We start from the raw sequence: 57,671 nt of genomic DNA, 5'->3' as shown, positions 1-57,671 counted from the left end.
TGAGGTATTGAACAAATATAGCAGGCACAAAAAACGCTACCCTTAGGTAGCGTTTTAATTAAAGCAGATAAGTAATCGGGATTACTTAGTTACTTTAAGAACTGGAGTTTCGCCAACAGTTACAGAACCAGAAAGCTTGTTCAGCTCCTTGATTTCGTCCATGTTAGAGATAACAACTGGAGTAAGCGTAGATTTTGCTTTCTCTTCTAGAAGCGCAAGGTCGAAAGTGATGATTGTGTCACCAGCTTTAACAGATTGACCTTCTTCAGCTACACGAGTGAAGCCTTCGCCTTTAAGTTCAACAGTATCGATACCGAAGTGAACGAAAAGCTCAATACCGTCGTCAGACTCGATAGAGAATGCGTGGTTTGTTTCGAAGATTTTACCGATAGTACCGTTAACTGGAGCTACCATTTTATCGCCAGCTGGTTTGATAGCAATGCCATCACCAACGATTTTTTCAGCGAAAACTACATCTGGCACGTCTTCGATGTTTACGATTTCACCAGAAAGAGGTGCGATGATTTCGATTGCACCAGCATCAGCGCTGTCATCAGATACAAGCTTTTTCAGTTTGTCAAACAGACCCATTGTGTCATGCTCCTAACGTTTAGTTTTATTCTGTAGAATATACTATACCAATCTAACAAATTAGACGACTATTTTTAGCCGTCTAACTTCATTAAGCTCTTGGTGATTACTGAGTTTTCTCAGCGATGAACTTTTCTACACAAGCTTCAATTTCTGCAGCTGTAGGTAGAGATAGTGCTTCGTCAGCCATAGCTTTAACTTCAGCGAAGTTAGAGTTACGGATTACTTTCTTAACTTTAGGGATAGAGATACCGCTCATAGAGAACTCATCTAGACCCATACCAAGAAGAAGTAGAGTTGCACGCTCATCACCTGCTAGTTCGCCACACATACCTGTCCATTTACCTTCTTTGTGAGAAGCATCGATTACTTGCTTGATAACAAGAAGAACCGCTGGAGATAGTGGGTTGTATAGGTGAGAAATCATTTCGTTACCACGGTCTACCGCAAGAGTATATTGCGTTAGGTCGTTAGTACCGATAGAGAAGAAAGATACTTCTTTCGCTAGGTGGTGTGCGATTGCAGCTGCTGCTGGAGTCTCAACCATTACGCCGATTTCGATTTCTTCATCGAAAGCTAGGCCTTCAGCGCGAAGTTCAACTTTGTACTCTTCGATTGCTTTTTTCAGTTCACGGATCTCTTCAACAGAAATGATCATTGGGAACATGATGCGTAGTTTACCGTGTGCAGATGCACGTAGGATACCACGTAGTTGGTCACGTAGAATTTCACGACGATCCAAGCTGATACGTACTGCACGCCAGCCTAGGAAAGGGTTCATTTCTTGTGGAAGGTCCATGTATGGTAGGTCTTTATCGCCACCGATATCCATAGTACGGATAATCACTGACTCGCCTTCCATTGCTTCCGCTACTTCTTTGTAAGCAACGTATTGCTCTTCTTCAGTAGGAAGTGCAGTACGGTCCATGAATAGGAATTCAGTACGGTACAGACCAACGCCTTCACCGCCGTTACGCAGAATACCGTCACAGTCTTTTACTGTACCGATGTTGCCACAAACTTCTACACGGTGACCGTCTAGAGTTTCAGCATGTAAGTCTTTTAGTTTTGCTAGTTCAACTGCTTCTGCTTCGAAATCAGATTTGATTTTCTTAGCTTCTGCTAATTCAGCGTCAGAAGGGTTGATGATGATCTTGTTGTTCATCGCGTCTAGCACAAGCATGTCGCCGTTTTTAACTTGCTTAGTGATATCGTTAGTACCAACGATAGCTGGAAGCTCAAGTGAACGTGCCATGATTGAAGTATGAGATGTACGACCGCCGATGTCACAAGCAAAACCAAGAACGTAGTCTAGGTTGATTTGTGCCGTTTCAGATGGCGTTAAATCGTAAGCAACTAGGATAACTTCTTCATTGATATCTGCTAGAGATACAATGTTGATGCCTAGTGCATTTTTAACGAAGCGAGTACCGATATCACGGATATCAGTCGCACGTTCTTTTAGGTACTCATCATCAAGCGACTCAAGTGCAACAGCTTGCTCTTCGATCACTGTGTAGATCGCGTTGTCTGCGTGCATTTTGTCTTTCTTGATGAGTGCTAAAATCTCTTCTTCTAGCTCTTCATCTTCAAGCAGCATGATGTGGCCTTCAAAGATTGCTTCTTTTTCTTCGCCAAAAGTTTCAAGTGCTTTTTGCTTTACAACTTCAAGTTGTTGAGAAGATTTGTTACGAGCGTCAAAAAAACGCTGAACTTCTGCTTCAACTTGATCGTCTGAGATAGATTGAGTGTTTAGGACAATTTCATCTTCTTGAAGTAGTAGTGCTTTACCGAAAGCAATACCAGGAGATGCTAGGATGCCTGAAATCATAGCCTTACCTTAGTTGTTCAACTGTAAACGGGAGAATGTGTGACTTTAAGTCGTCGACTAATGTCGCGCTTATTGCTATCTATTTCGAATTGCTATCTATTTCGAACAAAGCCACTTTGCTGTGCAAAATGGCTTTGAAAGAAGGAGACCGTATTAGTGTAGTTGATCCATAAGAGCAACTAGGTGGTCTACAGCTTGCTGAGCTTGAGGGCCTTCAGCTGAAATAGTAACGTTAGTACCTTTTACTAGGCCTAAAGTTTGTAGTTTGAACAGGCTTTTCGCGCTAGCGCTTTTGCCGTTAGAAGTCACTGTGATGTCAGCGTCGAAAGATTTTGCTTCTTTAACAAACTGTGCAGCTGGACGAGTGTGAAGACCGTTTTCTGCTGTGATTTCTACTTGCTTCTCGTACATTTTATATACCCCAATTAATTTATTTTTTGTAAGTTTGTAACCAGATTTAGCTTAACTGCTTTAGCTCAAATGCGCTAGAGGCTAGTACGCCATGTTCGTGTTAGAACTTAGACTGGTTATAAATTTTTATCCAGCCATGGTCGTCTTTTGTTGAGTACTCATGACTTTCAGAATTTGTTTATTGCTTCTTTTATTTTGAAGCGAAAAATAAAACAGACCCGATATTACCAAAGGTGAGGCAGGGATCAACAAAAAAGCCCCTAAATGGGGCTTTTTTGGACGAAAAATTGATTTGACCACATATTATTGTTGGTTCTCTTTTTCCGTAAAGATACCAGCAAATAGGGCCGTACTAAGGTAACGCTCGCCCGAGCTTGGTAGTACAGTAACGATAGTTTTCCCTGCAAATTCAGGTAGTTCCGAAATTCTGTTTGCTGCTACTACTGCTGCACCAGATGAGATGCCCGCTAGGATACCTTCTTCTTTCATTAGGCGTTGAGCCATCTCAATTGCTTCTTCAGAAGTTACTGACTCTACACGGTCAATAATGTCTAAATCTAGGTTGCCAGGAATGAAACCTGCGCCAATACCTTGGATTTTGTGTGGTGCTGGTTTGATTTCTTCACCTGCAAGTGCCTGCGCAATCACTGGAGATTCTGCTGGTTCAACGGCTACAGAAGTGATGGCTTTGCCTTTTTCACCTTTAATGTAACGACTTGTTCCAGTGATAGTGCCACCTGTACCTACACCGGCTACAAACACATCGATCTCACCATCTGTTGCTTCCCAAATTTCAGGGCCAGTTGTCTGCTCGTGAATTTGTGGGTTCGCTGGGTTGTTGAATTGTTGCAGTAGTAGGTATTTGTCTGGGTCTGAAGCAACAATCTCTTCAGCTTTAGCAATCGCGCCGTTCATACCTTTTGGTGCTTCAGTTAGCACTAGGTTTGCGCCAAGAGCTTTAAGCAGCTTACGACGTTCTAGGCTCATTGATTCAGGCATTGTTAGTGTTAGCTTGTAACCGCGCGCTGCAGCTACGAATGCAAGAGCAACACCTGTATTACCACTGGTAGGCTCAACAAGCTCGATACCTGGCTTAAGCGTACCTGCTTTTTCTGCTTCCCAGATCATGTTTGAACCGATACGACACTTAACGCTGAAGCTTGGGTTACGAGCTTCGATCTTAGCTAGGACGTTACCTTTGCTTACCTTGTTTAGGCGGACTAAAGGTGTGTTACCAATCGTTAGGGTGTTGTCTTCGTAGATCTTGCTCATGCGATATTCCTTCATTTAATGACAGAACTAAACGTAGTATATCTACCAATTTACCGTCTAGTGTCTTTCGATGTTTGTTTAGCTTGAATTTAGATTAAACAAGTTGAAAAAAAGGTAAAAGGATTAAAAAGTTATATCATATAGAGATGTCGCAGGATTCACGCCTATCTTTATTGAAATCAGAACTTCAAAAAGATAGGCGTTGTTAGAGCAGGCTGTAGAACTATAGGCGATAGCTATAGACGAGAGCGTAGGGCTTGGTCTTTAAACTCTGCAACCCACATTGCAGTAGCGCCGCAGACGGCAACTGGCATCACAATCAGGTTTAAAACTGGAATGGTAGTAAACACGGAAACAAGTGCGCCGAAGCTGTAGCTCTTACCTTGCTTTTGTTTCAAATTATTTCTCATGTCATCGAACTTGATTTTATGGTTGTCGAACGGGTAGTCAGCGTACTGAATAGCTAACATCCATGCAGTGAAAATGAACCATAAAAACGGTGCAACAGTTTGTCCTAGCGCTGGAATTAACAAAAGTAGGAACAAACCGATCGCTTTTGGCAGGATATAGACAAGCTTGCGCCATTCTCTTGCTAAAATACGAGGGGTGTCTTTAAGTACATCCAGTAAACCATCATCATTGACTTTTTTACCACTCAGCAGTTCTTCGACTTTTTCCGCGAGTAATCCGTTGAAAGGTGCGGCAATAAAGTTAGCGAGTGTACTGAAGAAATACGAAAACGTGGCCAAAACGGTTAACACAAGTAGTGGCCATAGGATATATGACAACCACGACAAGAAACTTGGCAATGCACCAATCCAGCCTTCAATCCAAGTGTTTAAGTTGGAGAAAATATAAAATAAAGCACCGCCCACAAGTAACACGTTAGCGATAAGAGGAAGCAGTACAAACTTACGGATACTCGGCGATAAGGCAATTTTTATTCCGAAAATAAAATAGCCAAAGCCAGAGCGAGGAACAGATTCAATAGTCATATTTAAATTGGGTCACATGTGAATTTGGTTAAATAGCAAACATCTCTAGTGTACTCGACCGAAATTAAGAAAAAAAGCGTGGTGAAAATCACACCAAGTAATGAACTAATTGTATTAAGTGGTTCTAAAACAGTGGCTACTTTTGATAGAGTAGTGAGATTAGCCAAATTAACCTAACTTAGTGACAGCGTTTTTATAGCTAGTTGACTAAGAAAGCTGAGAGCGAAAAATGCAGGAATTGCGATTTGTACTCATTATTGTTGGCGCATTAGCTATCGCCGCATTATTGTTCCATGGTCTATGGACGAGTAAGAAAGAAGGGAAAGCAAAGTTTGGAGATAAGCCGCTTGGTAAGCTTGATAATGACAGCTTAGATGAAGCTGAAACGATCCCAAACCGTTCATTCGCTCCTGAGGATGATTTTGAGATAATCCGAAAAGAGCGTAAAGAACCGGATTTTGCTGTCTCACCGTCTGCAACTGATCCGCTGATTGACTCAGATCCATTGTCAGCGCCACAGCAAAAAGAAGCTCACGAAGACGAAATAGAATTGAATGATCTTCCTTCTTTCAGTGTTGAAGACCCGATCGAAGTTAAAGGTGAGCTTGAACAGGTTGAGGAAGAGAAGGTTGTTGAACCTGAAGTTCCGAACTTTGAATTGACTGACGAGCAAAAACAAAATCACGCAGGCTTTAAAGAGCAGTACGGTTCGTTTGAAGAAGCCTCTGATGCGGTCGCTGATCCACTACTTTCTAGCGAAGGCTTAACGCCAAGCGAACCATTTATTGGGAAAGAAGTGGTTGCTGCACAAAGTGTTACTTCGGTTGAAGAAACTAAGTTAGATAAAGATGCTAACTTAGCTGGGGAAGCTCAGTTGGGTAACGAAGTTAATTTAGCTGACGAAAGTAAGTTAGATGAAAAAGCTCATTCAGATGAAGATCTTGGCCTTGAAGTCATTGTTCTTAATGTTCACTGTGCTGGGGAGATCCCATTTGTGGGTACTGAACTTTTCCGTAGCATGGAGAACAACGGCCTAGCTTATGGTGAAATGTCGATTTATCACTGCTTTGCACAAGCGAGCGATGAGCCAAAAGTTATTTTCAGCGTAGCAAATATGATGCAGCCAGGAACACTAGAACATGACGATCCTGCTGACTTTACCACAAAAGGTATTTCGTTCTTTATGACGCTGCCTTGTTATGGTCAAGCTGATCAAAACTTCAATGTGATGCTGAGTGCTGCACAGAAAATTGCCGACGATATGGGCGGAAACGTATTGGATGAGTCACGTAACTTAATGACGCCAAACCGTTTGTCTGATTACCGTAAGCAAATCCGAGACTTTATGACGGCAGCTAACGCCTAGCCGTATTGTTTAGCCTTGTAAATAATCTATATTTATAGAAAAGGGCTCCTAAGGGAGCCCTTTTTGATATTTCAATCACGACAGAGAATGATATGAAAGAATCGATTCAAGTTACCTTAGAGCAGTTAAGAGAAACTCTGCACTATCATGCCGTTCGTTATTACGTAGAAGATAGCCCTGAGATCCCTGATGTCGAGTACGATCGATTGATGCAACAACTGCTAAAGCTCGAAGAAGAGAACCCAGAACTTGTGACGGTAGATTCGCCGAGTCAGCGTGTCGGCGGTCAGCCTCTAGACGGCTTCACTCAAGTGACCCATGAGATCCCGATGCTTTCTTTAGATAATGCTTTCTCTGATGACGATTTAGATGCGTTCAATAAGCGCATGTCTGATCGAGCGCCAACTGCGAACCTAAAGACCTTCTGTTGTGAACCTAAGCTTGATGGTTTAGCGGTGAGCCTACTCTATGTAAAAGGCACCTTAGTACAGGCAGCGACGCGTGGTGATGGTGCGACTGGCGAAAATATTACCGAAAACGTGCGTACGATCAGCTCGATTCCGCTTAAGTTACAAGGTGAAGGTTGGCCGGAACGTATTGAAGTACGTGGCGAAGTGTTTATGCCAAAAGCGGGCTTCGACAAATTGAATGAGATGGCATTGAAGAAGGGCGAGAAGGTCTTTGTGAATCCACGTAATGCCGCCGCAGGTAGCTTACGTCAGCTTGATTCTCGTATTACAGCAAAACGCCCCTTGGCTTTCTACGCATACAGTGTCGGTGTTGTACAAGGCGCTGAGCTTTCAAATAGCCACTATCAACGATTCCTGCAGCTGAAAGCTTGGGGCTTGCCTATGTGCCCAGAGACAAAGCAGCTAAGTTCTCTTGAAGATGTAAAAGCCTATTACCAAGATATCATGACTCGTCGTGACACCTTGGCTTATGAAATTGATGGGGTGGTGATTAAGGTTGATGACATTGCCGCACAAGAAACTCTAGGTTTTGTTGCACGCGCACCTCGCTGGGCTATTGCTTATAAGTTCCCAGCTCAAGAAGAAATTACTCTGCTCAATGATGTTGAGTTTCAGGTCGGTCGTACAGGCGCTATTACGCCGGTTGCTAAGCTTGAACCTATTTTTGTTGGCGGCGTGACGGTGAGTAATGCAACGCTGCACAATGCTGATGAGATCGCTCGTTTAGGTGTGAAGGTCGGAGATAGCGTGATTATCCGCCGTGCTGGTGACGTCATTCCACAAATTGTAGCTGTTGTACAAGATCGTCGTCCTGAGACGGCTAAAGACATTGTGTTCCCGGACGCCTGCCCTGTATGTAATTCTGCAGTGGAGCGCGTAGAGGGCGAAGCTGTAGCGCGTTGTACTGGCGGTTTAGTGTGTCAGGCGCAGCGTAAAGAGGCACTTAAGCACTTTGTGTCTAGAAAGGCGCTGGATGTCGATGGCCTTGGCGTAAAGGTGATAGAACAGCTTGTGGATCGCGAAATGGTCGAAACGCCAGCGGACCTGTTTAAGTTGAGCGCGGGCGTGATTACGGTTCTTGATCGTATGGGACCTAAATCGGCACAGAATGTAGTGAGTGCGCTTAACAAAGCGAAAGACACGACATTGGCACGCTTCCTTTATTCTTTAGGAATTCGAGAAGTCGGTGAAGCGACGGCTATGAACTTAGCTCAGCACTTTAAAACGCTAGAGTTGGTTCAAGCTGCAACTCATGAGCAGTTGGTTGAAGTGTCAGATATTGGTGACATCGTAGCAAGTCACCTCACGAGCTTCTTCTCACAAGAGAAAAACAGAGCAGTAGTCGACCAACTTATCGAGCTTGGAGTTAACTGGCCTGCAATTGAAGCTGTTGCGGATGATCAAGAGCTACCGTTAGAAGGCAAAGTAGTTGTGTTGACTGGCTCACTTTCTAAATTAGGTCGCAGCGAAGCGAAAGCTGCTTTGCAAGCTTTAGGTGCAAAAGTAACCGGTAGCGTGTCTAAGAAAACGGATATCTTATTTGCTGGTGAAGCCGCTGGTTCTAAACTGACTAAAGCACAAGATTTAGGTATCGAAATAAGAACAGAAGAAGATCTAATAGCCCTTATTTCGTAAGTAAATACAGATAAAAAAAGCTCAAAGGCACTCCTTTCAAGGGAGTGCCTTTTTCGTTTCTGATATAAAAGTAATCACTTTTTAATTGTTGAGAAATTTGTTCCTATACGAACTATGAAATCAGGACAGTGATGACGCTCAACATTAATGAAATGTTGTTATAGTTGTTTGCTAAATGCGAGTGATATCAATTTTTAAGAGGCTGCTGTGTTAGTAAGTTTTTGTTTTTTAATGTTTTTACTCTTTTGCCCCTCGGTTTTTTCAATTAGTAGATCTGGATCACTAAGTACATGATAAATTTGCACCAACTCATATTTTTTTAGATGAAAATTAAGTTCTCATTGATCTTTTTTGGGGTGAAGTTAGTCTTATTGGCATGGATGCACATTGTGTATAACCAGAAAGGAAATCGAGAATTCGGTGTTTCAGGGTTCTCAAACAAGAAAAGGTATTTCTCTCTACGGCGGCCAACTTTAGGCGGGAAATATTCAAACAGCTATATCCATTTTTAGGAGTTTTATTCCATGGAAAACAAAATTTTCAAACGTACTTTACTTGGTGCTGCAGTTGCGATGATTTCAAGTGGTGCATTCGCATCTGAATCTTCTCAAGTTGGTGTTATCTCAGATTTTAACGTTCAGGCTTACGGTGTAGCAGCAATCTCTGTTGTTAACTACGATTCAGAAAAAACTAAAAACGGCGTAAAAACTGATACAGGTACGGGATACGATTACGAGAATGAATCTCGAATTGGTTTCCGTGCAAGTAAAGACATGTTCGAGAACGTGAACGTATTCATGCAAATTGAATCTGGTTACGTTGGTGAAAACGGTGACGGTGCGACACTAGGTAATCGTGATACGTTCTTAGGCCTGCAAGGTGACTGGGGTAAAGTACGTTTTGGTCGTATGCTGACGCCAATGTATGAAGTAATTGACTGGCCTTATGCTAACCCAGGTTTGGGCGCAGTATGGGACTGGGGCGGCGATGTTAAATACAACCGTGACCGTCATGGTGATATGGCTCGATACGATTCTGCTGACTTGAATGGTTTTACATTCAACCTAGCAACAGGTCGTGGTGACTCAAGTGTTAAAGATAACTACTTCTACGGCGCGGCTGCTCACTACCGTTTAGCTGATACGGTTACTTTCCACGCTGCTGTTGAATCAGAATCAGATCGTCAACTAACAGCTGCAACAGCTGGAACTGCTGCTGGTACATGTTTAGTTGCTACGGGTTGTGATGGCGTAAACTTTGGCGGTGCAACTCCTGCAGTTGCTGCAACTTCTGCTGAAATGGCTGATACATTTGGTTATCTAATCGGTTTTGAAGCGTCACTTCCAGCAGGTTTCGGTATTTCTGCAGCCTACAAAGCGGGTGAGTCAGATGTTCAAGGCGGCGCTAAGTCTGAACAGGCTTCATACTCTGTAATCGGTCAGTACTGGAACGGCCCTTGGGGCTTCAAACTAGGTTACGCAGCTAACCTAGAGTCTGAAACTGATGGTGTTAAAAACGCTGATGAAGATAGCGTAATCTCAGGTCAGCTAATGTACGTTCATAACGGCTTTGTTCCTTACATCCGTATTGCACAGCGTGATATCAAAGCTGACGATAAAGGTTCTATTGCTAACACAGATACGTTCGTTACACGTATTGGTTTAGAGTACGGCTTCTAATTGAAACCATGCTTTAAGTAAAGAGATGCGCTGACTAATTAGTCGGCGCATATTCATTTCTGGTCCAGCCTAAGAAAGAAAAGGCATCGAATAATATTATGGGGAAACCCTCGAGGTAGTTAATATGAAAAAAATAGTTTTAGCATCGATTCCTTTATTCTTAATTGGATGTACAACATTAGATTCTAATAGTGATTTTACAGATTCTGTTAAAAGAATAGAGAGTAAGCAAAATTACCAAATTGTCGTTGGTGAGTCGCTGTCTCCTGATGTGCTTGAAGTTAGACAAGGTCAGCTAGTTAACTCGTCTTTAGAGCTAAATTACGTTACCCCAAACAGTACTGTAACGGTACCTGATTCATACATAACGATGGAGCTTCAGTACTTTAAAAATTACAACGAGTATCGCTCTGTCTTAGTTCAAGGTTCTGAAGGTAAAGTGCCATTAAAACCTTATGCGGCTTCAGCTGAAACATGCAGCGATATATGTACTCAAACACAGTATGTGAAATTTCCTGTATCTAATGAAATCTTCAACGAAGCACCTTTTAAAGATCTAATTTTTGATGTCCAGGTTTCAAATGCGAACAGCATTTCGTTTTCTATTCCTGCTGGCTACATCGAAGCAATCGTAAATACGGGTGATAAAAACGCAACAGCTAAATCTGTTATGGCAGCACCTGTAGCCGCAGCCGCACCTGTAGTTGCAGTTCCCGCGCTTCAGCAAGAGCCGGTAAGCCAAGCTCAAGAGATGTCAAAATATTGGTTTGAACAAATTCCAACAGAACAAAGAGACTCCGTTATTAACTGGTCTGTAGCAAATCGAAATGGTGTTGTTGATTCTTTAGGTGATAATGTCAAAGAGATTGAAATGTTCGAATATTGGTTTAACAAAGCTTCCAAAGAAGAACGTAAAACGATAATCAAACAATTAATCGAGTTTTAAAGGAAAGGAGCCTAGGCTCCTTTTTTGTTAGTGTAGAACCTTACCATTACTATGCTTGCATATAACGATAGGCATATATTCTACAACACTACTTCCTAAGTCACATTTTATGATCGGTCCAGATGCAGTGCTTCCTACATTTTGGGCGGATACAGAGAAGCTTAAAACTAAGCTAAAAATTAACGCTAGATAACATTTCATAATGACACCTCACTAAAAATCTCTTCAAACAAGAGATATTCATTAGTATGTGAGGTATTTCTCAAAAATCAAAAAAATCAAAAAATTTCCTATGAAAAATAATGAATGCCTATTTTGCTATTTCAAACAGTAACTTGTTGATAGTTGGTGTTTGGGTTTGTTGGAAAATCTAAGCTACTCTCATCATTTGATGTAAAATAGCCATAAACAGCAGACTTTATTTTCGAACATTATATTGCTTCAATGTTTTTGTTTCGGTAGTTAGCATTCCTAGATGTTTGAATAATAGTCTTAGGTTTCTAAATAGTTTTTATGCGATATTTACTTGAGTAATATTATGAACATAAGCGAAGTTGCAAGCCTCACGCAGTTATCACCTAAGTCTATTCGTTTGTATGAAGACAAAGGGGTGATATCTGCACCGTTGCGTTCTGAAAATGGTTATCGGTCTTATGGTGAGAAGCAGATTAAAGAGCTCGGAATCGTAGCGAAAGCGAGAAGCGCTGGTTTTTCGCTTGATGAGTGTCGTGCGCTTGTTGAATTAGCCGACAACCCATGTCGCGAAAGTGCCGATGTTAAAGCAAAAGCGTTAAGTAAATTGGAAGAAGTGAATAAAAAAATTGAAGACTTACTGATCATTCAGAAGACATTGAAAGAGTGGGTTGAACAATGCCCTGGTGACTCAAATAGCCATTGCCCAATTATTGATTCACTTGTAGAGAAAAAGCCATAAGTTGGTTACTTATGGCTTTGACGGAGGGTTTTCTTGATTATTGTTTAGTAGGGCTTATAGTGAGAACAATGCCATCGACAGCAGTAATCACGACTTCCTCTCCCGCATCAATATCATGTGTACTCATCGCAGACCATGAGCTATCCCCTAGCTTTATCCTGCAGTTACCTTTTTGTACCGGCTCTAAGAGGCGAGTCTTTCTTCCAATCAGTTGCTTCTCTCGCTGATTAAGGTCTCGAGTAGAGTCAGATTGCTTGTCACTAGACAGCTGTCTTCTCCACCACAGCCAAGTGGTGATAAGCGAGAAGCTCGCAAAGGATAGCCATTGCATCTGCCAACCGATTGGTAGTGCGCCTAATAGGGCCCCGACTAGCATGGCAGATATGCCTATCCATAAAAAGTAACCAGCGGTTCCAATTAGCTCAAGCGCTAACAATGCTAGGCCAAACGCTAACCAATGCCAGTAGTTTACTTGTTCGAGCAATTCGACCATAAGTTAGTCCTTACTACCCTTGTCATTCTTATGTGCAAACATCTCTGCAATACCCGCAACAGAACCCATTAGTCCAGTCGCTTCGAGCGGTAGCATGATGATCTTACCGTTTTCTGCTTGGCCAATAGACTTCAGTGCGTCGGTGTAACCTTGTGCAATAAAGTAATTGACTGCTTGCATGTCACCTTGAGCAATCGCTGTTGATACCATTTCTGTCGCTTTAGCCTCAGCTTCGGCAGCCCGTTCACGAGCTTCAGCTTGAAGTATCGCGGCTTGCTTTTGGCCTTCTGCTTTTAAGATTTCTGATTGCTTGTGACCTTCTGCTTTCAATATCTCAGCTTGTCGTACACCCTCTGCCTCTAGGATATCTGCACGTTTGTTACGCTCGGCTTTCATCTGAGCATTCATCGCAGCGGTAAGGTCTGCTGGTGGCTGTACGTCTTTGATTTCGATACGTGTAACTTTGACACCCCAAGGGTTTGTCGCTTCATCAACGATATTCAATAATTTGGTGTTAATCATGTCTCGCTGGCTGAGCATTTCATCCAGTTCCATCGAGCCCAGTACAGTACGGATATTGGTGAGAGTTAAATTACGAATCGCGTGCTCAAGATCATTCACCTCATAAGCCGCTTTAGGCGCGTCGATCACTTGAACGAAACACACCGCATCAATAACCACATTTGCATTATCTTTGGAGATGACTTCTTGTGCCGGGATGTCGAGAACACGTTCCATCATACTGATGCGTTGTCCGATTTTATCGATAAATGGAATGATCAGGTTCAGACCTGGTTGGAGGGTTTGTGTATAACGGCCGAAGCGTTCTACGGTCCAGTTATTGCCTTGCGGAACCGTTTTTACTCCGGCGAAAATAAACAATATTGCGACGGCAGTAAAGACGCCGATAGTAATCAATGTATCAATAGCCATACAAAATCCTTTGCAAGTTTAAGTTTTTGATAGTTCAGTATTGATACTGGCTCATATTTAAATTCTGAGCAAATTTATAAATGAGAAATGGGCCATAAAATATTGATTTTATGGCCCATTTTACATTCTATTATTCGATAAACTAATTGATTGAATTGTCAATTTTCGATGAGATATACGATGCTTATCTTTAGTACTTTTAGGGTTTAGTTAGTAGAGCAGAGAGTACAGCTGTCGGCGGTACTTACTGGCAACTGGGTTACCTTGTCCAAGCGCACTTAAGATATCCATGAACTCTTTTTTCATATCGCCATTGCAAACATTTAGATCTTTTGCAAGGAAAGACCACAACAGTTCCATCGCTTCTTCGTTGCGATTCACTTGGTGATATTGCAATGCTAATTCAGATGCTGTCTTAGCGTCATATGGGTCTTGCTGAAGAGCGGTTTCTAATGCTTGTATTTCAGGGCTGTCTGCTGCTTGCTTGTGAAGCTCAAGCTTTGCGACTAAGCCTTTATAGTAATTATCTTGGTACTCTAGAGGAATGGTGGCTAGCTGAGTTTCAGCTAGATCAAACTGTTGCGTTTCTAGTAAACATTCTGCGATTGCCAGTTTTACCTCGCCTTTGCTCGTCAGCTCTATTGGCAATTGTTGCATTGCTGCGAGCGCTTGTGCGTGCTCGCCTGCTTGCATTTGCTCGAGAGCCTGACGCAGTGCGAGCTCGTCTTGGCTAGGAAGGTGTTTTCCTAACATTTCAACAATCGCTTGTATGCTTTGTGGGCCACCCAAACCATCAACAGGCTGACCGTTAACAAACAGTGCAATAGTAGGGAGTGCTTGTACGCCAAATTGGCTAGCAATTGCCTGCTCTTGTTCACAATTCAACAGAGCTAAAGTAAAAGCGCCGTTGTATTGCTGAGTTAATGTTTGCAGTTCAGGGATCACCTGAGCACTTTCTTGGCTCATTGGTGCCCAAAAGTGGATGAGTACAGGCGTCTGCATTGAGGTTTCTAATACTTGACGAAAGTTCTGCTCATTAAGTTCAACAATATGCGGAGATTGCATTTACGTTCCTTGAGGTGTGTTTTGTGGGTACGTTGCAAATATGGGGGGAGATGCTGGTAACTTCAAGATCTAACTTGGTTATCTCAAATAAAAAGAGCCAAAATAGAAAAACGCTATGCTTCTATGTTGATAGAGTGGTTATCTCAACAGGGAAGGCATAGCGTTATCATTGAGGTGGTCAGTGAGGCATAGCGTAAGATACTCAAAACAGAATAAACAACGTAATCGCCAGAGTCACACCGACCCAATTAAGGCGGTTTAAAGTCATGAAATATCCAGATTAGGTTCATCAATTGGGAATAATTGATGAGATAGGACAATCATGACATCTTATTGTTACGGAAAAATTACATCGTTACATTAAAGTTTGCGACTGTTGATGCAAAGTTAGTAATTTATGCAGCTTTTCTCAAAATAGGGTCTAGCAAGCGACTTGGTAGCATTCTTTTCAATACCGCGAAGACTTTAGTTGGGGTCGTCACTCGGTATCTGAGTTTGGGTTTATCGGCGGTGAGTGCGTGATAAACCGGTTCAATACAACTTTCAGGCGGAAGAACAAAAGCGTTGTTCGATGATTCTTTTTCGAGTCGGTCTTTTTGTTGTTGATAAGCTTCTTGATGAGCGCTGCCAGCAATGGTGATCCATTTATTGAAAGCTTTCAGGGCATTATTTCTAAATTGGGTTTCTATTGGACCTGGCTGCAATAACGAGATATGAATACCACTACCATGCAGTTCTAAACGTAACGTATCTGTCCAGCCTTCTAGAGCGAACTTTGAAGCGTTGTAAGCGCCACGATATTTCATGGCCGCAAAGCCTAATACGGAACTGTTTTGTACGATTCGACCTTCGCCGCGTTCGCGCATGTGCGGAAGTATCTGACAAACAAGATGATGCCAGCCAAAGAAGTTGGTTTCGAATTGCTCTTTGAGACCTTGGGTTGGTAAGTCTTCTAGCGCGCCAGCTTGACCATAAGCGCCGTTATTGAATAAACCATATAATCCGTTAGGCGCTAGCTCAATAGCAAGTTGTGCAGCTTGTTCAATGCTTTCTTGGTTAGAAAGGTCGAGCTGTATGCAGGTCAGTCCCTCATCTTGCAGACGCTGTACATCTTGCGGATGACGACACGATGCAATGACGTGGAAACCACGCTTTTGTAGTGCATGCGCACATGTATAGCCAATACCCGTTGAGCAACCGGTGATCAGAATCGACTTGTTCACGCTTAATCCTTCATTAGAGTCTTTATCGCTCTAGGGTAAAGAATTAATCTTGATGTTGTAACAAGTTTTTTAAGGCTGGTTCTATTCTTGAGTAACTAAAGATAAATCCCATTTCAGTGAGTTTCTTTGGTTTGGAACGAATGCTGTCAAAGAGCAGACAAGAAGATTCACCCATCAGAAGCGACATTGCCCATTTCGGAGTGAATAAGAAATGAGGTCGGCGTAGTTGCTTGGCGAGTGTACTGCTGAACAGTTTGTTGGTGACAGGGTGCGGGGCACACATATTAAATTCCCCTTGAGCGTGAGGAGTTGACAATAAGTGGTTGATGGCTCTCACCATATCAAGCATGTGAATCCAAGGCATGTACTGTTCGCCTGAACCAAGTGGTCCGCCTACTCCGAGTTTGTAGGGCATTAGCATCTTCTTTAGAGCACCACCATTTTCACCTAACACAATCCCCGTTCTTAGTAGTATCACACGCGTCTCATCGGACTGGGCTCTCTTGGCGATCTCTTCCCAGTGCGCGCAGACTTTGTGAGGAAAACTTTCGTCTTCTACTCGTAGTGATTCATCAAATGGGTGTTGCTGTTGATCGCCATAGTAACCCACGGCTGAGCCGCTAATGAAAGCCTGCGGTGGGTTGCTACTGGCATGAATTAACTCGACCAGTTTTTCAGTAATGTGCCAACGACTGTTACAGATCCTCTCTTTTTGCTCCGTACTCCAACGCTTGTCAGCGATCGGTTCGCCAGCAAGATTGACCACGACATCGAAGTCATTGAGATCGCTGAGTTCATCAAGAGATTGAATGTAATGAAGGTTATTCTGGTTCAGGTGATTTAGGTTTTGCTTCGCTTTTTCGGGGCTCCGTGTCAACAATGTCACATCGTCAGTATTCCAACTTTTGACCAATTCAGAACCAATAAATCCCGTACCACCAGTTAACAATATCTTCATACCAATCTCCCTATTAAACATAATTATAGACATGGCTTGTTTTTGAACGCCAATCAATACGAAAAAATCACTATAACGATCAGTTGGTTTCAATTGTGTGATACCCAAATTACGCCGTATCAATTTACGAAAGAATGAAATTAAATTAATCAGGTTAGGATGTATACCGCTATCACACTTATGCATTTTACTCCGATATGTTACCAACTGCGTAATATTTGTCACATAAGGAATGATAAGGATTTGCCATGATTATTAGTAATTAATAACCAGACACAATTTCAATGACTAGGAGTTGCGATGACGGCAGTGCTTGCTTTGTTTCGAGCCATGTTAGGTAGCCTAAGGGATCTCTTGCCGATCGTGGCGGTGATTGCTTTCTTCCAGCTTGCTGTTTTGCAAGAACCACTCCCTCATCTGTTGTCTATTCTAACTGGCTTAGTGCTGGTGGTTTTTGGACTGACTTTTTTTATCTTTGGCCTTGAGATGGGTCTGTTCCCAATCGGCGAGTCGATGGCTCAAGCTTTTGCTCGTAAGGGGAGCGTGTTTTGGTTATTGACCTTCGCTTTCTGTTTAGGGTTTGGTACCACCATTGCGGAACCCGCATTAACCGCAGTGGCCGCCGAAGCAGCAGAAGTGGCCGCTGAAGGTGGTGTTATTCCCAACTCTCTAGACGAAATGGAACAGTACGCCGATGGCTTGCGTTTCACCGTAGCATTGTCGGTGGGGATCGCCATCTTACTTGGGGTGCTGCGAATCTTAAAAGGTTGGCCAATTCAGTACATGATCATCGGAGGTTATATTGGAGTTGTGGTGCTCACTGCATTTGCCCCTGAAAACATCATTGGGATTGCGTACGACTCTGGCGGAGTGACTACATCGACCATTACCGTTCCGTTAGTGACCGCATTGGGCGTGGGTTTAGCCTCTGCGATTAAAGGGAGAAATCCGATGATTGATGGCTTTGGATTGATCGCCTTTGCTTCACTGCTGCCGATGATGTTTGTCATGGTCTACGGGATGGTGGTGACATGATCAGTGCTCAGCAATTTATCGACACCTTTCTTGGTACTGTCATGGATGTGATTCCGATTGCGGTGATCATCTTCGGTTTCCAATTAGCGGTGCTGCGCAAGCCAGTTAATAACTTAGGCAAAGTGCTGATAGGTTTCTTTTACGTCATTCTTGGGTTGTCGCTCTTTTTGATGGGGTTAGAGCTCGCGCTGTTTCCTTTAGGGGAGACTATGGCAATGCAACTCACCGAACCAAGTTTTTTGACTGAGTTCAAGGTCAGTTCAGGCCTTGCCTTAGTTTGGTTTGACTATTACTGGGTTTACCTTTTCGCGTTTTGTATTGGTTTCAGTACCACGATAGCCGAGCCCTCTTTGATCGCCGTTGCTATTAAGGCAAACCAAGTTTCCGGTGGCAGTATCAGTGTTAACGGGCTGAGGATCTCCGTGGCGTTAGGTGTAGCGATTGGCATATCGCTAGGTAGTTATCGCATCGTGGCTGGCGACCCTATTCATTACTACATCATTGCTGGCTATGTCATTGTGGTTATTCAGACCTTTTATGCGCCCAAATTGATTATTCCGTTAGCTTACGATTCTGGTGGGGTTACGACATCAACGGTGACGGTACCTTTAGTGACGGCACTTGGGTTGGGACTCGCGTCAACGGTGCCAGGAAGAAATCCGGTAATTGATGGCTTTGGGTTGATTGCTTTCGCGAGCTTATTTCCAATTATATCCGTGATGGGGTATGCCCAAATAACGCAATGGCTAAACCGATCACAATCCTCTAAGGAGAGCAAAGATGCGCTTTAAACTTATCTTAGCGTTTGTAGAAGAAAGCAAGACCGATATCGTGCTCGACGCCGCGCGTGATGCGGGTGCAACAGGGGCAACCGTGATTAACAATGCCAGAGGGCAGGGGCTAAACCAAAAGCGCACCTTCTTTGGGTTAACGTTAGAGGTGCAAAAAGATGTGCTGCTGTTTGTCGTCGAGGAGCACCTAGCTAGGCATATTCTAGAAACTATCGGTGAAGTCGGGGAGTTTGACCAAGAGTCAGGGCAAGGGATAGCAGTGCAGATCGATGTCGAAGATGCAGTCGGGGTCGCGCACCAAGTTGAAACATTAACTAAGGTTGTGGAGGACGAGTTATGAGTGGCAGTGAAAAAATCCGAGTAAGCGATGTAATGGCTAATACGTATGTGATTATCGATGGGCTAACCACTGTGTTGGAAGCGATAGAGATGGCTAAGAAGCATAAAGTGAAAGCCATCATTGTCGATAAGCGCCACGAAGATGACGAATACGGCATCGTATTGATGAATGATATTGCTAAGAAAGTACTGGCTAAGAACCGTTCTCCGAAGCGAACCAATGTTTATGAGATCATGACCAAGCCAGCGCTAAGCGTGTCTGCCGATATGAATGTGAAGTACTGTGCACGCTTGTTTGAGCGTTTTGGTATCAGTCGTGCCCCTGTGGTCAGTGACCATAAAATAGTCGGTATGGTTAGTTACAATAATATCGTGATCAACGGTATGGCGAGAGATGACGTGTAGCTGTTAGATACGTACAATAGGCTCATAAATTTTATGGAGAAGTACGTGTGAAATTATTTTTTGCTTCAGACCTACACGGTTCGCTGCCAGCAACAGAAAGGGTATTAGAACTCTACCAAGCGTCTGGTGCGCAATATTTAGTGCTATTGGGTGACATTCTGAATCATGGTCCAAGAAACCCGATCCCTGAAGGATACAATCCGCCGGCGGTTGCAGAGAAGTTGAATGCGTTTTCTCAAGAGATCATTGCTGTTCGTGGTAACTGCGATAGCGAAGTGGATCAGATGTTGTTGTCTTTTCCAATGATGATGGATTACTCGTGGGTACTATTAGAATCAGGCCAACGTATTTTTCTAACTCATGGTCATTTGTACAACACCAATAAACGCCCCGAGCTAAAGGCGGGTGATATTATTGCCCATGGTCATACCCATATTCCTGTTGCTGAATACCAAGATGACATCTTTATCTTTAATCCTAGCTCGGTGACATTCCCACGAGATGGCCACGCAGCGAGCTATGGCATCTATGAAAATAATATCTTTAAAGTCATTAGCCTTGAAGGTGATGTTCTCGTGAGTGGCGAGCTTTAAATAAACTCAATCGGCGGCGTTAGAAAAGGCTCACTTTGAGTCTACGTGGCCGAGGTCTCTGTCTGGAGCAATGATGTTTCGTACTCTTTGCTTCAGAACTTTAGCCTCAGGAAAACCGTCGTCCGCTTTTCTTTCCCAAATCTGTATTCCATTACAAAAAACCTCAAATCGACCTCCGGTATCAGGGTGTAAACTCACTTGCTCTATCTCTTCACTGAAAGTATGCAGTAACTCTTGGCATAACCAACTAGAACGAAGCATCCAATTGCATTGACGACAATAGTGTATTGCGATGGTTGCCTTGGTGATTGATGCACTTACCGAGCTTGGTTCTGTATTCATAGATACCCCTAAAAATTCTAAAACAGTAGTTTGATGTCAACAGTTAATAAAAAAGGGGCATCATGCCCCTTTCTATTGGTATATCGTTTAATGATATACAGTAAATCACTGTTGAGTTTTAGCTTAATCTGATTTTAGTTTGAGACAGTATTAGTTTGAGAATAACACCGTAGAACCATGATTTAGGCTAGTGAGCAGCAGTGCTTTCTGATTAATAATATCAATGCGTCGGCTTTGTTCTGCATCCATTTTAATCACTTGAGTGATCAGCTCGAGTTGCTCCTCTGAAAAGTCTTGTCGCTCAGCAGAAGTGACATCTTTAAACTCCGTTGGTGAAATCAGTAAGTAATTATCGTTAATATCCCACTGACCGGTTTCGGAAATATTGATGACGTTTGCGGGTGCAGTCTGAGTGCCATACAGTTTAACTACAGCCATTCTCAGATACGTACCGTTTGGCAAATACTTCGCATTCGATGATAGCTCAACCTTACGCAGTGGCCCGATTGAATCCTCTTGCTTGATATCGCTAATCAGAGTCACCATTTTCGATTGCCATTCGTGTTGCGTAAGCAAGCGTTCTATCTTTGCATCGCTACCCCAGTATAACCAGCCGCTCAAGAAAGCAGAGATAACCAGTAAAATAATGGATAATTTTAATTTCATGTTACTGACCACCGTTACAAATGTCGTGTACATCCGACTGGTTTGCGTAAATTCTTAGAGTTACATTCTCGCTCGAGTAATCTTGAGGGTGAATATAGTTTAGAGCTAGATTGTTACCTTGTCCGCCTGTTGCAATCACCTCAGTTGGCTTTAGCATGCCAGTGTGGCTGGTGTTGTAACGCAATACACATTTCTCTATCGCTGGCAGCCAACTAGTCAGAGTTGGATGGTTGATTGGGGTTTGAACTTTGACACCATTAACCTCTGCTAATGTTCGAAACTCTGACTCTGCTGGGTTCTTTAACGTTAAAACGAGTATTGGCATAATGAAAGCGACAAGTAACATTCCAAACGTTAACCATTTATTCGAACTTTCATCTTTAGGTTTAACCTGATTGGTTACTGGCTCGACTTCGACATGATTTTCTTGAGCCTTTGCAGTTGGCTCTGGATCAATAGTTTCAGTGATGACCTCATCAGCTAATGTGGTATTAGCAAATGTTAAAATAGGCTCTACGTCACTTTCTGCAATTTCAGCTGTTGTTGGCTGATCGTTTGATGACAGTGGTGCTGAGCGCTCAACAGTCGCGATAAATTGATAACCACGTTTAGGAACGGTTTTTACAAATGCTGGAGATTTGGTTGAGTCTTTTAGCATTTTTCTGAGTGTCGATACCGCTTGCGTTAAGCTGGAGTCGTCCACCTCAAAGCCTTGGTCTCGCCAAACATATTCGTGTAATTCGTTACGAGTGATAACTTCATTGGGTCTTTCTGACAGCATCAGGAGAATGCGGCTTTCATTGCTGCCAAGACGTACGACTTCACCGTCGCTCATCTGATCAACAAGTGAGTTGCTATTTGGGTCAAATACGAACCGCTGTGCGAGAATAAACTTTGTGCCGATATTGCTCATTGAACTCTTCTATTTTGGATGATTTGGGGTGCGAAATAGACAAATCTCAGGTGAAGTTCTGTTAATTCTTCACCAAATCATGGCTTCTTTTATGTTCTTTTATATTTATAACACTCAAGGATAATAAAAACAGATCAAAAAAACAGTGTTTTTATGCTTTTTGACCTTGAATTTACATTTGTCATCCTCATGTTAATGAACATAAGAGAGGCATAATGTGCAACGCCCCTATGATTATTCAACATAAAGTATAGATGTTTTGGAGTAAAAATGAGCGAAACGGCAACGCAAAATAAAGAGACTCGTGGCTTTCAATCTGAAGTAAAACAACTACTTCACCTAATGATTCACTCACTGTATTCAAATAAAGAAATCTTCCTACGTGAGCTGATCTCTAACGCATCTGACGCGGCTGATAAGCTTCGTTTTCAAGCGCTATCAAATGGCGACCTTTACCAAGGCGATGCTGATTTAGGTGTGAAACTTTCGTTCAACGCTGAAGCAAATACTTTAACGATCTCTGATAACGGCATAGGTATGAGCCGCGACAACGTTATTGAGCATTTAGGTACTATTGCTAAGTCAGGCACAGCTGACTTTTTCTCAAAGCTGTCTGAAGACCAAAGCAAAGACTCTCAGCTTATTGGCCAATTTGGTGTTGGTTTCTATTCTGCATTTATCGTTGCAGACGCAGTGACTGTTCGCACTCGAGCAGCTGGACTTGCTAATGACCAAGCCGTGCAATGGCACTCTGCGGGTGAAGGTGATTACACTATCGAAGACATCACGAAAGAATCTCGTGGTACAGACATCATTCTTCATATGCGTGAAGACGGCAAAGAGTTCTTAAATGAATGGCGTCTGCGTGAAGTGATTGGTAAGTATTCTGATCACATCGGTATCCCTGTCTCTATCTTCACAGCGGTGAAAGATGACGAAGGTAAAGACACCGAAGAGAAGCATTGGGAGCAGATTAACAAGGCTCAAGCGCTTTGGACTCGTAACAAGTCTGATATCGAGAAAGAAGAGTACCAAGAGTTTTACAAGCACGTATCTCACGACTTTGCTGATCCACTAACGTGGAGCCATAACAAAGTTGAAGGTAAGAACGACTACACAAGCCTACTTTACATCCCAGCTAAAGCACCTTGGGATATGATGAATCGTGACCATAAGAGCGGCCTTAAGCTTTATGTACAGCGCGTATTCATCATGGATGATGCAGAGCAGTTCATGCCATCTTACATGCGTTTCGTTCGCGGCTTGATTGATTCAAACGATTTACCACTGAACGTGTCTCGTGAAATCCTGCAAGATAATAAGGTAACTCAGTCTCTTCGTGGCGCATGTACCAAGCGTGTACTCACTATGCTTGAGCGCATGGCGAAGAATGACAACGACAAGTACTTGGAGTTTTGGAAAGAGTTCGGCCTAGTACTGAAAGAAGGCCCTGCTGAAGACATGGCGAACAAAGAAAAAATCGCAGGTCTACTTCGTTTCTCATCAACGGAAGAGGATTCTGTTGAGCAAACCATCAGCCTCGCTTCTTACGTTGAACGTATGAAAGAAGGCCAAGACAAGATTTATTACCTAACGGCAGACAGCTATGCCGCGGCTAAGAACAGCCCACACTTGGAGCAGTTCAAAGCAAAAGGCATTGAAGTGGTTCTAATGTACGATCGTATCGATGAGTATGTGATGAATTACCTAACTGACTTCGACGGTAAGCAGTTCCAGTCGATCACAAAAGCAGGCTTAGATCTAAGCAAGTTTGAAGGTGAAGAAGAGAAAGAGAAGCAAAAAGAGACGGAAGAAGAGTTCAAGTCTGTTGTTGATCGCACTCAAGCTTACCTTGGTGATCGTGTTAAAGAGGTTCGCACGACATTCAAGTTAGCAACTACACCTGCTGTTGTTGTGACCGATGATTTCGAGATGGGCACTCAAATGGCTAAGCTTCTTGAAGCTGCGGGTCAAGCTGCACCTGAAGTTAAGTACATCTTTGAGATTAACCCTGAGCACGCACTTGTGAAACAGATGGCTGATGAAGCGGACGAACAAGCGTTTGGCCGTTGGGTTGAGCTACTACTTGGTCAAGCTATGCTGGCTGAAAAGGGCTCAATGGAAGATCCGTCACAATTCTTAGGTGCAATCAACGAACTACTGACAAAACGTTAGTCTTTCGACTTTGGGCTAAGCTCATAATTATAATTAAAAGCTCGCTAATGCGGGCTTTTTTTATGAACGTCGCTTAACTTCATCGAAATGTCGCTAAAGTTGCTAACAAGACGAACGCAAACGCTGTCGATACATTCTTTAGTCTTAATTTAAGCAAAATTGAATATTAATGTGATAGAATGCTCGACCTAATCAGCTGGTACTATGAACCTATCATCTCCAGTTGTATGATTTTTAAACGTTATACCGAAACTTACCGTTTTGCTTCTGTTTACAGTTGTGCTTAGCCTCAGTTGTTACCTAATCTCTCTTGTTCGACTTAAATTGAACCAGAAAGGCGGGATAGTGAGCTTCGGTATAAATCATAATTTTTATAAGAGGATTAAACATGCGCATCATTCTTCTAGGTGCTCCTGGCGCGGGTAAAGGTACTCAAGCTAACTTCATCATGAACAAATTTGGTATCCCTCAAATTTCAACTGGTGACATGCTACGTGCTGCTATCAAAGCGGGTACTGAGCTTGGTAAGCAAGCAAAATCAGTAATCGACGCTGGTCAGCTAGTTTCTGATGAAATTATCCTTGGTCTAATCAAAGAGCGTATCGCTCAAGATGACTGTGAGAAAGGTTTCCTACTAGACGGTTTCCCACGCACAATCCCTCAAGCTGATGGCCTAAAAGAAATGGGTATCGCAGTAGACTACGTTGTTGAATTCGACGTAGCTGACGATGTGATTGTTGAGCGTATGGCTGGTCGTCGTGCTCACCTTCCTTCTGGCCGTACATACCACAATGTGTACAACCCGCCTAAAGAAGAAGGTAAAGATGACATCACTGGCGAAGAGCTAGTGGTTCGTGATGACGACAAAGAAAAAACAGTTCGTGCACGTCTAGGTGTATACCACGATCAAACAGCTCCGCTTATCTCTTACTACGGTAAAGAAGCTGAAGCAGGTAACACTAAGTACCTTAAGTTCGACGGTACTAAGCAAGTTGCTGAAGTTAGTGCAGAACTTGAGAAAGCACTAGCATAATTGGCTAACAGCCAGTTTTAGAATTTGATATATTGGAAGCGACCTTAAGGTCGCTTTTTTTGTTTCAATTTTTAGTCATATACCAATCTAGATAAACTCGATTGTGCACTGTTTCCGTGGTACGGCTTAGATTCGCGCGGCTAACGATCAATGTGATGTTGTGATCACCTAGGTTAAGAACGATTATTCTTAAATTTAGTAGCACAACAATGATCTTAAACTTATGTAGATTAGTATATTACGTTCCAGAAAATCACATATTGGTCTCAGGTATCTATGGAAAATAATAAAAAGCAGGGCGTTTTACTGGTGAACTTAGGAACACCAGACTCAGCGACCCCAGCTGGCGTTCGTCGATTTTTGAGTGAATTCTTACACGACAAGCGAGTCGTAAACTTAACGCGTTGGTTGTGGTGTCCTATTTTACATGGGGTGATCTTACCGATTAGAGCGCCGAAAGTGGCTAAGCTGTATCAGTCTGTTTGGATGGATGAAGGCTCACCACTGCTTGTGTACTCTCAAAGACAAGCCGAAAAGCTCCAGAAAAAATTACAGATACCCGTAGCGCTGGGTATGACCTATGGTAACCCAAGCCTTAAAACGGGCGTTGAGCAATTAATGGGTCAGGGCGTTGAAGACATCATCGTATTGCCTTTATATCCTCAATACTCAGGCACAACCACAGCGGCCGTATCTGATGGCTTAACCAAGGCCTTTAAGCAGATGCCAGTGATTCCGAGCTATCGCTTTATTCGCGACTACTACGCGCACCCAAGCTACGCAAAAGCATTGGCTGAAAGCGTGCGTAGCCATTGGGATAAAAATGGTAGAGCCGATCATTTAGTTTGTTCTTTCCACGGTATTCCGAAACGATTGGCTGATGAAGGCGACATCTACCCACAGCATTGTGAAGCGACAACAAAGCTCCTTGCTGCTGAGTTAGGCTTATCAGCGGACGATATCACCATGACATACCAATCTCGATTTGGTCGAGAAGAGTGGTTGAAGCCATACACTGACGAGACACTTGAATCATTGCCAAGCAAAGGCATCAAAAAAATCGATATTATGGCGCCTGCATTTTCTGTGGATTGTTTAGAAACGTTAGAAGAGATTTCGGATCAGTGTAAAGAGACCTTCATTGACGCTGGTGGCTCAGACTTTAGCTACATTACGTGTCTGAATGATAGAGACTCGCACATCGATATGATGGCGGAGTTAGTGGCGCTGTATCGTTAAATACGACTTCGCCTAAATTGTCATGCATATCTAAAAATAGCAAAAGGGCTGCTCAATGAGCAGCCCTTTTTGATCTGGATGTTTCTTCTTGAAATAGGTCTAGATATTAAGCAACCGAAGTTTCTGCTTTTGGCTCTGCTTCAAGCATCATGTTGCTTTCTACGCCATGCATCCATGATACAAGCTTGCCAGCACAAAGAAGCAGTAAGACGCCACTTATTGTCGCTGTAATTGCGATACCACCGAAGATAGACATTGCGCCAAGCTCACCAACGTGAGAACCCACAAGGCCAGCTACGTAGTTTGCGACAGCGTTGAAGCCAAACCATGCCCCCATCATTAGTGATGCGAGACGAAGCGGAGCTAACTTAGTGACCAACGACAGGCCAATAGGAGATAGACAAAGTTCGCCAAGGGTATGGAAGAAGAAAGCACCGACTAGCCACAGCATTGATGTTTTCACTGTTAGGTCGCCACCTTGCTCCATTACAGCGCCCATCATGCACACAAAACCAAGAGCTAGGAAGAACAAAGCCATTGCAAATTTCACTGGAGAATTTGGTTCACGCTTACCAAGCTTAACCCAAAATGCAGCAATGATTGGTGCAAGTGTAATGATGAAGAATGGGTTCAGAGATTGGAACCACGCCGCTGGGACTTCAAAGCCACCAATCATGCGGTCAGTATATTGTTGAGTATAGATATTCATCAGACCGCCAGCTTGTTCAAAGCCCGCCCAGAAAACTATGACGAATAGACCCATAACCAGAATAACTTTTAATCGATCGAACTCTTCTTTGGTTAGTGGCGTTTTTTCTTTAGATTGGTTCAGTGCTTTTGCTCGCGCAGCTGCTGGCACTGAACCAATGTTACCTAACCAAGATTGAGCCATTGTCATTTGCATGATTAAGCTAATAACCATACCAATACCAGCGGCTAAGAAACCTGCTTTCCAGCCGAAAGAGTCGACAGCAGCGCCTGAAATCAAGCCACCTAATAATGCACCTAAGTTGATGCCCATGTAGAAAATGGTGAATGCACCGTCACGGCGGTTATCGCCTTCTTGGTATAGGTCGCCAACCATGGTCGAGATGTTTGGCTTAAACATACCGTTACCACTGATAAGGAGTGCTAAACCTAGATAAAGAGCATTTACTTGGTCTAAGCCAATAGCGCCGTTAGGAAGAGCGAGTGTAAATTGGCCGAGTGCCATTAATACACCACCCACTAGGATCGATTTACGTTGTCCTAAGTAGTTATCGGCAATCCAGCCACCGATCAATGGCGTGATGTAGACTAAGCCAGTGTAAATACCGTAGAGATCAAGTGCGTCTTTCGTTGACCAACCAAGCCCACCGTTGAGGGTCGTGTCAGTCAAAAATAAAACAAGGATGGCACGCATCGCGTAGTAGGAGAAACGTTCCCATAGCTCTGTGCTAAATAATAAAAATAGGCCTCTAGGGTGGCCAAAGATGTTGTGATTGCTTGGCATAAGTTTTACTAATTTTAGGTATTAAAAGATTTTATAGTCATTCATGTATACACAGTAGGGTAAAAGTCTGCAATAGGCGTATTTTGTGGTCACGATAACTTGGTTTTGCTAAAGTGTTGATATTAAATAAATTTACTTTTAATGTGGCCCATTCTGCTTGTGCTGCAAACTAATTTTCCATATTTGACCTGGTTGGTTAGTAACCTTTTTTAAGATCCTATCCAATAAAAATGTTTAGATCTATTGCCCTAGCCTATCGTTATGATCTTATAGGGAATGTTATTCATATTATCTGCGATATACATATGCTTACAGCAATGAGTCTTTTGATCTCTAAATGTTCCTTGTACAATGACTGACCAAATTTTTTACCTATGACTTTTTGGTTGATAAGTCTGTCTGTTGCGCGTAATTTCTCGCTTATCAGGACTCATTTATTAACGGCGACTAAACTGTTTTAGGCTGTGGTTAAATGTCCAAAGAACGAAGATGGCGAGTTAAATGAAACGTTGGTATTTACTTTACTGTAAGCGTGGTGATCAAAAACGCGCTCAACAGCACCTAGAAAATCAGGGGGTAGAGTGCTTTTACCCTCAAATAGAAGTCGAAAAGGTAGTGAGAGGGAAAGAGAAGCTGGTCCAAGAACCGCTGTTCCCATCCTATATCTTTGTCCGTTTTGATTATGAGCAAGGCCCAAGCTTTACTACCGTTCGTTCAACTCGTGGTGTTGTCGACTTTATTAAGTTCGGTGCAAGGCCGTATGAAGTCCAAGGTGATTTGGTTTTTGAGCTAAAAGAGTTCGAGAAGTGTTGCAGTAGCGAAGTTGAAGATTGCTGTGTTGAGTTTGAATCAGGGCAAGTTGTCAAAATTAATAGTGGCCAGTTTGCGGGTGTTGAAGCTATTTACCATCAGAAAGATGGCGAAGCTCGATCCATTATGCTCGTAAAAATGATCAGCCAAGTGGTTCCGATCAGTATTGAAAACGAAGCACTACAAGCTCACGTATAAGTGAAATATTAAAAAGTAAAAACTAGGCTTAAAACAAAAAGGCGCATAATGCGCCTTTTTTAGTATTTGATTTTTCAAACGCTTAAGCGTTATAGGCGTCGTTGTGAACGGCTTGTACCGCACGGCCTGATGGGTCTACACAGTTTTTGAATGACTCATCCCACTCGATCGCTTTTGCTGATGAACAGGCAACTGAAGGGCCGCCAGGTACACACTCTGCCGCCGATTCTAGAGGGAATAGCTCCTCAAAGATTTCACGGTAAGCATAACCTTCTTTGGTTGTTGGTGTGTTGTAAGGGAAACGGAACTGAGCAGCTTCCATTTGTTGATCCGTTACTTTTTCTTCAGCCGTTGCTTTCAATGTATCAATCCAGTCGTAGCCAACACCATCAGAGAACTGTTCTTTTTGGCGCCATGCGATTGAATCTGGTAAGTAGTCTTCAAAACACTCACGTAGGATGTGTTTCTCCATTTTACCGTTACCGCACATTTTGTCTTCAGGGTTTAAACGCATAGCCACATCGATGAACTCTTTATCCAAGAATGGTACACGACCTTCGACTCCCCATGCTGCAAGTGATTTGTTTGCACGAGCACAGTCAAACATGCTTAGAGCAAGAAGTTTACGTACCGTCTCTTCGTGGAACTCTTTTGCGTTTGGCGCTTTATGGAAGTACAGGTAGCCACCAAAGATTTCATCAGCACCTTCACCAGAAAGTACCATCTTGATACCCATTGCTTTGATCTTACGAGCTAGCAAGTACATCGGCGTTGAAGCACGGATGGTCGTAACATCATAAGTTTCGATGTGGTAGATAACATCACGGATTGCATCTAAGCCTTCCTGAATGGTGTAAGTCATCTCATGGTGTACAGTACCGATTTTGTCCGCAACTTCACGTGCAGCAATCAGATCGGGAGCATTTTCTAGGCCAACAGCAAATGAGTGTAGTTGTGGCCACCAAGCTTCTGATTGCTCGTCATCTTCGATACGCATTGCTGCAAAACGTTTAGCGACTGCAGAAGTGATTGATGAATCAAGGCCACCAGATAGAAGTACACCGTAAGGAACGTCAGTCATTAGTTGACGCTTAACAGCAGCTTCTAGCGCTTCAGTTAGCTCTTCTTTGCTTGTGCTGTTACCTTGAACGGCTGCGTATTCGTTCCAATCGCGGATGTAGTAGCGTTGAGGTTCTGTATCTTTAGAAGAGTAGAAGCTACCAGGAGGGAACTCACTGATCGTCTTACAAACTGGAACCAGTGCTTTCATCTCTGAAGCAACGTAATAGTTGCCGTGCTCATCGTAGCCTTGGTAAAGCGGGATGATGCCAATATGGTCGCGGCCGACTAGGTATTCGTCTTTCTCTTCGTCATATAAAACGAAAGCGAAAATACCGTTAAGTTCTTCTAAAAGGTCGGCACCCATCTCTTGGTAAAGCGCAAGAATGACTTCACAATCAGAGTCAGTTTGGAACTGGTATTTATCTTCATAGCGAGCGCGAAGTTCTTTGTGGTTATAGATTTCGCCATTGACTGCAAGAATGTGTTTTTTGTCTTGGCTATATAGTGGTTGAGCACCACTATTTAGGCCGACGATAGCTAGACGCTCGTGAGCAAGGATAGCTTTTTCACCAGCATAGATACCAGACCAGTCTGGGCCACGGTGACGAAGCTTTTTAGACATTTCTAAAGCAATAGGGCGAAGTGCTGCGGCATCACTTTTAATGTCGAGAATGCCAAATACTGAACACATAGAACTTCCTTTTAAATAATTTCTAAATCAACTGTATTCAATTTGCCATTCTGGCTAAAAAAAGCAACCGAATATGAGCAAAAAAATAATATAAAGGGGGTTATATTAGAAAGTATCTAATTTAAAGGTGGTTTTGGTGAGTGGTGTCTAATTGCGGTTGGTTTTTTGAACAAAAACCTCTCAAAAGTGCAAAAAAAGCGCAATTTTGAGAGGTTGAATGGAACATGTTGAATATTATATTTTATTGATGTTCGGATTCAATTGTTCACAAACATGTCGGGCAAAACCGCTGCCAGCTTCGCTGTAAATGTTAAATGCCGCATCGACGCCATTCTCTTTCAGTGTTTCGAGCTGATCTGGATATTCGGCAATTGCCGCTATTTGACCTTTAAAGTTGCGTGATTTTAATTGTTCTAAGGCGGTTTGATTACCCTGGTGGTGAGGCATAGCCAAGATCACCAGTTTTACGTTTGCTGTGTCTAAAATTCGTTCCCAGAAATCCGGGTCAGTTGCGTCACCAGAAATAACGTTTCTGCCATGGCTTCTGTGGTTATGTGCCGCGTCTTCACGAACTTCTACACCTAAACTCACTTTGCCGTAGCGTGAGCGTAATTCGTCGTAGGCACCAGTACCAATGCGTCCCATGCCAAGAATTAGAACCTGAGCCCGACCTGGGTCAATTCGTTTGTCGCGTTGGTGGAGCTTCTCAGCAGCGTGCTCTTTTAACCAGCGACCTGATTGTTGATAAAGTTTGTGACCCGCTTTGTTGAGAGGTGCAGCGATTAAGAACGACAATGAAACGGCTATAGCCACTGCCACCAAGATGTCGCCAGACATCCAGCCCATCTTAAAAGCAAGGCCACCGACGATGAGGCCAAATTCACTGTAGTTAAACAGTGACAAAGAAGTGAGTAGGGAGGTTCGAACACGGAACTTGAATCGGTTTAGTACCAAGAAGTACAGAACGCCTTTCACTGGCAGTAACAATAAGAACAAGACTGCAAGCATAAAACCCTGAATAGTTGGCTGTTCTGACAAGCCAATATTCAAGAAGAAGCAGACGAGGAAAAGCTCTTTGAGGTTAAACAGCGACTTCGATAGCTCTGAAGCTTTTGGGTGACCGGCTAATAGCATACCTAGGATAAGGGCACCTAAGTCTGGTTTTACTCCTACAAACTGGAACAAGCCAGCACCAACAACTAATGCGAAGAAGATACCGAATAGCACCAACATTTCACCGTGCCCAACCCAATCGAGGACTTTGTAGAACAATGGGCGAAAGAAAGGCAAAGCGAACAGTGCGATCGCATACCACTCTGGAATTTTGCCCGTCGATGCAGTCAAGAATACGACAGCAAAGATATCTTGCATGACCAGAATGCCAATCGCTAGTGTGCCATAGGTAGCATTCATTTCCCCTTTCTCTTGTAGAGACTTGACCGCAAATACAGTACTAGAAAATGAAAGAGCAAAACCGAGTAGAACGATCTGTTCTATTGACATGGCTGCTAGAGATGAAATACCTAGAAACTTAAAACCAAATAGAGCGGCTGCAAAAAACAGAGTGGATAAAAGATTGTGGATTGTTGCGCCAGCCCAGATCTCTTTAGAGAGTAGGGTTTTGATGTCCAGCTTTAAGCCAATAGTAAATAAGAGAAGGGTGACACCAAGGTCAGCCAAAGTAATGATGGTGTCATTGGTTTCAAAGCCAAGGGCATAAAGCCCGAAACCTGCAACCAAAAAACCAACTAATGGGGGGAGGTGGCATTTTAAAGCAATAAATCCTGCGATAAACGCAGTGGATATTAATATAAGTTCCATAACTTGTTGTTGTAGTTCCCTAGCTTAAAAAAACGGGCCGTGTTTATACAAACACGGCCCGCGGAAAATCAGAATTGTTTTCTTTAGTCTTCAAGAAGCTTTTGCAGTAACACACCGTTGAGCATGGCGCGCTTAATCATGGCAAAGGCTCCCATCGTAGGATGTTTATCGATCTGTGATGCTACAATAGGCAGGCCGCTATGGAAAGTCGTTAACGACTGATTCTCTACATTGCGCTTAATTGCAGGGAAAACAATCTCTTGTGCCTTAGTAATATCACCAGCAATGATTACTTTCTGAGGGTTAAACAGGTTAATCGTCATCGCGATAGCCTTACCTAACTGGTTTCCTACTCGGACTAAGCTTTGCTTCGCGAGTTCATCGCCATTGATTGCGTGGTCACAAACATCTTGAATCGTAATATGTTCAAGTTCCGTTAAAGAAGATTCATAGCCTTGCTTAATGAGCTTCTGCACTCGATCAACGATGGCAGGGTTTGCCGCTACGGTTTCAAGACAACCGAAGTTACCACACTGGCATTGTTCCCCTAGCGGATCAATTTGGATATGACCAATTTCACCCACGTTACGGTTATGGCCTAAGAAAACCTGTCCATTAACGATAATACCAGCACCCGTACCACGGTGCACACTGACCAAAATAGAATCTTGACTGTCTTTACTTGCACCGAAGTAGTGCTCAGCAAGCGCCATTCCTCTAACGTCATTACCAACAAAACAAGCCACATGGAAAGTGTCGCGAATAATGTCGCTCAATGCGAGGTTATCGATGTCCGTGTTTGGCATGTACTCAACAACACCGGTCGTTGGGTTGACCAAGCCTGGAAGGGTGACACCAATGGCAATCAGTTGGTCGATCTTTGGCTGATGCTCAGCAATGAAAGCCTTGAGGTTATTGACCAAGCCTTGTGTAAGGTCTGATTGGTCTGAATAATCTAGGTCTTGTTGTTGGAAAGCCAATTCACGACCACCAAGGTCATGAAGGCTTATTTGAATATAGTCTCTACCTAAGCGTACAGCGACAGAATGAAAAGGGTCGACTTCTGTGGTTAGGGAGATCGCGCGTCTACCGCCAGTAGACGCTTGTTGCGCAACCTCTTTAATGAGGCCGCGCTCCAAAAGTTGGCGGGTAATTTTTGTAACACTTGCCGGTGCGAGTTGGCTTACATCAGCCACTTGTATACGACTGATAGGCCCTTGCTGGTCTATTAGTCGGTATACCGCCGCACTGTTTAGTTGTTTAACTAAGTCTACGTTACCTATTTGTCCGCCATTCATACTTAATTGTGCTCGTATTGTCCATTAACAACAGTCGCTTTAACGTTAAAGTCTCGGTCAAATACAGCTAGGTTTGCAACCATGCCTTTTTTGATTCGACCTAGCTTGCTTTCTACACCGATAGCCGTAGCTGGGTATAGCGTAGCCATGCGAAGAGCTTCGTCTAAAGCGATACCAGCGTGCTCAACTGTATTCTGAACTGCTTCAATCATAGTCAGAGCTGAGCCGCCCAGTGTGCCGTTTTCATCAACACACTTACCATCTCGGTAATATACTTTCTTACCGACAAAAATAAAGTATTCCATGTCAGCACCTGCAGGAGCTGTGGCATCCGTCACTAATACTAACTTTTCTCCCTTGATTTTGTGCGCAATTCTGATGTTTGCGTAATCAACGTGGAAGCCGTCGGCGATGATACCTGCATAAACTTCTGGCGTGTCGTAAATCGCGCCAACAACGCCAGGTTCACGACCAACCATAGGGGTCATTGCATTGAATAGGTGGGTAGCGAAAGTGATACCAGATTCGAAACTTTGTCGAGCTTCTGCGTAAGTCGCGTTTGTGTGGCCGATAGAAACGACAACGCCTGCTTTGTGTAGGCGCTCGATATGTTCTGGATCATTAAGCTCTGGTGCCAATGTTACTTTTGAAACTAGGTCGCTGTTCTCGCAAATCAGTTCAATCATTTCGCTGTCTGATTTACGAATGTGATCGACGCTGTGGATGCCTTTTTTTGCAACGTTTAGGTATGGACCTTCAAGGTGCAGACCTAGTGATTGGTTTTGGTACTGGTTGTGATATTCACGAGCTGCAGTAATAACTGCACGCATATCTTCGTCTGAAGAAGTGATGAGCGTTGGCAGGAAGCTAGTACAGCCTGATTTAAGGTTTGCTTCGTGCATGATCTGCATTGTTTCTGCCGTGATCTCATCGTTAAGCATTACACCGCCACAACCATTCAGTTGTAAGTCAATGAAACCTGGGCTTAGGTTTGCTCCGTTTAGATCGCGAACCTCGATTCCTTCTGGCAATTCAGAGATAGGACAGACTTTTTTGATCAGTTCATTTTCTATTACGACGGCATGATCGGTTAGAACATCACTACCAGTGTAAATTTTACAGTTACTTAGCGCGTACATAGTCAGCTAATCCTTATTTCGTGAGATCTTTTAAATTTGTTCGTTACCTAAATGTGGACTTAGTTTGCGAGCATCATTTACGTAACGATTTATCTTTTATGGGCGAACGGCTTCAAAATGGGAAGCTATTTAAGTTGTTGAAAAACATATGAACAATTGATCTTTATTATACATTTAGGTTCATTGTTAATGATTATTCATAGGGTAATCTAAAGTTAGGAATATCATGTTTTTGCCTAATGATTAGATTTGAATTTTATCTATAAACGCTCATTTTTTTGAATGATAAAATAAGTTTTATGATCTCGCTAGCAAAAACCTCTGGATTTGGTAAAAACTGGTGATTAGGATCACAAATGGTAAGGTTTTAATTTGCGGGGCAAAATTAATTGAATACACTGAATAGGACTAAATTGAGCGACTAAAATAAGTTTCTCAAATGAATTCTAAAAAATCCTATAGGGGGAAACAACTGGTGAATATTCTAGGATATGCACAGAAGCTAGGTAAGGCATTAATGCTACCTATCGCAACACTTCCGATTGCGGCGCTTCTACTACGTTTAGGTCAAGGCGATCTACTTGATATTCCATTCATGGCAGAAGCTGGTGGAGCGATCTTCGGTAACCTACCATTGCTATTTGGTCTAGGTATCGCGATTGGTCTTTCTAAAGACGGTAACGGCGCAGCAGGTCTTGCTGGTGCAGTTGCTTACTTCGTACTAACAGCGACAGCAACAACAATTAACGCTGACGTAAACATGTCATTCTTCGGCGGTATCTTCGCTGGTATCATCGCAGGTCACTCTTACAACGCTTTCCATGCAACACGTCTTCCTGAGTGGCTGGCTTTCTTTGCGGGTAAACGTTTAGTACCTATCATGGCTGGTCTATTTGCACTTGTTGCAGGTGCTGTGTCTGGTGTGGTTTGGCCTGGTGTTCAATCTGGTCTAGACGCACTGGCTCACGCAGTATCAACATCTGGCGCTATTGGTCAATTCGTTTACGGTACTCTTAACCGTGCACTTATCCCTGTAGGTCTACACCACGTATTGAACTCATACTTCTGGTTCGGTATGGGTACATGTCAAGAAATCATCGTTGCTGGTCAAGGCGCATTCGCTAACATCACTCAACTTTGTGTTGACCCATCACTAGCTAAAACTCTAGTTGTTGGCCAAGAGCACACATTCACATTCGCTAACTCTGTAACTCCAGAAATCACTACTGTAGTTAAAGAAGTGACTGAAACTGTTAAATCTGGCGACCTACACCGTTTCTTCGGTGGCGATAAAGGCGCTGGCGTGTTCATGAACGGTTTCTTCCCTGTAATGATGTTCGGTCTACCAGGTGCTGCACTTGCAATGTACCTAGCTGCTCCTGCTGAAAAACGCAGCCAAGTTGGTGGCGCACTGTTCTCAGTTGCATTCTGTTCATTCCTAACAGGTATCACAGAGCCGCTAGAATTCATGTTCGTATTCCTAGCTCCTGCTCTATACGCAATGCACGCTGTATTTACAGGTCTGTCTCTAGTAGTTGCAAACATGTTTGGTACTCTGCACGGTTTCGGTTTCTCTGCTGGTCTTATCGACTTCGTATTGAACTGGGGTCTAGCAACTAAACCATTCGTACTACTACTAATCGGTCTTGGTTTCGGTGCTTTATACTTCTTCACTTTCTCTTTCGCAATCCGCGCTTTCAACTTGAAATCGCCAGGTCGTGAAGATGATGACGAAGCTGTAGCAGCTCCTGCTGGCGACGCACCAAAAGGTGAAGTTGCACGTCAATACCTGAAAGCACTAGGTGGTCACGACAACCTAACTTCAATCGACGCTTGTATCACTCGTCTACGTCTAACTCTTAAAGACCGCTCTATCGCAGATGAAGCTGTTCTTAAGAAGCTTGGCGCTAAAGGTGTGGTTAAACTAGGTGAAAACAACCTACAGGTTATCCTAGGCCCACTAGCTGAAATCGTAGCTGGCGAAATGAAAGCTATAGGTGCAGGTGAAGACCTATCTGATGTAAAACTTCCATAGTGACGGAAGTACTTAATTAAGAAGTAAAGTTACTCTTAAGTAAGTTTCAAATTGAAAGCCTCCCAAACGGGAGGCTTTTTTGTGCCTACTGTTTAAGGTCAATGAACCCGGTTCGTTCTATTCTTCATCGAATAGCAGAAATAATCGCAATTAACGGACGGTTCTTATTGTGCAAAGGCGAAGAATTGTGGATGATTAGCAACAATGATCTTTCTATCTTTGACAGGCGCTGTAAGCGACCATTTTCATTGGTACAAAAGATAACTTTCTCTGACAATACTAAATACATAGAGGTGCTATAGATGAGTGAAGCTGAGGCTCGTCCATCGAATTTCATTCGCCAAATTATCGATAAAGATTTAGCGGATGGTACACACAGTAGCGTGCATACTCGTTTCCCGCCGGAGCCAAATGGCTACCTGCACATTGGTCACGCTAAATCTATTTGCTTGAACTTTGGTATTGCTCAGGACTACCAGGGACAATGTAATCTTCGTTTCGATGATACAAACCCTGAAAAAGAAGACGTTGAATACGTTGAGTCAATTAAGAATGATGTAAGCTGGTTAGGCTTTGAATGGTCTGGTGATATTTGTTACTCATCAAACTACTTCGATACGCTTTACGCTTATGCTGTGGAATTAATTAATAAAGGCTTAGCGTACGTTGACGAGCTAAGTCCTGATCAAATCCGTGAGTACCGTGGCACGCTAAAAGAGCCAGGTAAAGCGAGCCCATACCGTGATCGCAGCCCTGAAGAGAACTTAGCGTTGTTCGAAAAAATGCGTGACGGTGGCTTTGAAGAAGGTAAAGTGTGTCTACGTGCTAAGATCGACATGAGCTCTTCATTCATGGTTATGCGCGATCCTGTTATCTACCGTGTTCGTTTTGCTCACCACCATCAAACTGCTGATAAGTGGTGCATTTACCCAATGTACGACTTTACTCACTGTATCTCTGATGCGCTAGAGGGCATTACGCACTCTATCTGTACGCTTGAATTCCAAGATAACCGTCGTTTGTATGACTGGGTTCTAGACAACATCACGATTGATTGCCAACCTCGTCAGTACGAGTTTAGTCGTCTGAATCTTGAATACACGGTAATGTCGAAGCGTAAGCTGAACCAACTTGTGGTTGAAAACCTAGTTGAAGGTTGGGACGATCCACGTATGCCAACTATTTCTGGTTTGCGTCGTCGTGGCTTCACTTCAAGCTCGATTCGTGAATTCTGTAAACGTATTGGTGTGACTAAGCAAGAGAACATGATTGAGTTCGGTTCACTTGAATCTTGTATCCGTGATGACCTGAACGAAAATGCACCCCGTGCAATGGCTGTTCTTGATCCGATCAAGGTCGTGATTGAAAACTACGACGCTGATACAGTAGAAACATTAACGGTAGCAAACCACCCGAACAAGCCAGAAATGGGTACTCGTGAAGTACCATTTACACGAGAAGTTTGGATTGAGCGTGATGACTTCCGTGAAGAAGCAAACAAAAAGTACAAGCGTTTGGTTCTAGGTAAAGAAGTTCGTCTACGTGGTGCTTACGTGATCAAAGCTGAACGTATCGAAAAAGATGCAGAAGGCAACATTACGACTATCTTCTGTTCTTACGACAATGAAACATTGGGTAAGAACCCTACAGATGGGCGTAAAGTGAAAGGCGTTATTCACTGGGTATCTGCTGATAAAGCGTTGCCTGCTGAGATTCGTTTATACGATCGTCTATTCACAGTGCCAAACCCTGCCGCTGCTGATGATTTCGCTGCAACGCTAAACCCTGAATCACTTGTTACGCTAAACGGTTTTGTTGAACCTAGCCTAGGAGAAGGTGTGGCAGAGCAAGCGTACCAGTTTGAACGTACAGGTTATTTCTGTGTAGATTCGAAAGACTCTAAAGCAGACGCGCTAGTATTCAACCGCACGGTTGGTCTACGTGACACTTGGGGTAAAACTGAGGCTTAATGGCTTTGTTTTTCTCTACTCTATTTTTCCAAGCTCTGTTTCTCGGAGCTTAGTTTCTCAAGAGACGCTTAATAAAAAACCGGCTTAGAGCCGGTTTTTTTGTGTCTGGGAAATAACCAAATTGTGGGCCAAGCTACTGTGATTCTTAATACAATATCAGCCCAAATAAAAAACGCCGACCTAAGCCAGCGTTCTGTGTTACTTCTTCGCTTTATGTGCGTCTGGGTTGCCTTTGCAATCCCCAGTGATGCTTTTACCATACAGATACAAACTGTGGTTAGTTAGCTGTACATTGTAGCGTTGAGCGATTTCTTTTTGTCTTTCTTCGATAAGATCATCAGAGAACTCGATAACTTCACCGCAGTCTAAACATACTAGGTGATCGTGGTGATGCTGTGTTGAAAGTTCGAATACAGACTTACCACCTTCAAAGTGGTGACGAGTTACAATGCCTGCATCATCGAATTGGTTTAGTACGCGATAAACGGTCGCAAGACCAATCTCTTCACCTAAGTCGATCAGCTTTTTATATAAATCTTCAGCACTAATATGTTGGCAGTCTGGTTGTTGTAATACTTCTAAAATTTTGAGCCGTGGGAGGGTCACTTTAAGACCAGCATCTTTTAGCGCTTGATTATTGTCTGACATATACTTTCCTGTTGATGATCTGCAGCAATTAACAGAATTCAATATTAATACCATTATAGTTTAGTCAGGCATAACAATAAACCACGAACTTCAAAGGGTTACTCACTGACATCACAATCTGTTTTGTAAATTGGAAGTATCTCACTTATAGTGGAGGTACGACCAGCCAGGTGGCGGTGTTTTTTGATATGAACATGGATTGTTGTTATGAATAAGCAACTCGCAAAAATATATAAACCTAATATTGTAAAATTTGCACTCAATATTTGGCCTCCCTTTTGGGGCTCGGGAATTCGAATAGCCCACATTAGCGCTGACTTTAGGGTTGTTAAGACTGTGCTCAAGTTGCGGTGGTGGAATAAGAACGCTAATCGGACTCAATATGGCGGCAGTATCTTTTCTCTTACCGATCCCGTTTACTCGTTAATGCTAATGGGGATTTTAGGTGAGCGATATTATGTTTGGGATAAAGAGGCGAGTATTAACTTTATCAAGCCTGGTCAATCCGACTTGTATGCAGACTTTGAGATAAGCCAAGGGCAACTTGAGGATATCTATCGTCAGACACAACTTGGTGAGAAGTGTTTCCCCGAATTTATCATCCACGTTAAAGATAAGCAGGGAAGTGTGGTTTCGGAAATTCAGCGAACTCTCTATGTGAGAAAGAAGCCACAATTTAGAGAGGATGACGAAGCATTAGAAGCTGAGTGTTGATTGATAAATATTGAATAGAAAAAAACCTCCTATAAGGAGGTTTTTTCATATCTACATAACGGTCATTAATTGTAACAATTAATGACCGCTAATGAATTAGTCTTCAAGCTCTGCTAGGCACATCTCTTCGTGGATTTGTTTAACCCAGTTAGATACACGCTCATCAGTCAGCTCAGGTTGACGGTCTTCATCGATACATAGACCAACGAACTGGCTGTCATCGCCTTCAACTAAACCTTTCGATGCTTCGAATTCGTAGCCTTCAGTTGACGTATGACCTAGGATAGTACCGCCTTTTGCTTCAACGATATCACGGATAGTACCCATAGCATCGCAGAAGTATTCTGCGTAATCTTCTTGGTCGCCACAACCAAAAATAGCAACAAGCTTAGTTGAGAAATCAATAGCTTCTAGCTCAGGGAAAAAGTCATCCCAATCACATTGTGCTTCGCCGTAGTACCACGTAGGGATACCAAGCAGCAGCAGATCGAAGTTATCGATATCTTCTTTGCTGCTTTTTGCAATGTCTTGAACTTGAACGAGCTGCTTGCCCAATTGCTTTTGAATCATCTTAGCAACAGCTTCAGTGTTACCTGTATCGCTACCAAAGAAGAGACCTACACTTGCCATAGAATCATTACCTTTCATTTTGTCTGTTGTCGGTGTAATAAAGTTCGGAGGAAATCGTTAGATTCCAGTTCCTTCCCAGCTTAGTTGGATTATCCCTTTTGCGATAAAGCCTGCGCAGCCAAGGAAAAGTACTAACCATACGATACGACGACCAAATGCAGGAACATTTCCCTGCTTTAGAACGTCTTTAATTGCCATTCCGATTAGAAAGAAAATCGCGGCAAACAGAAGATCTAAACCAACAGATTCAATGATGTTCATGTAGTCGTAAAGCATGGGAACCTTATATACCAAATTTGCTTGGGCGCACTATATCACTGTTGTGAGATAAAGTTAATCTGCTGTGATTACACAGCTCTCATTTATATCGACTAATCAACCTATCTAAGTGATGAATTTCCTTATTGCACGGAGCACTTCAGCGGGCTTTTCCGCGTGTAGCCAATGTCCAGTATTGGCGATAACATGTGCCTTTGCGTTGGAAAACTGCTGTTGAACGGCGGTTTGATGTTCAGCCGTCAGGTAATCTGAGTCACCACCCTTGATTAGCAAGGTTTTGACCGAGGTTTTGTCAATCGGTTCCCAACCAATAATCTGTGGGTAGTTGTTTAATAGCGAGGCAACATTGAAACGCCATTCCATGATGCCTTGTTCTGATTTGAACAAAGATTTCGTTAAGAACTGGCGAACCCCATCAATTTCGATATGTTTTGCGAGGACCTTAAGCGCCTCTGAGCGTGATGTCGGTTTTTCTTCTATCACAGCTTGTAGGCCTGCGAATACGTTGTCGTGACGATTTTGGGTGTACGCGACTGGTGCCATATCTAAGACAATCAATTTATGCAGCGTCAGATGTTGTGCCAGTGCCATCGCTACCTTGCCACCCATCGAGTGACCAATCACAGTGACACCTTCTAACTCAAGATCATTCAGCAGTTGAGCCACATCTTGTGCCATAGCTTGATAATTATGAGTGTCATTATGGAAAGATTGGCCGTGGTTACGTAGATCGATGCTAAGTACCTGATGATCGGTTTTTAGATCCCTAGCGAGCAAGCCAAGGTTGTCCAAATTTCCGAATAATCCATGGATCAAAACAATGGTGTGACCCTCACCTTCAATTTTATAGTTGAGCTGTACTGACATTTTTATCTTATTCATGGTGGGTTTGACGTAGAGTATCCGCGCGGATCTCGCTATAATCCCTCAGAGTTTAAACATTGAGATTGTGAAAAGCGAATGAAAACAATTGAGGTTGATGAGGACCTATACCGTTTTATTGCGGGTCAGACAGAACGTATTGGCGAAAGCGCTTCAGATATTCTGCGCCGCTTGTTACTGGTTGATAACCAAGGCACGGTTCCGATCGAAGAGATCGTTGAGCCAAAAGGTATCGTTGTTAGCAAAGAGGTAGGCTTTACTCCAGAGAAGTTCGATGGCGTTAAAGAAATGCGCTCACTACTAATATCAGATGAGTTTGCATCACTAAAGAAAGCCATTGATCGTTTCATGCTTGTGTTATCAACACTGCATAAAATCGACCCTTTAAGCTTTTCAGAAGCAACTCAAGTAAAAGGCCGTAAGCGTGTTTACTTTGCAGACAACGAAGCGACGTTGTTAGCAAACGGCAACACAACTAAGCCTAAAGCTATTCCACAAAGTCCTTTTTGGGTTATTACGAATAACAATACAAGCCGAAAAAGACAGATGGTTGAACAGCTTATGAGCCGCATGAGTTTCCAAGCAGAATTGATAGAAAAAGTAACAGGTTCAATTTAACGAAATCTGATTTAAACCTCATAATATCCATGGCTAAGAAGATATTATGAGGTTTTTTTGTTTTTAAATTTTATATAAGGATGTCGATAATGGCTATGCACCCTCGTGCCGGGCAGAAAGCTCTGCAGGAAGATCTTCATAATATCCCGGCTTTAGTTGCAAACTATTTCTTACAGCAACCGGATGCTACTAACCCAGATCATAAAGTACTGTTCGGTACTTCAGGTCACCGCGGTACAGCAGACAAATCAACATTTAATGAAAACCACATTCTAGCGATCGCACAAGCGGTTGCTGAGGTTCGTGCCGATCAAGGTACAACAGGCCCACTTTTCTTAGGCAAAGATACTCACGCTCTATCTGAACCTGCTTTTTCTACGGTTATTGAAGTGCTAGTTGCAAACGGCGTTGAGGTTATCGTTCAAGAAAACAATGGCTTTACTCCAACTCCAGGTATCTCGCACGCGATTCTTACGCACAATCTAGTGAATGATAAAAAAGCTGACGGCATTGTTATCACGCCTTCACATAACCCACCTCAAGACGGGGGCATTAAATACAACCCGACACACGGTGGCCCTGCTGAAGCTGAACTGACTCAAGCGATTGAAGATCGTGCGAATGTGATTATTGCTGAGCAAATGCAAGGCGTTAAGCGCACTCCTATCGCACAGGCTAAACAGTCTGAGCTGGTGAAAGAAGTTGATTTAGTTGCTCCTTACGTTGCTGACTTGGTTAACGTGGTTGATATGGAAGCAATCCAGAAAGCAAACATCAAGATTGGTGTTGATCCACTGGGTGGTAGCGGTATTGATTACTGGCGTCAAATTGGCAAAGCGTACAACCTAGACCTGACTCTGGTCAGTGAAGCTGTTGATCCTTCGTTCCAATTTATGTCTCTAGACAAAGATGGTGTGGTTCGTATGGACTGTTCTTCTCCATACGCAATGGCAGGCTTACTGGCACTTAAAGACGACTATCAATTAGCGTTTGGCAACGACCCAGACTACGATCGCCACGGCATTGTTACGCCAAAAGGCTTGATGAATCCAAACCACTTCCTAGCGGTGTGTATTGACTACTTATACCGTAACCGTGAAGGTTGGGGTAAAGACGTTGCAGTGGGTAAAACATTGGTATCAAGTGCTCTGATTGACCGCGTTGTTGCTGACTTAGGTCGCGAGCTTTGCGAAGTGCCAGTGGGATTCAAATGGTTCGTTGATGGTCTTTATAACGGTCAGTTTGGTTTCGGTGGTGAAGAGAGTGCGGGGGCATCTTTCTTACGTAAAGACGGTACGCCTTGGTCAACAGATAAAGATGGCCTGATTCTTTGCCTACTTGCCGCTGAGATCACAGCAGTAACGGGCAAGAACCCACAAGAATACTACGAAGAACTTGCCGCTAAACATGGCGAATCTAAGTACAACCGTATTCAAGCAGTAGCTAACGGCGCACAAAAAGACGTGCTTAAGAAGCTATCTCCAGAGATGGTTTCAGCTGAGACGCTTGCTGGTGATGCGATTACTGCTCGCTTAACACACGCCCCAGGTAATGGCGCTGCGATTGGCGGCCTAAAAGTGACAACTGAGAACGGTTGGTTTGCCGCTCGTCCATCAGGCACTGAAGACATCTACAAGATCTACTGTGAAAGCTTTAAAGGTGAAGAGCACCTAAAAGCAATCGAAGCAGAAGCTCAAGAGATTGTTAACCAAGTATTTGCAGCCGCTGGTCTATAATCGAATACAGATTAGTAGAGTCATCAAGTAAATAGTGAAAGGGTTGATGTGAAAGCATCAGCCCTTTTTATTTGTCTGTGAGTAAGTGGCTAAGACTAAATCAACTCAATGGCTGAATAGATTAGCCGTGTGGCCAGCTTTGTGGCATCACAAACCAAAACTGCCCTGATTTGGTTTGCCCATGAACGAAGCGATCACCAAACTCGGTGATAGGCTCGCAGGTGAAATCATCAGTGCCCGCTGCCCATTGCTCTTTGGTGAGAGGGTAGAGCACTTCAGGAATTAAATGAGCTTGGTTTTGATAGCACCAAAAACCGTTTACTTGGCTTGGATTAATGTCGTAACTCAAACATTCAGTCGGTACTTTTTGATCTAAGAAGGGGTTGGTATATAGACGCCCCTGCATGAGGAGATGTTTTGAGTCGACATCGGTCTCTGGATACTGTTCAATAAAGGCGGCTGAAGATGACATACCAAGCTGGTGGCTTAGCATCCTATCGAGCTTCTTATCCAATTGATCATGAGAGTTTGGCCCAAACCATGTTTGTTCATGGAGCAGATAGAACTTAATCGCCACTTCCCAATGTTGCAGCTTTTGGCTGCTCTCCTCTTCAAGAATAAAGTCGATTGCACCTAGCGTTCTGCCATCCACATTAATCTGAATTTCATCGTACTTGATCGAATAATCAGGTGAAGCTTCGATGACTTGTTCACATAGGTGCTGGTAGAGGAAACCTAACCTAGGATTACCATTGTATGTATGTGATGCATCTATGGTATGAGGGCTTGAGAATGCACTGAGATCCGAAATCGGTGGCTTGATTTCTAGTAATGGCGGTGAGTCGATGACCCATTGGTAAAAACATTGCAGTGCTGTCATCTCTTCCTCATAAACTAGCTCTTTATAAACATAACCCTGGGGCTTTCGACATTCTACCCGTAAATTGATATAACGACGTTATTATAAAGGTAAGCTGGAAATAAAAATGAATAACTTACAATTAGAAAAGCTACTTAACGAAAAACTGCAGCCACAGCAAATTAAAGATTACTGTCCTAATGGTCTTCAAGTTGAAGGCGTAACAGAAGTGAAGCGAATCGTTACTGGTGTGACAGCTTCTCAAGCCTTGATTGATAAAGCGGTAGAACTGAACGCAGACGCTTTATTAGTCCATCACGGCTTCTTCTGGAAAGGTGAATCAGAAGCAATTCGTGGCATGAAGGGTAAGCGCATTCGTACCCTGATTAAAAATGACATCAACCTTTTAGGATACCATCTCCCTCTTGATATCCACCCTGAGCTTGGTAACAACGCTAAGCTTGCAGAGTTGCTTGATATCGAAGTCGAAGGCGGTTTAGAAGGGCACCCACAATCTGTTGCGATGTTTGGCAAGTTGAGTGCGCCAATGACGGGTGCAGAGTTTGCTGCAAAAATTGACCAAGTTCTAAATCGTAAACCACTGCATATCGCTCCAGAAAACCAAGACAAAATGATTACTACTGTCGGTTGGTGCACCGGTGGTGGTCAAGATTACATTGAGTTAGCGGCTTCTCAAGGTATTGATGCATTTATCTCTGGTGAAATTTCAGAGCGCACTACGTACTCAGCACGTGAACAAGACATTCATTACTTTGCCGCAGGCCACCATGCAACAGAACGCTATGGGGTGAAAGCGCTAGGTGAATGGCTAACGAAAGAACATGGCTTAGACGTAGAATTTATCGATATTGATAATCCAGTGTAGCCACGTTTAGAGGTTATGACTTTCTGGATATTTGTACCTTCATTGAAGTGATACGAAATACTGGAAGATAAAAAAGGGTTGATGTTAATACATCAACCCTTTTTGATTTTAATCGATTAGAAAAGTCGAAACTTTACTATTCGCGCTCGTGTAGAGCTTGGAAATCACGCTGTTCTTCACCAGTGTACAACTGACGAGGGCGACCGATGCGGTTCGTCGGATCGCTGTGCATTTCGTTCCAGTGTGCAATCCAACCGATAGTACGAGACATCGCGAAGATTACTGTGAACATTGATACCGGAATACCGATCGCTTTCAGAATGATACCTGAGTAGAAATCTACGTTCGGGTATAGTTTCTTCGATACAAAGTACTCATCAGAAAGAGCGATGCGCTCAAGCTCCATTGCAACGTCAAGTAGTGGATCTTGAATGTTCAGCTCTTTAAGTACTTCGTGGCACGCTTCGCGCATTACCGTTGCACGCGGATCGTAGTTCTTGTAAACACGGTGACCGAAGCCCATTAAACGGAACGGGTCATCTTTGTCTTTTGCTTTTGCTACGTACTCTTCAATGTTGTCTACGCTACCGATCTCTTCAAGCATCATTAGACAAGCTTCGTTAGCACCGCCGTGAGCAGGACCCCACAAAGAAGCGATACCAGCAGCAATACAAGCAAATGGGTTTGCGCCCGAAGAGCCTGCTAAACGAACCGTTGACGTTGAAGCATTTTGTTCGTGATCTGCGTGTAACGTAAAGATTTTGTCCATTGCGCGAGCAACAACAGGGTTTACTTCATATTCTTCACATGGATTTGCATACATCATGTGCAGGAAGTTTTCTGCGTAGCCTAGGTCATTGCGTGGGTAGATAAACGGTTGACCGATAGAATATTTGTAACACATTGCAGCCAGTGTTGGCATTTTTGAAATTAGGCGGTATGCCGCAATTTCACGGTGTGTGTCGTTATTAACATCTAATGAATCATGATAGAACGCAGCAAGCGCACCTACCACACCACACATAACAGCCATTGGGTGAGCATCACGGCGGAAGCCGTGGAAGAAACTAGCAATTTGCTCATGAACCATGGTGTGACGCGTGACAGTCGTCTTGAACTCTTCGTATTGAGCTCGAGAAGGAGCTTCGCCGTATAAAAGAATGTAACAAACTTCTAAGTAATCAGCATTATTGGCCAGTTGATCAATTGGATAACCACGGTGTAGAAGGATACCTTTTCCACCGTCAATATAAGTGATTTGCGATTCACAAGATGCAGTGGCAAGAAAACCAGGATCAAAAGTGAAAAAACCATTAGAACCCAGTGTACGAACGTCGATGACTGGAGTACCAAGTACACCTTCTGTAATCGGCAATTCGATCGGCGCTTGACCTTCAATATGAAGGGTAGCTTTCTTATCCGCCATAACAATCTCCTTTGTTATTATTAATCCGTCCAGGATGTTTATGTGCCATTTTTTTACTGGTCTTACGTCAGAAAGTCAATTTTTCTGCAGCTTTGTGTGCACTTGTTAGTGTTTTTTACATTAAATTCGTTAAAAGTCTGTGCTGTGTAGCATTATTTGTTGCATCAATTGTATTAGAATGTTGCCAGCCGTATAGTGGCGCTGAAAAGTTTGGTTAAAACCTTATAAATGCAAGGCTAAGAAGAAATGTGAGGTGTCTTCGGAAATCTAGCTGTTAACAATTATTTTACAATTATCTAAGGCTCAACTTATGTTATTTGTTAAGTTAATGTTAAATTTTGAGGGTTTGCAATCAAATTTTGTCCATAACAATACATAAGGTTATTTAATGACCATCATGCTCAATGGAGCTGAGTGAGCGAGCCCGTGAAAGAAAGAAAGACAAGACCTGTTAATTTAGATTTACAGACCATCCACTTTCCTATCACAGCAATAGCTTCCATCCTACACCGTGTGTCTGGGGTGATTACTTTTGTTGCGATCGGAATTCTGCTTTGGTTACTATCCATTTCCCTCTCTTCCCCTGTAGGCTTTATGGAAGCTAGCGACATTGTCGACGGTTTCTTCGTGAAGTTTATTCTGTGGGGCATTTTAACCGCTTTGGCTTACCACATTGCTGGTGGTATTCGTCACCTTCTTATGGACCTTGGTCACTTTGAAGAGCTGGAATCTGGCGCTAAGAGCGCGAAGGTTGCATTCGCAGCAACAGCGGTATTGTCTCTACTAGCGGGGATCTTAGTATGGTAAACAACGTTTCTACTTTTGGTCGTAATGGTGTGCATGATTATCTATTGATTCGTGCAACAGCCATCATTATGACGCTTTACACTATCTACCTAGTGAGCTTTTGTGCTTTCTCCGGTGATATTTCTTACGCATCTTGGACGCAATTCTTTGGTGGTACTTTCACTAAAGTCTTCACCATGTTAGCGCTTACTTCAATTTTGGTTCACGCGTGGATCGGCTTGTGGCAAGTACTAACTGACTACATCAAATGTGCAAAATTGCGCGTTGGTCTTCAAGTCGGTGTTGTTGCGGTTCTTCTAGGATATTTCTTCTCTGGTCTGTTTATTTTGTGGGGTGCGTAAGTGACTATTCCTGTTCGTGAGTTTGATGCTGTAGTAATTGGCGCTGGTGGTGCTGGTATGCGCGCCGCGCTACAAATTTCTGAGCAAGGCCTATCTTGTGCGTTGCTTTCTAAAGTTTTCCCAACTCGTTCTCATACTGTATCTGCGCAAGGTGGTATCACCGTTGCTCTTGGTAATGCGCATGAAGATCACTGGGAACAACACATGTACGATACGGTAAAAGGTTCCGATTACATCGGCGACCAAGATGCTATCGAATACATGTGTAAAAATGGTCCTGAGTCGGTTATCGAACTAGAAAAAATGGGTCTTCCATTTTCTCGTTTTGATAACGGCAGTATTTACCAACGTCCGTTTGGTGGCCAATCTAAGAATTTTGGTGGTGAGCAAGCGGCTCGTACCGCAGCGGCAGCCGACCGTACTGGTCACGCACTGTTACACACGCTTTACCAACAAAACATTAAACACAAAACGACGGTTTTCTCTGAGTGGTATGCACTGGATCTTGTTAAAAACGAAGATGGTGCAATCTTAGGTACTACCGCGCTTTGTATGGAGACGGGTGAGGTTTGCTACTTCAAAGCGAAGGCAACAATCCTTGCTACTGGTGGTGCTGGTCGTATTTACGCATCAACAACCAATGCTCACATTAACACTGGTGACGGTGTTGGCATGGCGATTCGTGCTGGCGTTCCAATGCAAGACATCGAAATGTGGCAGTTCCACCCAACGGGTATCGCTGGCGCAGGTGTTTTGGTAACAGAAGGTTGTCGTGGTGAAGGTGGTTACCTTCTCAATAAAGACGGCGAGCGCTTCATGGAACGTTATGCTCCGAATGCTAAAGATTTAGCTGGTCGTGATGTTGTAGCTCGTTCGATGATGGTTGAGATTCGTGAAGGTCGTGGTTGTGATGGTCCATGGGGTCCACACATCAAGCTGAAACTCGATCACCTAGGTAAAGAGACGCTTGAATCTCGTCTACCGGGTGTATGTGAGCTTTCTCGTACGTTCGCTCACGTTGATCCTGTTAAAGAACCAATTCCTGTAATCCCAACGTGTCACTACATGATGGGTGGTGTTCCTACACAGGTTTCTGGTCAAGCAATTAAACAAACTGAAGACGGTACAGACGTTGAAATTCAAGGTCTATTCGCTTGTGGCGAAATCGCTTCAGTATCAGTACACGGTGCAAACCGTCTAGGTGGCAACTCGCTACTTGATTTGGTTGTGTTCGGTCGTGCGACAGGTCTTCACCTTGGTGAGACTTTGAACAAACAAGCTGAAGCAAAACCTGCAACTGAAGCTGACATTGAACGTTCACTAGAGCGCTACAATCGTTGGGAAAACAGTACTGACGGTGAAGATCCTGCGGTAATTCGTAAAGACCTTCAGCAATGTATGCAGAACAACTTCTCTGTATTCCGTGAAGGTAAAGCGATGGCTGACGGCTTAGAAGAGCTGAAAGTGATTCGTGAGCGTCTTAAAAATGCACACCTTTCAGACAAGTCGACTGAGTTCAACACGCAACGTATTGAGTGTTTAGAGCTGGAAAACTTGATGGAAACGGCATTTGCAACCGCGGTTGCAGCAAACTTCCGTACAGAGAGTCGTGGAGCGCATGCTCGTTTTGACTTCCCAGATCGTGATGATGAGCAATGGCTATGCCACTCACTTTACAACCCTGAATCAGAAAGTATGACTAAGCGTGGCGTGAACATGGAACCTATCCATCGTGAAGCATTCCCGCCGAAAGCACGTACGTACTAAGGAGATATGACCATGAAACTGAATTTCTCTTTATACCGTTACAACCCAGACGTGGACCAGAAACCTTACATGAAAGAGTACACCCTAGAGGTGGAAGAAGGTTCTGACATGATGCTTTTGGACGCGCTTATTCTTTTGAAAGAGCAAGATCCAACGATTTCATTCCGTCGCTCATGCCGTGAAGGTGTATGTGGTTCTGATGGTTTGAACATGAATGGTAAAAATGGATTGGCGTGTATCACGCCACTGTCTGCACTTTCTGGCCAAGATAAAATCGTAATTCGCCCACTTCCAGGTTTGCCTGTCGTGCGTGATTTGATCGTAGACATGACTCAGTTCTACGATAACTACGAAAAAGTTAAGCCGTTCTTAGTGTCTGATGGCAATGTGCCACCGGCTCGTGAAAACCTACAAAGCCCTGATGAGCGTGCTCATTTAGATGGTTTGTATGAATGTATTATGTGTGCATGTTGTACGACTTCATGCCCATCATTCTGGTGGAATCCAGATAAGTTCATCGGACCAGCAGGCCTACTTGCAGCATACCGTTGGCTAATAGATAGCCGAGATACGGCGACAGACGAACGTCTGTCCGATCTTGATGATGCATTTAGCGTTTTTCGTTGCCATGGCATCATGAATTGTGTAAGTGTTTGTCCTAAGGGATTAAATCCGACGAAAGCGATTGGTCACATTAAGACCATGCTAGTGAATCGTTCGGTTTAAGTTATATAAAAATTGCCGCCCTAGAAGTTTTGGGGCGGCCTTTTAATAGCTCGGCATAGACCGCAGCAAACGTGAAAACTACTGGTTAAGGGAAAATATGCACAACGGCGTGATGAAGGCATGGCTCGAGTCTTCACACTTGGCTGGCGCCAATGCAACGTACGTAGAAGAACTCTATGAACTGTATCTAAGTGACCCCGATTCGGTAAGTGACGAATGGAGAAGTGTTTTTGAAGAACTGCCTGTGCAAGCTTCAGAAGCAGTGGAACAACCACACTCTCGTGTTCGTGAATACTTCCGTCGACTCGCTCAAGAAACAAAGCATTACAGTGTCCAAGTTAGTGATCCAGATGTCGATGCGAAACAAGTAAAGGTTCTGCAACTTATTAATGCCTATCGATTCCGAGGGCATCAATCAGCAAATCTAGACCCCCTAGGTTTATGGGAAAGAGATACAGTCGCTGAACTGGATCCTTCTTTCCACACTCTTACCGAAGATGACCTCAATGAGACGTTTAACGTCGGCTCTTACGCTATTGGCCAAGAGACGATGGTGCTTCGAGATTTGTACAAATCTTTAAAGCAAACTTATTGTGGTTCGATTGGTGCTGAATACATGCACATGACTAACACAGAGCAAAAGCGTTGGATCCAACAACGTTTAGAGTCTGTTTCTGGTCAACCCTCTTTCGATAAAGAAGAAAAGCAAGCTTTCCTAGAAGAGCTAACGGCTGCTGAAGGTCTTGAGCGCTATCTTGGTGCTAAATTCCCTGGTGCAAAACGCTTCTCTTTGGAAGGTGGTGATGCTCTTATCCCAATGACGAAAGAAATCATTCGTCATGCCGGTGGACAAGGCATGCGTGAAGTTGTTGTTGGTATGGCTCACCGTGGTCGTCTAAACATGCTGGTCAATGTGCTTGGTAAAAAGCCACAAGACCTGTTTGACGAATTTGCGGGCAAGCACAGCGATGATTCATGGGGTACTGGTGATGTGAAATATCACCAAGGTTTCTCTGCGGATTTCGCAACCCCAGGCGGCAACGTTCACTTAGCACTTGCATTTAACCCATCTCACTTAGAAATCGTAAACCCGGTAGTTATCGGTTCAGTACGTGCTCGACAAGATCGTCTAGACGATAAAGACGGCAGCCGTGTACTTCCAATTACTATCCACGGTGATTCAGCTATCGCTGGCCAGGGTGTAGTGCAAGAGACGTTTAACATGTCTCAAGCGCGTGGTTTCTGTGTCGGTGGTACGGTTCGTATCGTTGTAAACAACCAAGTTGGTTTTACGACGTCTAACCCTCGCGATACACGTTCTACGATGTACTGTACAGATATCGCGAAGATGGTTCAGGCTCCGATTTTCCACGTTAATTCTGATGATCCAGAAGCGGTTGCGTTCGTAGCGCGTCTTGCATTGGATTACCGTAATACCTTTAAGCGTGATGTTGTTATTGATTTGGTTTGTTACCGTCGCCACGGTCACAATGAAGCCGATGAGCCGAATGCAACACAGCCTTTGATGTACCAAAAAATCAAGAAGCATCCAACACCACGTAAGCTTTATGCTGATGTGTTAATGGAGCGCGGTGAGTTTGGTATTGATACGGCAACTCAACTGGTTAACGAATATCGTGATGCACTTGATCACGGTGAAGTTGTGGTTAAAGAGTGGCGCCCAATGGCACTTCACTCTGTGGATTGGTCTCCTTACCTAGGTCACGACTGGAACATTGAGTGGGACAATAAGATTGATATCGAGCGCCTGAAAGAGCTTGGTACTAAACTTTGCCAATACCCAGACAGCCACAAGCTGCAAAGCCGAGTAAATAAACTGTACAACGATCGAACTGCCATGGTGAATGGTGAGAAACAAGTCGATTGGGGTATGGCTGAAACACTGGCTTATGCAACACTTGTTGACGACGGTAAGCGTATTCGTATCTCTGGCCAAGATTCAGGTCGTGGTACGTTCTTCCACCGTCACTCAGTACTGCACAATCAATCAGATGCAAGCACGTATGTTCCTCTTGCGAACATTCATGATAAACAAGGGCCATTCCAAGTGTTTGACTCTGTGTTATCTGAAGAAGCGGTACTCGCATTTGAGTATGGCTATGCGACAGCAGAGCCAAGCGGTCTCACCCTTTGGGAAGCACAATTTGGTGATTTCGCAAACGGTGCACAAGTTGTTATCGACCAATTCATTTCATCAGGTGAGCAAAAGTGGGCACGTCTATGTGGTCTAACTATGTTGCTTCCTCACGGTTATGAAGGCCAAGGCCCTGAGCACTCTTCTGCGCGTCTTGAGCGTTACCTTCAGTTGTGTGCTGAACAAAACATGCAGGTTGTTGTTCCTTCAACGCCAGCTCAGGTTTATCACATGATTCGCCGTCAGGTTGTTCGACCAATGCGTCGTCCACTGATTGTAATGTCACCTAAGTCATTGCTTCGTCACCCTTTGTGTACATCTTCTCTTGAAGATTTGGCAGAAGGCACGTTCCAACCAGCTATCGCAGAAATTGATGATCTGGCTCCTGAGAACGTAAAACGCGTCGTGTTCTGTTCAGGTAAGGTTTACTTTGACCTGCTTGACCAAAGACGTAAGAACGAGCAAGACGATGTCGCTATTGTACGTATTGAGCAACTTTACCCGTTCCCTTATGAGGACGTGAGAGCTGCAATCGCACAATACACAAATGTAGTCGATTACGTTTGGTGTCAAGAAGAGCCACAAAACCAAGGTGCTTGGTACAGTAGCCAACATAATTTCCGAGCTGCTATCCCAGTAGGTGCTGATATTCAATACGCAGGTCGTCCTGCATCAGCGTCACCAGCTGTTGGCTATATGTCGGTACACTTGAAACAACAAAAAGCGTTAGTAGACGACGCTTTGACCCTACTTAAGAACTAGAAGTAAAAGGAAAATACAGACATGGCAATTGAAATTCTGGTTCCAGATTTACCTGAATCTGTGGCTGACGCAACAGTAGCGACTTGGCACAAAAAACCAGGCGAAGCCGTTGCACGTGATGAAGTCATTGTAGACATCGAAACAGATAAAGTAGTTCTAGAAGTACCGGCTCCTGAAGCGGGTGTTCTGGAAGCTATCATCGAAGAAGAGGGTGCTACGGTACTTTCTAAGCAGCTTCTGGCTAAAATTAAGCCTGGTGCTGTCGCTGGTGAACCAACGAAAGACACCACTGAAGATACAGAAGCTTCTCCTGACAAACGCCACAAAGCGGCGCTAACAGAAGAAAGCAACGATGCACTAAGCCCTGCTGTTCGTCGTCTTCTTGCAGAGCACAACCTACAACCAGCTGACGTTAAAGGCACTGGTGTTGGTGGTCGTATTACTCGTGAAGACATTGACGCACACCTAGCAGCAGCGAAAGCGGCTCCGGCAGCAGCATCTGCACCAGCAGTTGAAGCGCCAGCAGCGGCTCGCAGCCAAAAACGCGTGCCTATGACTCGCCTACGTAAGACAGTTGCAAACCGTCTTCTAGAAGCGAAGAACAGCACTGCAATGCTGACTACTTTCAACGAAGTGAACATGAAGCCAATCATGGACCTTCGTAAGCAGTACAAAGACCAATTCGAGAAGCGTCACGATACGCGTCTTGGTTTCATGTCTTTCTACGTGAAAGCAGTAACAGAAGCACTGAAGCGTTTCCCAGAAGTTAACGCTTCTATCGATGGTACAGATATCGTTTACCACAACTACTTCGACATCAGCATGGCGGTATCTACGCCACGTGGTTTAGTGACTCCAGTACTGAAAGACTGTGACACACTAGGTTTCGCAGATATTGAAAAAGGCATCAAAGAGCTAGCAATCAAAGGCCGTGACGGCAAGCTAACTGTTGATGAGTTGATGGGCGGTAACTTTACTATCACGAACGGTGGTGTATTTGGCTCTCTAATGTCTACGCCAATCATCAACCCGCCTCAAGCGGCAATTTTGGGTATGCACAAAATCCAAGATCGTCCAATGGCTGTTGATGGCAAGGTTGAGATCTTACCAATGATGTACCTAGCGCTTTCTTACGATCACCGCCTAATCGACGGCCGTGAATCAGTTGGCTTCCTAGTGACCATCAAAGAGCTTCTAGAAGATCCTGCACGTCTGCTATTAGACGTTTAGTATCTCTAAAACGTCTAGTTAACCCGGTTAGCTAGACGTAAAAAGTTTCAAAGGCTAGGCTGCTCAACGTCTGGCCTTCACTTGAACTGTAAAGCCATTAGAAAATGGACAGCAGTTGATTTGAGAAGACCCTACAGACGTACCACAGGAAACTGTGTCGTTATGGAAATAATAATCCCTTAAGGGAAAATAAACGGAATATCAAAATGAATTTGCATGAATACCAAGCCAAACAGCTGTTTGCAGAATTCGGTTTGCCTGTACCAGAAGGTTTCGCATGTGATACTGCACAAGAAGCTTTCGAAGCTGCAGGTCGTATCAGTACAGCCAAGAAAGTCGTTAAGTGTCAAGTACACGCTGGTGGTCGCGGTAAAGCGGGCGGCGTAGAGCTACATGACACCAAAGAAGGCGTTAAAGAGTTTGCACAAAAGTGGCTAGGTAAAAACCTTGTGACTTACCAAACAGACGCTAATGGTCAACCTGTAACAAAGATCCTAGTTGAAGAAGCATCGAACATTGCTAACGAACTTTACCTAGGTGCTGTTGTTGACCGTGCAACGCGCAAAATTGTATTCATGGCGTCAACTGAAGGCGGCGTGGACATTGAGAAAATCGCTGAAGAAACTCCAGAGTTGATTCACCAATCAGCGATCGATCCTCTAGTGGGCCCTCAAGCTTACCAAGGCCGTGAACTTGCGTTCAAACTTGGTCTAGTTGGCGATCAAATTAAACAGTTCGTTAAGATCTTCATGGGTCTTGGCCAAATGTTCTCTCAGTACGACCTAGCTCTACTAGAAATCAACCCGCTTGTAATTACCGGCGAAGGCAACCTGCTTTGTCTAGACGGCAAGATCAACATTGACTCAAACGCAATGTACCGTCAGCCAAAGCTTCGTGAAATGCACGATCCTTCACAAGAAGACGAGCGTGAAGCGCACGCAGCTCAGTGGGAACTGAACTACGTAGCACTTGATGGCAACGTTGGCTGTATGGTTAACGGTGCAGGCCTTGCGATGGGTACGATGGATATCGTAAACCTACACGGCGGCAAACCAGCAAACTTCCTTGATGTAGGCGGCGGCGCGACAAAAGAGCGTGTAGCTGAAGCATTCAAGATCATCCTTTCTGATGACAATGTTAAAGCAGTACTCGTAAACATTTTCGGTGGCATCGTTCGTTGTGACATGATCGCTGAAGGTATTATCGGTGCAGTTAAAGAAGTAGGCGTAACAGTTCCAGTAGTTGTTCGTCTAGAAGGTACAAACGCAGACCTAGGTCGCGAAGTACTTGCTAATTCTGATGTTGATATCATTGCTGCTGTATCTCTAACAGATGCTGCTCAGAAAGTTGTTGCTGCTGCGGAGGCTAAATAATGTCTGTATTAATTAACAAAGACACTAAAGTAATCTGTCAGGGTTTCACTGGCGGTCAAGGTACATTCCACTCAGACCAAGCTATCGCATACGGTACGCAAATGGTTGGTGGTGTTTCACCTGGTAAAGGTGGTCAAACTCACCTAGGCCTTCCAGTATTCAACACAGTACGTGAAGCAGTAGAAGCGACTGGCGCAACAGCAACAGTTATCTACGTACCAGCACCTTTCTGTAAAGATGCAATCCTAGAAGCGATTGATGCAGGTATCGAACTGATCGTAACAATCACTGAAGGTATCCCTACTATAGATATGATCGATGTTAAAGTGAAGCTAGAAGAAACTGGCGTTCGCATGATCGGTCCTAACTGTCCAGGTCTTATCACTCCGGACGAGTGTAAGATTGGTATCATGCCTGGCCATATCCACAAGAAGGGTAAAGTAGGTATCGTATCTCGTTCAGGAACTCTGACGTACGAAGCAGTTAAGCAAACAACAGATGAAGGCTTTGGTCAGTCTACATGTGTTGGTATCGGTGGTGACCCTATTCCAGGTTCAAACTTCATTGATATCCTAAAACTTTTCCAAGAAGACCCAGAGACTGAAGCAATCGTAATGATTGGTGAGATCGGTGGTACTGCGGAAGAAGAAGCGGCTGAGTTCATCAAAGCAAACGTAACTAAGCCAGTTGTATCTTACATCGCTGGTGTTACGGCTCCTCCGGGTAAACGTATGGGCCACGCAGGCGCAATCATCTCTGGCGGTAAAGGTACTGCTGAAGATAAATTCGCAGCACTGGAAGCAGCAGGCGTTAAGACTGTTAAGTCTCTTGCTGACATCGGTAAAGGCCTACGTGAAATCACGGGTTGGTAATCAGCTGGATTTTATCTAATGAGATAGAAGTTAACTGAACGATATTAAAAAGGCTTGGTCACTGACCAAGCCTTTTTTGTATGTTTTCAATGATACGAGATACGAGATACG

Annotated in this window: 52 protein-coding genes; 28 read left to right on the top strand and 24 right to left on the bottom strand. The window is 43.6% G+C overall.

What is annotated here, in order from left to right; genetic code table 11:
• Positions 1-81 precede the first annotated feature (81 nt).
• The 5 genes from crr to cysZ form a co-directional block, all read right to left on the bottom strand.
• On the bottom strand, positions 82-591 hold the full coding sequence (crr, locus tag AB4513_RS06900; protein WP_009847364.1) for a PTS glucose transporter subunit IIA: 510 nt from the start codon (positions 589-591) through the stop codon (positions 82-84).
• A 106-nt stretch (positions 592-697) separates the two neighbouring features.
• Positions 698-2,422, bottom strand: coding sequence for a phosphoenolpyruvate-protein phosphotransferase PtsI (gene ptsI / locus AB4513_RS06895; RefSeq protein WP_009847363.1), 1,725 nt, complete (start codon positions 2,420-2,422; stop codon positions 698-700).
• Positions 2,423-2,575: 153 nt separating this feature from the next.
• Positions 2,576-2,833 (bottom strand): HPr family phosphocarrier protein, encoded by a 258-nt coding sequence (locus AB4513_RS06890; RefSeq protein WP_004734263.1) that lies wholly within the window; start codon positions 2,831-2,833, stop codon positions 2,576-2,578.
• Between the two features lie 303 nt (positions 2,834-3,136).
• A complete protein-coding gene (cysK, locus tag AB4513_RS06885) occupies positions 3,137-4,105 on the bottom strand; it encodes a cysteine synthase A (protein ID WP_012604562.1) in 969 nt (322 codons plus the stop codon).
• 236 nt (positions 4,106-4,341) lie between these two features.
• Positions 4,342-5,100, bottom strand: a complete 759-nt coding sequence (gene cysZ / locus AB4513_RS06880) for a sulfate transporter CysZ (RefSeq protein WP_012604561.1) — start codon at positions 5,098-5,100, stop codon at positions 4,342-4,344.
• A 229-nt stretch (positions 5,101-5,329) separates the two neighbouring features.
• Here cysZ and zipA point away from each other — a divergent pair, with 229 nt between their 5' ends.
• From zipA to cueR, 5 genes are all read left to right on the top strand, one after another.
• On the top strand, positions 5,330-6,466 hold the full coding sequence (gene zipA / locus AB4513_RS06875) for a cell division protein ZipA (RefSeq protein WP_009847360.1): 1,137 nt from the start codon (positions 5,330-5,332) through the stop codon (positions 6,464-6,466).
• A 92-nt stretch (positions 6,467-6,558) separates the two neighbouring features.
• Positions 6,559-8,571, top strand: coding sequence for an NAD-dependent DNA ligase LigA (gene ligA, locus AB4513_RS06870; RefSeq protein WP_009847359.1), 2,013 nt, complete (start codon positions 6,559-6,561; stop codon positions 8,569-8,571).
• A 524-nt stretch (positions 8,572-9,095) separates the two neighbouring features.
• A complete protein-coding gene (locus AB4513_RS06865; RefSeq protein WP_009847358.1) occupies positions 9,096-10,250 on the top strand; it encodes a porin in 1,155 nt (384 codons plus the stop codon).
• Positions 10,251-10,374: 124 nt separating this feature from the next.
• A complete protein-coding gene (locus AB4513_RS06860; protein WP_009847357.1) occupies positions 10,375-11,196 on the top strand; it encodes a hypothetical protein in 822 nt (273 codons plus the stop codon).
• Positions 11,197-11,734: 538 nt separating this feature from the next.
• Entirely contained in the window at positions 11,735-12,130 is a 396-nt protein-coding gene (gene cueR, locus AB4513_RS06855; RefSeq protein ID WP_009847356.1) for a Cu(I)-responsive transcriptional regulator, read from the top strand.
• A gap of 37 nt (positions 12,131-12,167) precedes the next feature.
• Here cueR and AB4513_RS06850 read toward each other — a convergent pair whose 3' ends face one another.
• From AB4513_RS06850 to AB4513_RS06830, 5 genes are all read right to left on the bottom strand, one after another.
• Positions 12,168-12,623 carry an NfeD family protein gene (locus AB4513_RS06850; RefSeq protein ID WP_009847355.1) on the bottom strand — a complete coding sequence of 152 codons (456 nt, stop codon included), beginning with the start codon at positions 12,621-12,623 and terminating at the stop codon, positions 12,168-12,170.
• 3 nt (positions 12,624-12,626) lie between these two features.
• Positions 12,627-13,556 carry an SPFH domain-containing protein gene (locus tag AB4513_RS06845; protein ID WP_009847354.1) on the bottom strand — a complete coding sequence of 310 codons (930 nt, stop codon included), beginning with the start codon at positions 13,554-13,556 and terminating at the stop codon, positions 12,627-12,629.
• Positions 13,557-13,766: 210 nt separating this feature from the next.
• Positions 13,767-14,621, bottom strand: a complete 855-nt coding sequence (locus AB4513_RS06840; RefSeq protein ID WP_009847353.1) for a co-chaperone YbbN — start codon at positions 14,619-14,621, stop codon at positions 13,767-13,769.
• A 395-nt stretch (positions 14,622-15,016) separates the two neighbouring features.
• Positions 15,017-15,844, bottom strand: a complete 828-nt coding sequence (locus tag AB4513_RS06835; RefSeq protein ID WP_009847352.1) for an SDR family oxidoreductase — start codon at positions 15,842-15,844, stop codon at positions 15,017-15,019.
• Positions 15,845-15,887: 43 nt separating this feature from the next.
• On the bottom strand, positions 15,888-16,802 hold the full coding sequence (locus tag AB4513_RS06830; protein WP_009847351.1) for a TIGR01777 family oxidoreductase: 915 nt from the start codon (positions 16,800-16,802) through the stop codon (positions 15,888-15,890).
• A gap of 300 nt (positions 16,803-17,102) precedes the next feature.
• On the opposite strand from AB4513_RS06830, the gene AB4513_RS06825 reads away from it, so the two are divergent.
• Genes AB4513_RS06825 through yfcE form a run of 5 tightly spaced genes read left to right on the top strand, consistent with a single transcriptional unit; the run spans position 17,103 to position 19,965 of the window.
• On the top strand, positions 17,103-17,837 hold the full coding sequence (locus tag AB4513_RS06825; RefSeq protein WP_009847350.1) for a DUF1538 domain-containing protein: 735 nt from the start codon (positions 17,103-17,105) through the stop codon (positions 17,835-17,837).
• Positions 17,834-18,628, top strand: coding sequence for a DUF1538 domain-containing protein (locus AB4513_RS06820; RefSeq protein WP_009847349.1), 795 nt, complete (start codon positions 17,834-17,836; stop codon positions 18,626-18,628). Before AB4513_RS06825 ends, AB4513_RS06820 begins: the two co-directional genes overlap by 4 nt.
• Positions 18,618-18,968, top strand: a complete 351-nt coding sequence (locus AB4513_RS06815; RefSeq protein WP_009847348.1) for a P-II family nitrogen regulator — start codon at positions 18,618-18,620, stop codon at positions 18,966-18,968. Before AB4513_RS06820 ends, AB4513_RS06815 begins: the two co-directional genes overlap by 11 nt.
• On the top strand, positions 18,965-19,372 hold the full coding sequence (locus AB4513_RS06810) for a CBS domain-containing protein (protein WP_009847347.1): 408 nt from the start codon (positions 18,965-18,967) through the stop codon (positions 19,370-19,372). The genes AB4513_RS06815 and AB4513_RS06810 overlap by 4 nt, the downstream gene beginning before the upstream one ends.
• Positions 19,373-19,419: 47 nt before the next feature.
• Positions 19,420-19,965: a phosphodiesterase gene (gene yfcE / locus AB4513_RS06805; RefSeq protein WP_009847346.1), complete on the top strand. Its 546-nt coding sequence runs from the start codon at positions 19,420-19,422 to the stop codon at positions 19,963-19,965.
• A 30-nt stretch (positions 19,966-19,995) separates the two neighbouring features.
• On the opposite strand, the gene AB4513_RS06800 is transcribed toward yfcE, so the two are convergent.
• The 3 genes from AB4513_RS06800 to AB4513_RS06790 form a co-directional block, all read right to left on the bottom strand.
• Complete coding sequence (locus AB4513_RS06800) at positions 19,996-20,307, bottom strand: SelT/SelW/SelH family protein (RefSeq protein ID WP_017096855.1); 312 nt, start codon at positions 20,305-20,307, stop codon at positions 19,996-19,998.
• Positions 20,308-20,457: 150 nt separating this feature from the next.
• Positions 20,458-20,973: a regulatory protein ToxS gene (locus AB4513_RS06795; RefSeq protein ID WP_009847344.1), complete on the bottom strand. Its 516-nt coding sequence runs from the start codon at positions 20,971-20,973 to the stop codon at positions 20,458-20,460.
• 1 nt (position 20,974) lies between these two features.
• Complete coding sequence (locus tag AB4513_RS06790) at positions 20,975-21,886, bottom strand: transcriptional regulator (protein WP_009847343.1); 912 nt, start codon at positions 21,884-21,886, stop codon at positions 20,975-20,977.
• 270 nt (positions 21,887-22,156) lie between these two features.
• Here AB4513_RS06790 and htpG point away from each other — a divergent pair, with 270 nt between their 5' ends.
• The 3 genes from htpG (at position 22,157) to hemH (ending at position 26,333) form a co-directional block, all read left to right on the top strand.
• Entirely contained in the window at positions 22,157-24,061 is a 1,905-nt protein-coding gene (htpG, locus tag AB4513_RS06785) for a molecular chaperone HtpG (RefSeq protein ID WP_009847342.1), read from the top strand.
• Between the two features lie 388 nt (positions 24,062-24,449).
• Positions 24,450-25,094, top strand: coding sequence for an adenylate kinase (gene adk, locus AB4513_RS06780; protein ID WP_102257779.1), 645 nt, complete (start codon positions 24,450-24,452; stop codon positions 25,092-25,094).
• Positions 25,095-25,370: 276 nt separating this feature from the next.
• Positions 25,371-26,333: a ferrochelatase gene (gene hemH, locus AB4513_RS06775; RefSeq protein WP_009847340.1), complete on the top strand. Its 963-nt coding sequence runs from the start codon at positions 25,371-25,373 to the stop codon at positions 26,331-26,333.
• Positions 26,334-26,439: 106 nt separating this feature from the next.
• Here the strand turns inward: hemH and AB4513_RS06770 are convergent, their stop codons facing one another.
• Positions 26,440-27,825, bottom strand: coding sequence for a peptide MFS transporter (locus AB4513_RS06770; protein WP_009847339.1), 1,386 nt, complete (start codon positions 27,823-27,825; stop codon positions 26,440-26,442).
• Positions 27,826-28,326: 501 nt separating this feature from the next.
• On the opposite strand from AB4513_RS06770, the gene rfaH reads away from it, so the two are divergent.
• Entirely contained in the window at positions 28,327-28,833 is a 507-nt protein-coding gene (rfaH, locus tag AB4513_RS06765) for a transcription/translation regulatory transformer protein RfaH (RefSeq protein ID WP_009847338.1), read from the top strand.
• Positions 28,834-28,915: 82 nt separating this feature from the next.
• Here the strand turns inward: rfaH and asnB are convergent, their stop codons facing one another.
• The 4 genes from asnB to nagA all read right to left on the bottom strand — a co-directional run bounded on the left by asnB (position 28,916) and on the right by nagA (position 34,844).
• Positions 28,916-30,586: an asparagine synthase B gene (asnB, locus tag AB4513_RS06760; protein ID WP_009847337.1), complete on the bottom strand. Its 1,671-nt coding sequence runs from the start codon at positions 30,584-30,586 to the stop codon at positions 28,916-28,918.
• 234 nt (positions 30,587-30,820) lie between these two features.
• Positions 30,821-32,407 (bottom strand): cation:proton antiporter family protein, encoded by a 1,587-nt coding sequence (locus AB4513_RS06755; protein WP_009847336.1) that lies wholly within the window; start codon positions 32,405-32,407, stop codon positions 30,821-30,823.
• Between the two features lie 83 nt (positions 32,408-32,490).
• Positions 32,491-33,705 (bottom strand): ROK family protein, encoded by a 1,215-nt coding sequence (locus AB4513_RS06750; RefSeq protein ID WP_009847335.1) that lies wholly within the window; start codon positions 33,703-33,705, stop codon positions 32,491-32,493.
• Positions 33,706-33,707: 2 nt separating this feature from the next.
• Complete coding sequence (gene nagA, locus AB4513_RS06745) at positions 33,708-34,844, bottom strand: N-acetylglucosamine-6-phosphate deacetylase (RefSeq protein ID WP_009847334.1); 1,137 nt, start codon at positions 34,842-34,844, stop codon at positions 33,708-33,710.
• 475 nt (positions 34,845-35,319) lie between these two features.
• Between nagA and nagE the strand changes: the two genes are divergently transcribed.
• On the top strand, positions 35,320-36,879 hold the full coding sequence (nagE, locus tag AB4513_RS06740) for an N-acetylglucosamine-specific PTS transporter subunit IIBC (RefSeq protein ID WP_029222967.1): 1,560 nt from the start codon (positions 35,320-35,322) through the stop codon (positions 36,877-36,879).
• Between the two features lie 302 nt (positions 36,880-37,181).
• Complete coding sequence (gene glnS, locus AB4513_RS06735; protein WP_009847332.1) at positions 37,182-38,849, top strand: glutamine--tRNA ligase; 1,668 nt, start codon at positions 37,182-37,184, stop codon at positions 38,847-38,849.
• A 198-nt stretch (positions 38,850-39,047) separates the two neighbouring features.
• On the opposite strand, the gene fcrX is transcribed toward glnS, so the two are convergent.
• Positions 39,048-39,497 carry a ferric iron uptake transcriptional regulator FcrX gene (gene fcrX / locus AB4513_RS06730; RefSeq protein ID WP_004734226.1) on the bottom strand — a complete coding sequence of 150 codons (450 nt, stop codon included), beginning with the start codon at positions 39,495-39,497 and terminating at the stop codon, positions 39,048-39,050.
• 207 nt (positions 39,498-39,704) lie between these two features.
• Here fcrX and AB4513_RS06725 point away from each other — a divergent pair, with 207 nt between their 5' ends.
• Positions 39,705-40,211, top strand: a complete 507-nt coding sequence (locus AB4513_RS06725; protein ID WP_009847330.1) for a DUF4442 domain-containing protein — start codon at positions 39,705-39,707, stop codon at positions 40,209-40,211.
• Positions 40,212-40,307: 96 nt separating this feature from the next.
• Here AB4513_RS06725 and fldA read toward each other — a convergent pair whose 3' ends face one another.
• From fldA to AB4513_RS06710, 3 genes are all read right to left on the bottom strand, one after another.
• Entirely contained in the window at positions 40,308-40,841 is a 534-nt protein-coding gene (gene fldA, locus AB4513_RS06720; RefSeq protein WP_009847329.1) for a flavodoxin FldA, read from the bottom strand.
• Between the two features lie 57 nt (positions 40,842-40,898).
• On the bottom strand, positions 40,899-41,117 hold the full coding sequence (locus AB4513_RS06715) for a DUF2788 domain-containing protein (protein ID WP_009847328.1): 219 nt from the start codon (positions 41,115-41,117) through the stop codon (positions 40,899-40,901).
• A gap of 108 nt (positions 41,118-41,225) precedes the next feature.
• On the bottom strand, positions 41,226-41,987 hold the full coding sequence (locus tag AB4513_RS06710; protein ID WP_009847327.1) for an alpha/beta fold hydrolase: 762 nt from the start codon (positions 41,985-41,987) through the stop codon (positions 41,226-41,228).
• A 93-nt stretch (positions 41,988-42,080) separates the two neighbouring features.
• Between AB4513_RS06710 and seqA the strand changes: the two genes are divergently transcribed.
• Both seqA and pgm read left to right on the top strand, forming a co-directional pair.
• Complete coding sequence (seqA, locus tag AB4513_RS06705; RefSeq protein WP_009847326.1) at positions 42,081-42,620, top strand: replication initiation negative regulator SeqA; 540 nt, start codon at positions 42,081-42,083, stop codon at positions 42,618-42,620.
• Between the two features lie 89 nt (positions 42,621-42,709).
• Positions 42,710-44,356: a phosphoglucomutase (alpha-D-glucose-1,6-bisphosphate-dependent) gene (gene pgm / locus AB4513_RS06700; RefSeq protein WP_009847325.1), complete on the top strand. Its 1,647-nt coding sequence runs from the start codon at positions 42,710-42,712 to the stop codon at positions 44,354-44,356.
• Positions 44,357-44,477: 121 nt separating this feature from the next.
• Here the strand turns inward: pgm and AB4513_RS06695 are convergent, their stop codons facing one another.
• On the bottom strand, positions 44,478-45,236 hold the full coding sequence (locus AB4513_RS06695) for a DUF1853 family protein (RefSeq protein WP_009847324.1): 759 nt from the start codon (positions 45,234-45,236) through the stop codon (positions 44,478-44,480).
• A gap of 106 nt (positions 45,237-45,342) precedes the next feature.
• On the opposite strand from AB4513_RS06695, the gene AB4513_RS06690 reads away from it, so the two are divergent.
• A complete protein-coding gene (locus AB4513_RS06690) occupies positions 45,343-46,101 on the top strand; it encodes a Nif3-like dinuclear metal center hexameric protein (RefSeq protein WP_009847323.1) in 759 nt (252 codons plus the stop codon).
• A gap of 136 nt (positions 46,102-46,237) precedes the next feature.
• On the opposite strand, the gene AB4513_RS06685 is transcribed toward AB4513_RS06690, so the two are convergent.
• Entirely contained in the window at positions 46,238-47,527 is a 1,290-nt protein-coding gene (locus tag AB4513_RS06685; RefSeq protein ID WP_004734217.1) for a citrate synthase, read from the bottom strand.
• A gap of 414 nt (positions 47,528-47,941) precedes the next feature.
• Between AB4513_RS06685 and sdhC the strand changes: the two genes are divergently transcribed.
• The 8 genes from sdhC (at position 47,942) to sucD (ending at position 57,560) form a co-directional block, all read left to right on the top strand.
• The gene (gene sdhC, locus AB4513_RS06680) at positions 47,942-48,334 is read left to right on the top strand and encodes a succinate dehydrogenase cytochrome b556 subunit (RefSeq protein WP_012604532.1); all 393 of its coding nucleotides are present in this window, start codon (positions 47,942-47,944) and stop codon (positions 48,332-48,334) included.
• Entirely contained in the window at positions 48,328-48,675 is a 348-nt protein-coding gene (gene sdhD / locus AB4513_RS06675) for a succinate dehydrogenase, hydrophobic membrane anchor protein (protein ID WP_004734215.1), read from the top strand. Before sdhC ends, sdhD begins: the two co-directional genes overlap by 7 nt.
• Positions 48,676-50,442, top strand: a complete 1,767-nt coding sequence (gene sdhA, locus AB4513_RS06670; RefSeq protein ID WP_009847321.1) for a succinate dehydrogenase flavoprotein subunit — start codon at positions 48,676-48,678, stop codon at positions 50,440-50,442.
• A gap of 12 nt (positions 50,443-50,454) precedes the next feature.
• Positions 50,455-51,168 (top strand): succinate dehydrogenase iron-sulfur subunit, encoded by a 714-nt coding sequence (locus tag AB4513_RS06665; protein ID WP_009847320.1) that lies wholly within the window; start codon positions 50,455-50,457, stop codon positions 51,166-51,168.
• 97 nt (positions 51,169-51,265) lie between these two features.
• Positions 51,266-54,085 (top strand): 2-oxoglutarate dehydrogenase E1 component, encoded by a 2,820-nt coding sequence (gene sucA, locus AB4513_RS06660; RefSeq protein ID WP_009847319.1) that lies wholly within the window; start codon positions 51,266-51,268, stop codon positions 54,083-54,085.
• Between the two features lie 21 nt (positions 54,086-54,106).
• Positions 54,107-55,315 carry a 2-oxoglutarate dehydrogenase complex dihydrolipoyllysine-residue succinyltransferase gene (gene odhB, locus AB4513_RS06655; RefSeq protein WP_102257780.1) on the top strand — a complete coding sequence of 403 codons (1,209 nt, stop codon included), beginning with the start codon at positions 54,107-54,109 and terminating at the stop codon, positions 55,313-55,315.
• 206 nt (positions 55,316-55,521) lie between these two features.
• Positions 55,522-56,688: an ADP-forming succinate--CoA ligase subunit beta gene (gene sucC / locus AB4513_RS06650; protein WP_009847317.1), complete on the top strand. Its 1,167-nt coding sequence runs from the start codon at positions 55,522-55,524 to the stop codon at positions 56,686-56,688.
• The gene (sucD, locus tag AB4513_RS06645; protein ID WP_009847316.1) at positions 56,688-57,560 is read left to right on the top strand and encodes a succinate--CoA ligase subunit alpha; all 873 of its coding nucleotides are present in this window, start codon (positions 56,688-56,690) and stop codon (positions 57,558-57,560) included. Before sucC ends, sucD begins: the two co-directional genes overlap by 1 nt.
• The last annotated feature ends 111 nt before the right edge of the window (positions 57,561-57,671 follow it).

The sequence above is a fragment of the Vibrio sp. 10N.222.54.E6 genome, assembly GCF_041473955.1.
In the GTDB taxonomy this organism is placed as follows: domain Bacteria; phylum Pseudomonadota; class Gammaproteobacteria; order Enterobacterales; family Vibrionaceae; genus Vibrio; species Vibrio tasmaniensis_A.
This window is presented reverse-complemented; position numbering and strand designations above follow the sequence as displayed.

Bases quoted from the DNA above. Each gene is read 5' to 3' on its own strand.
- odhB (WP_102257780.1), top strand. From the start codon at position 54,107: ATGGCAATTGAAATTCTGGTTCCAGATTTACCTGAATCTGTGGCTGAC.
- adk (WP_102257779.1), top strand. From the start codon at position 24,450: ATGCGCATCATTCTTCTAGGTGCTCCTGGCGCGGGTAAAGGTACTCAA.
- AB4513_RS06845 (WP_009847354.1), bottom strand. From the start codon at position 13,556: ATGGCTATTGATACATTGATTACTATCGGCGTCTTTACTGCCGTCGCA.
- cysK (WP_012604562.1), bottom strand. From the start codon at position 4,105: ATGAGCAAGATCTACGAAGACAACACCCTAACGATTGGTAACACACCT.
- AB4513_RS06755 (WP_009847336.1), bottom strand. From the start codon at position 32,407: ATGGAACTTATATTAATATCCACTGCGTTTATCGCAGGATTTATTGCT.
- ligA (WP_009847359.1), top strand. From the start codon at position 6,559: ATGAAAGAATCGATTCAAGTTACCTTAGAGCAGTTAAGAGAAACTCTG.
- AB4513_RS06890 (WP_004734263.1), bottom strand. From the start codon at position 2,833: ATGTACGAGAAGCAAGTAGAAATCACAGCAGAAAACGGTCTTCACACT.
- AB4513_RS06695 (WP_009847324.1), bottom strand. From the start codon at position 45,236: ATGACAGCACTGCAATGTTTTTACCAATGGGTCATCGACTCACCGCCA.
- glnS (WP_009847332.1), top strand. From the start codon at position 37,182: ATGAGTGAAGCTGAGGCTCGTCCATCGAATTTCATTCGCCAAATTATC.
- seqA (WP_009847326.1), top strand. From the start codon at position 42,081: ATGAAAACAATTGAGGTTGATGAGGACCTATACCGTTTTATTGCGGGT.
- crr (WP_009847364.1), bottom strand. From the start codon at position 591: ATGGGTCTGTTTGACAAACTGAAAAAGCTTGTATCTGATGACAGCGCT.
- AB4513_RS06840 (WP_009847353.1), bottom strand. From the start codon at position 14,621: ATGCAATCTCCGCATATTGTTGAACTTAATGAGCAGAACTTTCGTCAA.
- sucA (WP_009847319.1), top strand. From the start codon at position 51,266: ATGCACAACGGCGTGATGAAGGCATGGCTCGAGTCTTCACACTTGGCT.
- sdhD (WP_004734215.1), top strand. From the start codon at position 48,328: ATGGTAAACAACGTTTCTACTTTTGGTCGTAATGGTGTGCATGATTAT.
- AB4513_RS06685 (WP_004734217.1), bottom strand. From the start codon at position 47,527: ATGGCGGATAAGAAAGCTACCCTTCATATTGAAGGTCAAGCGCCGATC.
- htpG (WP_009847342.1), top strand. From the start codon at position 22,157: ATGAGCGAAACGGCAACGCAAAATAAAGAGACTCGTGGCTTTCAATCT.
- rfaH (WP_009847338.1), top strand. From the start codon at position 28,327: ATGAAACGTTGGTATTTACTTTACTGTAAGCGTGGTGATCAAAAACGC.
- AB4513_RS06770 (WP_009847339.1), bottom strand. From the start codon at position 27,825: ATGCCAAGCAATCACAACATCTTTGGCCACCCTAGAGGCCTATTTTTA.
- AB4513_RS06825 (WP_009847350.1), top strand. From the start codon at position 17,103: ATGACGGCAGTGCTTGCTTTGTTTCGAGCCATGTTAGGTAGCCTAAGG.
- nagA (WP_009847334.1), bottom strand. From the start codon at position 34,844: ATGTACGCGCTAAGTAACTGTAAAATTTACACTGGTAGTGATGTTCTA.
- AB4513_RS06710 (WP_009847327.1), bottom strand. From the start codon at position 41,987: ATGTCAGTACAGCTCAACTATAAAATTGAAGGTGAGGGTCACACCATT.
- AB4513_RS06820 (WP_009847349.1), top strand. From the start codon at position 17,834: ATGATCAGTGCTCAGCAATTTATCGACACCTTTCTTGGTACTGTCATG.
- AB4513_RS06790 (WP_009847343.1), bottom strand. From the start codon at position 21,886: ATGAGCAATATCGGCACAAAGTTTATTCTCGCACAGCGGTTCGTATTT.
- AB4513_RS06725 (WP_009847330.1), top strand. From the start codon at position 39,705: ATGAATAAGCAACTCGCAAAAATATATAAACCTAATATTGTAAAATTT.
- AB4513_RS06795 (WP_009847344.1), bottom strand. From the start codon at position 20,973: ATGAAATTAAAATTATCCATTATTTTACTGGTTATCTCTGCTTTCTTG.
- pgm (WP_009847325.1), top strand. From the start codon at position 42,710: ATGGCTATGCACCCTCGTGCCGGGCAGAAAGCTCTGCAGGAAGATCTT.
- sucD (WP_009847316.1), top strand. From the start codon at position 56,688: ATGTCTGTATTAATTAACAAAGACACTAAAGTAATCTGTCAGGGTTTC.
- sucC (WP_009847317.1), top strand. From the start codon at position 55,522: ATGAATTTGCATGAATACCAAGCCAAACAGCTGTTTGCAGAATTCGGT.
- AB4513_RS06850 (WP_009847355.1), bottom strand. From the start codon at position 12,623: ATGGTCGAATTGCTCGAACAAGTAAACTACTGGCATTGGTTAGCGTTT.
- AB4513_RS06715 (WP_009847328.1), bottom strand. From the start codon at position 41,117: ATGCTTTACGACTACATGAACATCATTGAATCTGTTGGTTTAGATCTT.
- AB4513_RS06800 (WP_017096855.1), bottom strand. From the start codon at position 20,307: ATGAATACAGAACCAAGCTCGGTAAGTGCATCAATCACCAAGGCAACC.
- AB4513_RS06830 (WP_009847351.1), bottom strand. From the start codon at position 16,802: ATGAAGATATTGTTAACTGGTGGTACGGGATTTATTGGTTCTGAATTG.
- AB4513_RS06815 (WP_009847348.1), top strand. From the start codon at position 18,618: ATGCGCTTTAAACTTATCTTAGCGTTTGTAGAAGAAAGCAAGACCGAT.
- AB4513_RS06665 (WP_009847320.1), top strand. From the start codon at position 50,455: ATGAAACTGAATTTCTCTTTATACCGTTACAACCCAGACGTGGACCAG.
- cysZ (WP_012604561.1), bottom strand. From the start codon at position 5,100: ATGACTATTGAATCTGTTCCTCGCTCTGGCTTTGGCTATTTTATTTTC.
- ptsI (WP_009847363.1), bottom strand. From the start codon at position 2,422: ATGATTTCAGGCATCCTAGCATCTCCTGGTATTGCTTTCGGTAAAGCA.
- AB4513_RS06865 (WP_009847358.1), top strand. From the start codon at position 9,096: ATGGAAAACAAAATTTTCAAACGTACTTTACTTGGTGCTGCAGTTGCG.
- AB4513_RS06810 (WP_009847347.1), top strand. From the start codon at position 18,965: ATGAGTGGCAGTGAAAAAATCCGAGTAAGCGATGTAATGGCTAATACG.
- zipA (WP_009847360.1), top strand. From the start codon at position 5,330: ATGCAGGAATTGCGATTTGTACTCATTATTGTTGGCGCATTAGCTATC.
- cueR (WP_009847356.1), top strand. From the start codon at position 11,735: ATGAACATAAGCGAAGTTGCAAGCCTCACGCAGTTATCACCTAAGTCT.
- asnB (WP_009847337.1), bottom strand. From the start codon at position 30,586: ATGTGTTCAGTATTTGGCATTCTCGACATTAAAAGTGATGCCGCAGCA.
- AB4513_RS06750 (WP_009847335.1), bottom strand. From the start codon at position 33,705: ATGAATGGCGGACAAATAGGTAACGTAGACTTAGTTAAACAACTAAAC.
- AB4513_RS06860 (WP_009847357.1), top strand. From the start codon at position 10,375: ATGAAAAAAATAGTTTTAGCATCGATTCCTTTATTCTTAATTGGATGT.
- hemH (WP_009847340.1), top strand. From the start codon at position 25,371: ATGGAAAATAATAAAAAGCAGGGCGTTTTACTGGTGAACTTAGGAACA.
- fldA (WP_009847329.1), bottom strand. From the start codon at position 40,841: ATGGCAAGTGTAGGTCTCTTCTTTGGTAGCGATACAGGTAACACTGAA.
- fcrX (WP_004734226.1), bottom strand. From the start codon at position 39,497: ATGTCAGACAATAATCAAGCGCTAAAAGATGCTGGTCTTAAAGTGACC.
- AB4513_RS06690 (WP_009847323.1), top strand. From the start codon at position 45,343: ATGAATAACTTACAATTAGAAAAGCTACTTAACGAAAAACTGCAGCCA.